Here is a 57,671-nt window from a genome sequence, read left to right as displayed (position 1 = left end):
AATAACACTTGGATCTACTGCAATTAATTTCATTCCTGGGTTTGCCGTTAGATTATAGCCTCCCCATGCAGAATATACTTGTTGACCTGATGCATAACCATTTTCAGATGGATCTGCTGTATAAGCTGTTGCATGTACATAAAGTTCTTTTCCACCAGCAGTCGGTTTAGAAGGTTGCGCAGGTTCTACCTTCGAATTATTATTAGCAACAGGTTCAGCTGGTTTATTAGCTTTTTCTTGCTTTTGTTTTTCAGCAATTTCTACTTGTGCTTTCGCTAAAGCTTCTTGCTCAGCCTTTGCAGCTGCTTCTGCTTTCGCACGCTCTTCCGCTGCAATTCTTGCTGCTTCTTGCTCACGAGCAATTGTTTCTTGTACCGCCTTCATATTTGACTCAATTTTAGCTTTCTCTTCCGCTGCTAAATTAAGTTGGCTTGCAACCTGATTATATTTAGCTTGAACTGCTTGTAAGTTATCTTGACGTTTTTTCAAGTTATCTTGCAGTTCAGCTTGCGCTTTTGCTAATTTTTGTTTGTCTACTACTAAAGATGCTTCTTTTTCATCAATTGTTTTCTTATCTTCTTCAATTTGACGAAGATCTTGTTCTTGTAGACGTAAAATTTCTTTATCTGCTTCTAGAATAGTAGTAACTGCGTTCATACGTTGTATGAAATCTGCAAAGTTTTTTGATTCTACAACAACTTCTACTACTAAACTTGTATTTGAACTGTTTTGAACAGAAACCATACGTTTTCTCATAATATCCTTACGAGCAAGGACTTTATCCTCTAAAACGACAATTTCATTCTTTTTTTGTTCAATCTGCTTATGTGTTTCATCGATTTTACGTTGAATAGCAGCTTGATCCTCTTTATTTTTTGCAATTGTATTATTTAAATTATGTAGTTCGTTTTCGATACCTTGAATTTCTTTAGTAACAGCTTGCTTCTCTTGCTCTTTCTTCTGCATATCTGCATCGTTTTGCTGCAATTGCTGTTGCATGTTGTTAAGTTTTTCGTCGTTTGACTCTGCTTTTACAGCGACTGTACTAGAAAGAACAATAATTCCTGCTAATAATAGACTACTGATTCGCTTAAAATAGTTCATAATCCGACTCCCTTCTTATACAGTTATACATGATTTATTTTACAGTTTGTTTACAAAACCATTAAATACAGTTTATTTTTCATGACAAAAAAAAGGGAATTGTGAATAAAATGTAATAGATTCTTAAATATTTAACAATTCCTATATTTAAAAATTATAAAAAATGCTAAAATCCAAATATAGAGAAATTAAAAATCCTAAAGGCGGTTGAATTAAATAAAATGTTTACTCAAAAGAAATCACTCCAGCATAAAATTGATCAACTAGAAACTCATATACATGAACTAGAAATAGAATTAAAACAAAAAGATGTGGAAAAACAAGAAATTATATCTTCTATCCATAATCGTGTAAAAAGCGTTATGCAAGAGCACGAACTTGTAAATAACCAACATCATACACTCCAAAACTTAATTCAACAATTGAACGCATGCTTTGAAAATGTTTCTATGCGTACTACACATTCCAATGAATTAAATAACGAAATGCTACAAAAAGAGCAAAACTTAATTCAATCTATTGAAGAAATTATCGATTGCTCTAATGAAGGAAAAGAATCCGTTCATCGCTTACTCATTGTAATTAATAAATTAGGTGAACAATCTCAACGTACTTCTAATAGTATGAATCATTTGAGCGAACGCTCTAAAGAAATTGAACAAATTGTAGAAGTGATTCAAAACATTGCAGCACAAACAAATTTACTAGCGTTGAATGCAAGTATTGAAGCTGCACGTGCTGGAGAACATGGTAAAGGATTCGCTGTTGTTGCTAATGAAGTAAGAAAACTAGCAGAAAGCACAGCTGAAAGTACAAAAAATATCGGTAACTTAACGAAAAAAATTCAAGAAGAAATTGAAAAAGCATATGAAAATACAAAAGATAATTTACATTTAGTTGATGAAGGTGTAGAAATGAGCGCTGATACTAACGCTAGAATTGAAAATATTTTAATGATGATTCAAACATTACAAAGTGGCGCTACAAATGTTATTAAAGCTATCGAAAACCAAAAATCTTGTAATGAGGATATATTAAGAGAATTTACAAACACACAACAAATGTTCCAAAAGTTAAATACTACTATTATGAATCACATTAATGATGCTGAAAAAGTCGATGTCCAATTATCAAAAAACATTCAAGAAATAGTTGTTTCTCAGTAATGTAAAAAATCCCCTATGACGTAATAGGGGATTTTTATTATATTTCGAATATTATTTTCTTCTCAATATTCGCTCTCTCTTTTGTTATAATAAAAAAGTTGTTTCTTTCGACTAATACACAAGGAGGATGTTATGGAACAATTTTATTACATTTTGAAATATTTAATTCTGGGTCTATTCCAAGGACTAACAGAACCAATTCCGATTTCTTCAAGCGGTCACCTCGTTTTAGCACAGCATTTGCTAGGACTAAAAATAGAAGGGTTTAGCTTTGAGCTACTTGTTAATTCAGCTTCATTATTAGCTGTATTACTTATTTATAGAAATGACTTAATTCGTCTAACAAAGAATGGTCTATCTTATATATTCACAAGAGCAGAAGACGCAAAATCAGATTTCTTCTTCATTATTTACCTTGTTATTGCAACTATTCCAGCAGGTGTAATTGGAGTTTTATTTAAAGATTATATCGACCACTATTTAAAAGGTGTTAAAATGGTTGGGATTTCCCTTCTAATTACTGCTATCGGTCTTTGGATTATTCGAAACTTGCGTGGACGTAAAAATGATGGCGACCTTTCTATGAAAGATGCAATCATTATTGGTCTAGCACAAGCTTGCGCACTAATTCCTGGTATAAGCAGATCAGGTGCTACAATCGTAGCAGCAATGTTACTTGGTATGAAGCAAGAAACAGCTCTTCGCTTCTCATTCTTACTATACATTCCTGTTAGCTTAGGTGGTTTATTGTTAAGTATTACAGACATTGCAAACGATCCCAATTTAGATACATTACTTGTACCTTATATTGTTGCTTTCATCGCAACATTTGTCATGACATATATTTCATTAAAATGGTTTATGAACATTATGGCAAAAGGAAATTTAAAATATTTCTCTTTCTACTGTATTATCGTAGGTGTGCTAACTATCATTTTCTTATAAAGTGAAACTTTAATTAGCCCTCACCCATCGGGCTTTTACGGGCAGCAGGGCTCCCACCTAACTTCTTTACTCCGGCCGAATTTTGAGGTGGGAGTTTTACTGCCCACAAATAGCGGGATAAAAAACCTCTTACTGCCCCCATACAGTAAGAGGTTTTTCCTTATGCATAAACTTTCTTTTCCTGACAATACAAGCGAATAACATGTATATTTTTTTGAAATAAATCATGTGTTAAGCGAATAATAATAAAATTTCGTTTTGTATTATCATCATGAACAAAAATCTGTTCCCCCTCCTGAAAACGCCATGCACTTTCAAAAGTTGTAATATGATCCCCGCTTACCGAAAAAAGCTCATATCGCATATATAGTACCCTCTCTCAACTTATATAATCACAATATCCTTATATTAAATTTAGTATAACTTAATTTCGATAAAATTTGTAATTCTTTCTATTTCGAAATATTTTAATTTTGTTCTATACTCTTTTTAGCGCTATAATGATAAACGAATTTTTATTGAAAGGAGCTTCATTTTGACTGCATATTTATTTCCAGTAAAAACAGCATTTATTTTATTTCCTATTTTAGCAATGTTTCTCTTAATCCCTTTTTTAATATTTAATTATCGAAAATACGGTTATTTAAATAAATGGCGTTCATTTATTTTATATTCATTATTACTCTATTTATTAAATGCCTATTTTCTTGTTATTTTACCTTTGCCACAAACATATGACACATGTAGCCTACAACCGGCTAATACACAGCATATGCAACTCTCGCCATTTTATTTCGTACAAGAGATTAGTAATCATACATCAGCAATTTTGACGAAGCCAGCTACCTATTTCTATTTATTAAAGGAATCTGCGTTTTTACAAGTCGCTTTTAACGTTCTACTAACCGTTCCATTCGGTATTTACTTACGTTATTATTTCCGACGTAGTTTCTTCCAAACAGTGTGCATTTCTTTTTGCCTTTCACTGTTCTTTGAATTAACACAAGTAACTGGATTATATGGTATTTATAATTGTGCATATCGCTTATTCGATATCGACGATCTGTTTTTAAACACACTAGGCGGCGTAATCGGTTTTATCATTGCACCAATATTTACGTACTTCCTGCCAAAAACAAGCGAATTAGATAGTCATATTGATTTAGAAACGAAACCAGTCGGATTCGTTCGTCGTCTCATCGCTATGCAAATTGATTGGATTTTCTTATCTATCGTTGTACCTTTTATTAAAAACAAAGGAAACTCACTATTTATTTCTAACATCCAATCTTATACAAATGTATACGAACTCCTTTTCATTGCATGTTCAATCTTAATTTACTTTATTATCATCCCATACTTTACAAATGGAAGAACAATAGGGAAAGCGTTGCTTCGTATTTACATTAAAGGACAAGCAGAGCGTATTACACTAAAAGAATTATTCATTCGTTACGGTATATTCTATTTCATTTTAGGTGGAATCAATTATATTCTTTCTAGTAGCTCTATCTTAAATCATACAGAGCCTTTAGTATTACTAGTTATACTGTTATTCCAATTTGGAATTAACGGTCTATTTATTATTCATGTTTTATTACACGTATTCAGCCGTGATAAGTTACTATTTTACGAGCGCATTAGTCAAACAAGAAATGCGATTATACTAAAAAAAGCTGACAAATAATATTTTGTCAGCTTTTTTTCATAATCGTAAATAATTTTTCAGTGTAAGGGTTTAAAAACATTCCTGCTTCATCTAATGACTTCCTCACCTCTAGAAACGAATGTAATTCTGGATATATATTTTGTAATTTCTCGTACGTTAACGTATGCATTTTCCCCCAATGTGGGCGACCTTCATACTTTAGAAAAATCTTCTCCACTTCACCAAAATAAGCAGCATACGTCATACCTTTATACATATGAACAGCAATATACGCTGAATCTCTTCCATACGCTGGGCTGAGCCATATATCATCACCTTTCACATAACGGCATTCAATCGGGAAGTGTACCTTATACTTTTTCTTTTCTATAAGATTTGAAATCTCTTCTACAACAGTCCTCATATACTTTGAAGGAACACTATACTCCATTTCATAAAATGGAACTGTACGTGATGTAGCGAACACTTCATAGCTTGCACCAATTATTTTCGTGTTCGGTACAGCCTTAGCTGATAATCGACTTACTCCTTTACTTATAGAAGGAAACCATTTACACCCTGTAGATAATAAAGAGAACATCCTATTTTCCAGTAACTCCACCTTTAGTTTATGCCATTTCAAATCACTTTCTTTACTCGTTGTTTCGTTTGTAAATTTCACTTGCACTTCATCTGAATAAGGAAAAACGAAAAATTCAAAATGACGATTCTTCTTATATTCTTCTAGTTTGTTCATTACAGTAGATAATGATTGTTTTTCACTTTCATAAACAAGCGAATACGCTGAGATAACCTTCAATTTTATCTTTACAATGATACCTAGCATTCCAAGCGATAACTGAAATGCTCTCCAATATTCGACGTTCTTGGTTTCTGAACAAACTATACTCTCTCCTGTAGATAAAACTGCCGTAATCTCTATAACTTGTGTTGATAAACTCCCAAAGGTAACACCCGTCCCATGAGTCCCAGTACTAATCGCTCCTGCAATAGATTGCGAATCAATATCCCCTAAATTTTCTTGCGCATAACCTTTTTCCTCAAGTAACTTCCCTAAGTCATGTAACTTTGTTCCTGCCCACACTTCAACAGTCATCTTCTCTGCATCAATATTCGCAATGCCCTTCAATTCATCTAAAGAAACTAAAATTCCCTCCGTTTGCACAAGAGGTGTAAAAGAATGCCCTGAACCAACAACACGAATTTTCTTCCCTCTTTTTCGTGCAAGCCCGACAACTTTTACTACATCTTGTATACTTTCTGGATACATCGTATAATGCGGCGTTCCTTCTACATTCCCTGTCCAATTCCTCCATTTTTGTCCCTTTATAGAAAGCATTGGCCATCCCCCCGATATGTTGAATACTCTCCAACGATTTCTCCTTTTTTAACACGATATAAAAAAGGAAAGCGCTCACATAACTCTCCAGCTTTACTATGGCGAAACAAGATAGAATCTCCTATATTCACTCGTTCTTCACCGTTATAAAAAATTGGCGTTTGTACTTCACCAGCACCTTCTAAAGCTAATAATTTTGCACCATTCGGTCTCCAAACCTCAGGCTCTTTATCTTTTCCAACTGCTCCTGAAGCAATATATCCACCACCTAGGCAAGTATAAATAAACGGGGCTGGTTTACGCACAACTGGTAAAGCAAATCCGACAGCTGGATGAAATTGTACCTCTTTATAATAATCAAACAGCTTCGGAGAATAAAAAGCAGAGCCTATTGTAATCTCTGAAACTGAATTATCTTTCTCGGTTGTTTTTATACTTCCTGTTCCTCCTCCATTTACAAACCTTAGTTCAATACCAAGGTTTTGTATTTCTTTTACGATACGTCCTCTCCTTTCTTTAACTTCTAACACTGATTTCTTTTTTAAATACGAAATCACTTTACTTTTCATCCATTGATTCGGTATATGATCCCCCACCCCGGCAATTTGAGCTTCATATCCCATTACACCATCTAGTATTAAATATGATGAACCCTTCACCTTTTCTACTATTTTCAAAGCGCCCTGTACATCTTTTACCGGAGATCTTTTTACACCAAAATGAAATTGAAAAAAACGACTACTCATATCGATATCTAAACAAACACGAAAACAGCCTTTAGACTTCTCAGCAATTTTTTCTAAATAAACAATATGGTCTTCACAATCCACCATACAAGTTATGATGTGTCCTTGCTTTGTTAGCAAACTAATTTCATATAAAGCTCTTTCATCATAAGCAGGATATCCGAGCAATAAATCATTAAACCCTTGTTCAATTAAAAACAAAACCTCTCTAGGTGAAAAACACATAATCCCTTGAAATCGATCACTTGCAGCTAAAATCTTTTGCATAATCGGAACAGAACGTAACGATTTACTTGCTATACGAATCTTCTTATTTCCACTTAACTCTATAATCGATTGAATATTTCTATCTAAAGCCACTTCATCCAAAAATGCACACGGTAATGGAACTTCTTTAAAAATTCCTCGATCCACATTTTTCGCTCCTCTTCTCTATATGTCTTATACATATTGGAAAGAAAGTTTAAATTTCCTCTTATAAAATAAAAAAGTTTCTTCATATTAAGAAGAAACTTTTTTAGGCCTACTTCATAGAAATAGTTGCCTCTACTGGATAATGATCAGAGTAATCATTATACGTATATTTTTTGAGCCATGATGTAACAGTCCATTGTGGAGATTTCGGCTGTAACACTTTATTTTCTATATACGATGGATTCGCATGATCCTTACTTGCAATAATATAATCTAAATACTCAGCCGGGCTATCGGGGAAATTGTATTTTGCAATACTGTTTGTCGTCGCATCCCAAGTCGCTGTATGTCCAGTATAAGATGGAATAGAAGCATGTAATGTTTTAAACATGGATGCATACTCTGAATCACTATTGTTCTCAGCATTTATTTTATTCACGTTCATATCCCCACCAATTAACACATACTCGTTATTTGGTATATTTTTATTTTGAATAAACTCTTGCATTTCTTGTAGCTGTTTCGTACGTACAGATGCAGGTGAAGTTTTTCCGCACATACTATCTTCAGCCTGTAAATGCGTCCCAATTACATGAACGAAACTATCATTTTTCTTAATTTTTGTGTATACAAATCCTTTATTTGATAAGTTATCTGGTCCGCATCCTTTTTCAAATACATATTGAATCTTTTCAACGATTGGCCATTTACTCACGATCGCAACACCCCCATCTTCAGGAGTCGAAGATGAATAGTTCCCTAATGTTTTATCCCATTCATTTCCACTACTACGACCTAATACCGCCGTTTGATTTGGATATTCTCTCTTCAAATTTCCTAACAAACGATCTGAGGCACTATTATCAAACACTTCATTTAATATAACAACGTCCTGATTCTTTATATAATCTGCCGCTCCAATTAAATCAGCACGCTCATTTTGTCCCCAGTTCGGATATAAGTTTGTTGATAGCATGTACACATTATGCGTCATCACTTTTAATGTATTATTTTGATTTACAGACGTTTCTGCTTGAGCCGAAGATCCGCTATATAAAGCTCCTAAACCAATCCCAAAACTGAGTGCGCCTTTTAGCAATTTACCTTTCACGTTTCATACCTCCATGTACTGTATAGTGATAAAAAGGCCAAATACTCTATTCTGAGATTTGACCTTTTTCAAATACTTAACGATTTCCGTACGTATCAAACCAAAGCTGGATGTATCCAGCAGTAACACGTTGTGCATCCATTAAACGCTTACCTGTCATTGGTGTAACTTCAGCGCGCCATTTATCTGCGTAGTCTTGTGATACAGCTGCTTTTACGAACCAATCTGTCGTATTATCATTTACAATACCAGAGTAATCTTGTTTCGCAGCTACTGCCGCTCCGTGAATCCAATCTTCTGGATTTGTACCTTTCCAGTTCCAATATCCATCTCCATCCGTTACTTTATAATTATCTTTTATCGTATCTACAAAGTTTTCATATTTAGAATGGAATCCTTGTGGATACGAAAGATTTGTAAAGTTTGCCGCATGCATCGGTTGATTTACATCTCCTAAATAATGAAGAGATAATCCTAAATAGAAGAATGCTTGTTTCATATCTTTATTTTTGTATGACTCACCAGCTAGTTTGAAATATTTAGCACCTGTTTCCTTTGCCTGCTTTGCAAATGGAATATAAGTCTTCCCATTGTCTGGGTCATAGAAGTGTGAAGCAAATGTGCTATTATCATAATAAGGATTTTCATAGTCAGCAGCATAAATACCGTTCTCTAACTCCGTACGCCATTCATTTAATAGTGCAACTTGATCTTGTTTTACAAGTGTCGTATTACGAGACATAATATCCATTGCACGGTTTACAATCCATAAATGAGAGTTTACACCTTCTTTATGTTTATCTTCAGCAGACCAGCGTGGAATAACTCCAACTCTCTGTCCTCCATCGTTTTCATGAGCAAACGCAACGCTTTGTAATGGCGCTACTAACGTAATAGCTGCTGCTAAAGCAAGAACTTTCTTTTTCATATAAAATCCTCCATTTTATAATTGAATTATTGTTCATATTTTGTTAGGATCCTATGATGTCTTCCGGTTAACCTATGACTAGAATATCCCACCTTTCACAAAATTTCTATCAATAAATTAAAATATGCAAATGTTCATATTACTATAACTTTATACATAGTGAACGTAATGAATGAATACACTTACATTTTAATAAAGTATTGTTAAGCTACTACAAATACTTGTCTAAATTAATGTAAAAAAAGAGTAAAGCGATTACATACTTTACTCTTTTAAAAGTATAAAAAGGTTACCCCATTCATAAAAACCTATATTCATTAAGATATATAAATTCACTTTATATCCACCACTAATGTAAACAAAAAAGCTCTCGATACCATTCGAAAGCTCTTTGTTAAAAATTCTCCTCTATAAATTGTTATCATATCCCCAATATTTTACTTACCACCTGAAGAAGTACTTCATTTGCTGTATTTCGAAAAAGCTCTGTTGAAAATTCTTTACATTTTTTTCTAATAGTTGATTCAAAAAGCTCTCTATCTTCCGCCTTACTAGCATGAAGAGCTTCAATACTGGCTTCTTTTACATCAGAATCAATTTTAATAGCTTCTATTACTTTTTCAAACTCTGAACCAAGTTCTTTCCAGTTATAATTATCTACTTTATTAGTTTTAAGGTTATTATTATTACCAAAAATTGCTCCATTTATTGAAGAATCTTTAATATCTCGAATTTTCACAGAATTATCTTCATTTCCCTTATTAAAGCTATCTTCATTATACGAGTTCACATTAACTCCCTCTTGAATGGTAGTATCAATAACATTATTGTCCCCATTCACCTTGTAATCATTTCCATAAACTATTTTCTGCTCTTCTATATTTACTATATATTCCACGTTTTTATTATTAAAAGAGTTTTCTACAATAAACTTAGCCTTTTCTAGAAAAGATTTATCTGAAAAGTAAATTCGATAGTACTGACCTGAATTCATTTGAAAATTCAAATACAAATTATTACTTAAATATGATTTATAAACCGACCAAATATATATCCCCGATCCGATTCCTCCAATGAATCCAACCACTGGAGTTTGAAACATAAAAAAACAAGATATTAAAAAAACAACTATCGCAACATAGGGGATTTTTAATTTCTTTTTACCTGCGTATACAACTGCTATATTACTTAAATGTAAAGTAATATCATTAAACTTCAAAATATTATTCTTAATTATAATTGCCTCAGTAACAATTTCTTTATCATCTGAAGCTATTAAAGTTGAAAAACTTTTCTCCATATTAATTCACTCACTCCTAAAATAATACTTCCATCTCTAACAATAAAAAAACCATTCTAATATTAAAACCTTTTATATTAATATTAAAATACAAATAGATTTATATCAATATTTTAATATATTTTTCTAAAATTATTTATATCTATGATAAAAATAAAGCAATACTTACCTTCTTTTTTCCTAATTAAAAAACTGCGTCACAGGAAAAGTTAACATTTTTCAACAGATAAAAAAGTAGCCCTTTTCTATTTCTAGAAAAGGGCTACTTTCTTCTATTATATATTATTTAGGTGAAACAAGAATTTTCACTTGTGTTTTATCTTTTACAAGTGCTTCAAATCCTTCTTCAACAACTTGGTCCACTGTGATTTTTTTCGTAATTAATTTCTCTGCTTGAATTTGACCAGAGCTAATTAATTTAATAACAGCTGGGAAGATGTGACGGTATCCAAGAATACCGATAACCTCTTTTTCTTTTAATACAAGGTTGTTCGGAGTAATTGTCGCATCTTTTTCCCACACACTAACAATTACAGTTTGGCCTTCAAAGCTTGTACTTTCAATTGCTTGACGAAGTACAACTTCAACACCTGTTACTTCAAAGCTAACATTTACACCTAAACCATTTGTTAAGTTACGAATTTCTGCTAGTACATCTTGAGTTGCTGGATTTAATACGTAATCCGCACCTGCTAATTTAGCTAGCTCTTGACGTTCTTTAGAAAGTTCCACTGCGATAACAGGAGTTGCTCCTGCTGCTTTAGCTGCTTGGATGACAAGAAGGCCAATTGGACCACAACCAAATACTGCTACAGCTTCACCCTCTTTTAATTTACTTTGACGTACTGCATGAACTGCTACTGCTGCTGGTTCTACAAGTGCACCTTGTTCATACGTCATTTCATCCGGAATATGATGAACCATACCTTCTGGTACTACTGTATATTCAGAGAAACCACCGCCATCTCCACCAAGACCGTGGAAAACAAGTTGTTCACAAACATTGTAATGTCCATGTTTACAAGCCTCACATTTACCACAAGAATAAATTGGTTCTACAACAACGCGGTCTCCCACTTTATGAGATGTAACGCCTTCACCGATTTCTACTACCTCACCGCTAAACTCATGACCTAAAATAACTGGTGCTTTCACATGTGTTAATGGATGCTCTTCTGTTGGAATAAAAATTGGTCCTGCTAAATATTCATGCAAGTCTGTCCCGCAGATACCACACCATTTAACTTTAATTTTCACTGCTCCTGGTCGTACAGTTGGTTCTGGTACTTCTTCTACTCGTACATCACGTTGATTATGCCAAAGTAATGCTTTCATTTTAAACATCCCTCTCTATGTATATACTTAACCTGGTGAAGTTTACAAATCTATTATAATACTTCTATCCATATATTTCAAAAAAACAATCTCATTCCCACTAAATTTTAACAAATAACGTTCAATATTTTGTCACTTTGTACTTTTTTCCACATCTGTTAATTCAATTTCATTGCAGTTGAAATTAGCATTATGCCATAATAGCATAGGAGAGGTGAATATCGCTTGAAATATTTTATTTACTTTATTGTTATCGTAGCGTTTTTAGATACATTTTCACAATTACCTATTATGAGTACTTTCGCTCAAAGCCTTGGAGGAACTCCTCTTGTTATCGGGCTAGTTGTCGGTATGTACTCATTCGCTAATATGATCGGTAATATTATTGCCGGAGCCGCTGTCGATAAATTTGGTGCAAAAAAAATCCTTTATATAAGCATGGGAATTACGAGTTTCATAGTCTTGTTATACACCGTTGTTCAAAGTGGTGAACAACTATTAGTTGTGCGCTTTATGCACGGTTTTAGTGACGGATTTTTAATTCCTGCTGCCTTTACATTTTTATCAAAGCAAACAAATTCAGCAAAGCAAGGTAAGGCAATGGCTCTATCTGGTGCTGCGGTTGGAACAGCGGCAATCGTAGGACCTGCTTTTAGTGGCATTATGAAAGCAACAGCTGGTATAGAGTGGGTGTTCATTACCATTTCTATTTTAATGGTCCTTGGTACAATCGTATCCCTATTCTTCTTACCAAATAACGTATCAAGAAAAGATACATCAAGAACTCAAATGATGAACAAAGAAGATATGATCAAACTATTGAGATCTGAACCATTATTACAAGCATATATTGGTGCTTTCACACTAATGTTTTCACAAGGAATTGTCACGTATATGTTACCAGTAAAAGTTGAGGCGTTAGCACTTAAAGCATCTACAACAGGCATGATGTTAAGTGTATTCGGAATTACCGCTATCCTCTTCTTCTTACTTCCAACAAATCGCATTTACGATCGATTTAATCGTTCAAAACTAATGCTAATCGGGATTGCAGTAATGGCACTAGCGTTATCTTTACTCGGATTATTTGCAACAAAAGGCATGCTCTTTATCGTTATGATGATTTATGGAATTGGATTCGCTATCCTCTTCCCAGCAATTAATGCTTTACTTGTTGAAAATACGACAGATGGTAACCGAGGGAAAGCATTCGGATTGTTTTATGCATTCTTCTCGTTAGGAGTTGTTGCTGGATCCTTTACAGTTGGAGCAATCGGGGCATCACCTAGCGCTAGCTTCGTTATCGGAACTGCATTCTTAGTAGCATTTGCTGGAATGATTTATGTCAGAAGCAAAGTAAAAGGCAAAGACAAAGTAGAAAAGACAATGATAGGATAATTCCATCATTGTCTTTTTTTAAAATGCATATTGATATAACCCGTAATATAATGGCAGCGTTGGAATAATACCGATTAATTTGAATATAAAAGGTAGCTGGTCATCCTTCTCTTCATATAAACGTAAAACAAAAACTGCAGTTAAAGTCCAAATGATGCTAAACACAAAGATGCATTGCCAAACGATCGGCGTCAATATTTGTACATCAAAAACAAATCCAAATAGTCCTATCCATGTAATAATAGACACTACAAAATCAAACTTTTGAATCGGTGTTTGAAACATCCCTCTTACTAACGAAGTAATAGCTAATATCGCTACAATTACTAAATAAATTTTCCACAACATAATGATAATCTCCTATTCAATTCAACTTTTAACTTTCAACAAACCATATTTAATGAATAATATGGCATTATATTTTTCATAGAAATAATACAACGGATAACAAAATAAGAAGAAAATAAGTACGGTTGGTACATTGTCTATAATAGAAAAATGTTTTCCTAGCAATTCTTTAATGCTCTCACCAATAATAATAAACAGTGGGATTATACAAATTGCCGCTAATATTAAACATGGCGTTATCCTTATTTCTTTCAGCTTCACCTTACAATGTGGACACCTTAATGAGAAAAGATGTGGGATGTCGATAATATGTTGTGCAGTAATATTTCCTTCACACTGTGGGCATGCAATTGTTTCTTTCATTTATAACTCCTCCTTTCTACTCACAAAAAAAAGCTCTATCGAATAGAGCTTCTTTTTCGCCTAATATATATTACTTTTGCATATAACCAAGTAATACTGTAAATACACTTATGTATAAAAGCAATACTACTTTCTCCCTTTAAAAAAGAAACTAAATAAATACTGACGATACTTCGACAATTTCCTCGGAAATATTTCCTTTCCCCACATAATTTGATACACTATAAATGAATCAACAGTTGTATTACATGAGATAAAATAATAACTTACTGTACAAATAAAAAAGCACATTCTTCATATGAAGAATGTGCTTTTATTTTATCTCGATTGGTGTGGGCTAATAATCAGTGAGGGATGGAAAAATCCCCCGCTGATTAAAGTTTCACTTTATTAACGTCTAATCCAAACAGCACCTGCAGACTTATCATCTGCTTGTCCAACAACTTGGAATTTAAGTCCAAGGTTTGGAACTTTTCGTCCCGCATCAGCAATTTGTTTATTACTGTATACTTTTGAATCATCAAACGTTGTAACACCTTGTAATCCAGTATAGTTAAACTGTCCGCGTGTTAATGAATTTACACTCCATGCTGGCGTTTGATCAAATGAAAATGCAGCGTCTGCAATTTGCATGCCTGTATTACCGTACGCTGGTTTCCCATTCAAATTACCAACAAGTGCTTCTGGATGAGAGTCTACAACACCAAGGAATCCTTCACCTGGATGCACCCCCACCCAGTTATCTTTGAAACTATCATCTGCATACCAAACGACAAGACCAGTATTATACACCGGACCTCTTCCCGCTTTTAATCCATTATCTGATCCAGCATAATTTCTCCACTCTAAATAATAATAATGAGGTTTCTTTTCTGTCCCATCAGAAACAACGAATCCATTTAACTTCATTTCCGATTGTCCTTCTACATCATCTGAAAATACTACTTGTCCATCAACCGTTACATTTACATTATCCATTGCGAAACCTTTATATGTTAAGGCTGGATCTGTAATATAGTCGAATTGTAGTTTAACTTTCTTCCCTTTGAACTGACTTAAATCGTATGATTTATCAATCCATTTCCCATCTGTTGTATCTTTATCATCTTGGACTACTTTTTCTCCAAGTCTATCAATTAATGTTTTCGTTCCATCTTCAGTTACAGCATGTACTTCGATGAAATCGCACTCTGCTTCTAACTCATAATTTGCTTTATAATCGAACTTTGCATTTGTTCCCTTCGTTAAATCAAAGAACGGTGTTTCTAATGTCGTATGCATATCATCGCCTCTTGTACTATAATATGCATGCTTTCCAAACTCAGGTTTAATCGTTTCAACACTCTTATCTGGTAAGTTAACACGTACAACACCCGGACGATTTGATTTCGTAACACTTTGATCAATATATGTAGGAACTCCTACACCACGCTTAACTTTATCGTAATCTACTTCTAATATTTTTGCCCAGTTGCCACCCATATTCTTTTGTAAGAAGTCTTTATTTTGCGGTGAAAAACTAGTCGGCTCTGTTCCTGCAATTTTTCCTGTCCAACTGCCTCCACTCATTAATGACCAAGCTTCAACAGGCGATCCGGCTCCAGTATATTTCGTATCATATTCATCCGGTAAACCAAGGTCATGTCCAAATTCATGTGCAAACACACCTACAGCGCCATCTTCTGGTTCAATTGTGTAATCATGCGCTGCTACTTTTCCACCAAAGTAATCTACCTTTGATTTTGTCCCTTCAATCGCTACTGGATCTGTAGCTAATTTTGAGCGATGTGACCAAATTGCATCATCACCTAATTTACCGCCACCAGCTTCTTGACCAACACCAGAATGAATTACCATTAAATGATCAATTACACCGTCAGGTTCATTTTGATTCCCATCGCCATTTGTATCATATCTATCGAATTGATCAAACTGAGATAAGTCTAATCCTTTCTCAGCAGCTGCATGTAAAGCTTCCTTCACTAAATCACGTGCACCTTTTGGACCTTTATTATCGTGACCACTACTACCATCAGCTCCATAATCAGATGCTTTTCCTGGAACAGTTAGCCACTCCGTTACATATCCGTCTGTCGTATAACTACCGCCAGACTGCTCTTCATAATATTGTTTAAATGTTTTTACTTTCGAACCATCAAATAATGTATAAGGCTCATTACCAAACAACATCTTTTGATAATGTTCTCTACTAAAGTCTTTCGAATACATATAACCTGGTGTTTGATCAATATTATTATGTTTATAATCACTAAATTCAACGAGTAGCACTAATACTTTATCAGATCGAACAGATCCCTTATATGGAGCTTGCTTTGCCTTGGAAGTTGGAACTTGCCCATTCAATTGCTTTTTATTTGGTTCCGGCTTTTGCTCAGGGCTAACATTTTTTTCAGCTTTCTTTACGTTCTCCTTTTCTTCCATCTTTTTCTCTTTTACCTTTTTCACGAAATCAGATGCTTCTTTTGCCGTATCCTCTGGAAGAATTTCTTTATTTGCTTGATCTCCTTGCTTCTTTTCAATATACTGCTCGACAGCTTTTTTCGTCTCTTCTTTAGAAGATGCTGGATTAATTGTTCCTCTTTCTTTCAATGCTTCCGCTAAACGATCTTCTTGAATTAAATTGTAATCAATTGGTGTTGTAGACACATTATCTTTTTCTTTCGCTGGCGTTTCTGCGTATACTAACGGAGCACTCATTACAGATGTACATCCGATAATTGCCGCAATTGCTAACGTTGATAGTACTTTAAATGGAGCTTTTCTTTTCATCCTCTGTCTCTCCTTTTATAAAACTTAAAATTCAGATAAATAAGTGCGTTTAAATCGAAATCCCCGCTTTCTGCCCTCCCTATATAAAAAGGCATAATTCTATAAACGTTAAGCTTTCTGTTATAGAATCATGCCCTCCAGTTTTCTGGTCAGACCCTCTATCTTTTTATCCAAATATTCGCCGGGCAGTAAGACTCCCACCTCAAAATTCGGCGAACGCGAGGAAGTTAGTTGGGAGATAACTGCCCATAAAAGCCCGATTGGTGAGGGCTAATAATCCAGTGAGGGATGGACAAAACCCCCACTGATTAAAGTTTCACTTTATATCGAAATATAAAAAATAAAGAGTGATTTGTATATATTAAATAGCTTATATTAAAAATTTAAAAGACAATATGCAAAATTGCATGAAAATTCCTTCAAATAAAAAAAGAACCCTAGTCAATTAAACTAGGATTCTCGATTTCATATTATTTCTCTTGTGTTTTTTCCCAATCAGCTAAGAATTTCTCAATTCCTTGATCTGTTAATGGGTGCTTCACTAATGAAGCAATTACGTTTGCTGGGATTGTTGCAATATGTGAACCATTTAATGCTGCTTCTGTTACGTGAACACTGTGGCGTACAGATGCTGCAATGATTTCTGTTTCAATGCCGTGAATTGCAAAGATTTCTGCGATTTGGCGGATTAAGTCCATACCGTTATGACCGATATCATCTAGGCGACCTAAGAACGGTGAAACGTATGTCGCACCAGCGCGAGCTGCAAGCAATGCTTGAACTGCTGAGAATACTAATGTAACATTTGTACGAATTCCTAAATCTGAGAATGCTTTTACTGCTTTTAAACCTTCTGTTGTCATTGGAACTTTTACGACTACATTTGGAGCGATTTTTGCTAATTCTTTTCCTTCTTCAATCATTTTATCAGCTTCTAAACTAATTACTTCTGCGCTTACAGGTCCTTCAATAAAGCTGCAAATTTCACGAATACGCTCATGGAAATCTACGCCTTCTTTTGCTACAAGTGATGGATTTGTCGTTACTCCAGCTACTACACCTAATGCATTTGCCTCTTTAATTTCGTTAATGTTTGCTGTATCAATAAAAAATTTCATTTGTTATTCTTCCTTCCTAATTTTCAATTTATATTTATTTATTTTTTCTTAATAAGCTCTAATTCAATCGGAATAAATTTGTCCACTTTTTTACCTTGTGTTATTTCTTTTGCTGTTTCCATCGCCTTCTCTCCGATTAATTCCGGTTTTTGAGCGACTGTTGCTGCCATGCGCCCATCTTTAACCGCTTTTACAGCATCGTCCGTTGCATCAAACCCAACAACGACTACATCCGTTTTACCAGCAGATTTCAATGCCTCAAGTGCACCTAATGCCATTTCATCGTTATGAGCAAACACTGCTTTTATATCGCTATTCGCTTGCAAAATATTTTCCATAACGGATAATCCTTTTGCACGATCGAAATCAGCTGCTTGTTTTGCTACTACTTTTAAAGACTTATCAGCTACGTTATGGAATCCTTTCCCACGCTCACGAGCAGCAGACGATCCAGGGATTCCTTCTAACTCAGCGACATTTGTTCCTTCGCCAACTAATTCACGAATGTAATCACTAGCCATTTGACCACCTTCAACATTGTTGGAAGCTATGTGAGAAACAACTTTACCTGAATTTGCAACTCGGTCTACTGTAATAACAGGAACATTGGCTGCATTGGCTGCACTTACCGCTGAAGCAACAGCATCTGAGTCGGTTGGATTAATAACAACTACATCGACACCTTTTTGAATTAAATCTTCAACATCGTTTGTTTGCTTCGCTGCATCATTTTGTGCATCAACAGCAATTAATTCAATGCCGCTATCTTTCGCTTTCTTTTCTGCACCTTTTTTCAACGTGACGAAAAATGGATTATTTAAAGTTGAAACAGAAAATCCAACTTTAATAGTTTTATTTCGACCTTTATCGCTAGAATCCTTTGCCCAATCTGGTGGTTCCATTGAACAGCCAGCAGTAACTACCATGATGCATGCAACGAGTATCATTAAGTATTTTTTCATGAATTGCCCCTCCATTACGCTTCTTTTCGACGATCAATTAGTACAGCTAGTAAGATTACAAGCCCTTTTACAACTTGTTGGAAGAAAGAAGATACACCTAATAAATTTAAACCGTTATTTAGTACACCAATAATAAGTACACCGATGAATGTACCAACAATCCATCCTCTTCCGCCAGAAAGACTCGTTCCTCCTAACACAACTGCTGCAATTGCATCTAATTCGTAAGAAGTACCGGCAGTCGGCTGTGCAGAATCTAATCTTGATGTTAAGACAATACCTGCAAGCGCTGCCAAAATTCCGGAAAGACCGTAAATCATTACTTTAATTCTCGTAACATTAATACCTGATAAAGCTGCCGCTTCTTCATTTCCACCAATCGCAAACGTACGGCGACCAAACGTTGTTTTCTTTAAAATAAAGTACAGTACTGCAAAAGCGAGCATCATTGTAACGGCTGGCACAGGAATACCAAGGAAATAACCACGGCCAAACATTTGGAACATTAAATGATCACCAAGACCAGTGATCGGACGTCCGTCCATATAAACAAGCGTCAACCCGCGAAAAATAGTCATTGTTGCTAAAGTCGCAATAAACGGAGCTACTTTTCCCTTCGCAATAATGATACCGTTTATAATCCCCATTACAAGACCTGCTAATAATCCAACTGCCATTGCAAGGAACGGATCCATGCCACTTGCCATCATTCCAGCAACAAGTGCACTTGATAATGCTAAAATAGAACCTACCGATAAGTCAATACCCCCTGTTAAAATAACGAAGGTCATTCCAAATGCAATGAGTGCATTAATCGATACTTGGCGCAGTATATTAAATAAATTTGGAATTTCAATAAATGCTGGATTTAAAGCTGTAATTACTACGATAATTAATACTAATCCAATTAAAGAACCAAGTTGTTGTAATACATTCCCCTTCTTAGCCATATCTTACTCTCCCCCTGTAGCTAGTGCCATAATAGACTCTTGCGATGCCTGATCTTTCTCTAAAATACCACCGATTTTCCCTTCATGAATGACGAGAACACGATCACTCATTCCTAAAACTTCTGGAAGCTCAGACGATACCATAATAACGGCATCTCCTTGCTCGGTAAGCTTATTCATAATAGAGTAAATTTCTTTTTTAGCCCCAACATCTACACCTCTTGTTGGTTCATCTAAAATGAGTAACTGCGGATGAATACCTAGCCATTTTGCAATTACAATCTTTTGCTGATTTCCACCAGAAAGAGATTTCACCGCTTGCTCTCCGTTTGCTGCTTTCACATTAAGAAGCTTCATCATATCCTCTGTAAATTGACGTTCTAAACCTTTATTAACAACGCTTCCCCTCGAAAGACTGCCTAAATTTGGTAAAGATAAATTTTCACGAATCGAAAAATCTAACACAAGCCCTTCAGATTTTCTATCCTCTGTAATAAAAGCAATTCGTTGTCTAATCGCATCAATTGGACTATCAATTTTCACTTCTTGTCCATTCATAAAAATTTGCCCTGAATCGAGCGGTTCATATCCAAATATCGCTTTCATAATATCCGTACGACCGGCTCCCATCAAGCCCGCAACACCCAGGATTTCACCTTTCCTAACTTGAAACGAAACATTTTCAAATTTTCCTTTTTTCGTTCCGTTACGCATTTCAAAAATCACTTCGCCAATTGGACTATTTCGTTCTGGATAACGTTCACCAATACTGCGGCCCACCATCATGCTAACTACTTCATCAAATGAAGTTTCTGGAATTAATTTTTCCCCTACGTATTCTCCATCACGCAAAATCGTAATGGCATCACATATTGAAAAAATTTCTTCCATCCGGTGTGAAATATAAACGAACGAAACGCCCTCTTTACGCAATTTATTAATAACAATAAACAGCGTTTCAATTTCGCGATCTGTTAATGCTGCTGTAGGTTCATCCATAATAATAACGCTCGCATTTGTCATTAATGCTTTAGCAATTTCAATAATTTGCTGTTGTCCAACTGATAATTCACCTGCTAGCATAGCACCTCTCACATGTAGACCAAGATCTGCTAATTGCTGCTGGGCAATCGCATTCATTTGACGCGTACGTAAAATGCCCGTTTTCCCATACATTAACTCTTTTCCAAGAAACATATTTTCAGCTACCGTTAAATTCGGTAATATGTTCAACTCTTGATGGATAAATGCAATACCGTACTCTTCCGCTTCTTTCGCATTTTTAAAAGTTCGTTCTTGTCCATCAATTGTGACTGTTCCACTGTCTTTTTTATATACACCTGTTAAAATCTTCATGAGCGTCGATTTCCCCGCCCCATTTTCCCCCATCAATGCATGGACTTCTCCTGTTTCAATCATAAACTGTGCGTTTTTTAGAACAGGATTACCACTGAACGCTTTTGAAATGTTCTTCATTTCAATATGCATTCTCATCACATCCCTTTATTAAAAAATAACGCCTGCATGTAAAATAACATTCGCATAAGGCGTTGCTTCTCCTGTACGAATAATCGCCTTCGCTCTCTTTGTATACTCTTTAAATTCCTTATGAGACACATATTCAAATGCTGGCTCTATTAAACGCATCTCAACTTCTTTATTTACCACCGGATTATTCATAATGACTTCTTCTGCTAACGTCACTTTCTCAATTGCCATATCATCAGCAACTACTTGTAATACGTCTAAAAAGCTAGGCTTTCCAATTTCAACTGCTAAATCAATTCGTTTTACTCCATCAGGAATAGGTAACCCGCAATCAGCAATTACAATCGTATCTGTATGTCCAAGTGAAGCAAGGACTGCCGCAATTTCACTATTTAATACACCGTGCTTTTTCATCCAACAATCACCTGCACTTCACGTACTCTATCTCTCGTTGGCATACCGCCCTGTGCCCCAAGTTTCGTTACAGAAAGACCACCAGCAATATTTGCGAAACGAATAGCTTTTTGAAGTGTTTCTCCTTCAGAAAGCGCAACTGCTAGCGCCCCGTTAAATGTATCACCAGCTCCAGTCGTATCTACTACATCTACGGCAATACTTGAAACTTGAACAACTTCCGTTCCGTTATGGAAACGAACACCATTAGATCCTTCAGTCATCAATAGTTTATTTGGGTATTTTGCCAATAAATCCTCGATTGGTGACGTAAAATCATCTAATACAATGCGACATTCATGTTCATTTGGCGTAATGTACGTTGCCTTTTCTAAAATGTCTTCTGATAAAACTTGTGCTGGAGCTGGATTCAACATAACTGGAATTGTATGTTCCTCACAAATAGCCAGAACGTATTTTACTGTTTCAAGCGGAATCTCTAGTTGAAGAACAACCATATCTGCTTTTACAAGAAGGTCTTTTGAACGATCTACAATCGACTCATTTACAAGAGCATTCGCTCCTTGTACGACCACAATGCTGTTATCTTCTTCTGCTAAAACGATATGAGCGATTCCTGTCGTTCTATCTGTAACCGGTACCACATAGTCGATAAAAACGCGTTCGTTCTCTAAATTTTTTCTAACTACTGTTCCGTAATCATCATTTCCTACTGCACCAACCATCGCTACATTTGCTCCTAATCTAGCTGCAGCTACTGCTTGGTTGGCCCCTTTCCCTCCTGGAATCGTATGAAATGCTTCACCAATTACCGTTTCTCCTGCTTTCGGCCGTATTTTTGAAACAGCCACTAAGTCCATTGAAATACTACCTACTACTGCAATATTTGGCATCTGTCTCATCTCCTTACTTCGTCGTATTTCGTTCTATAATTTCAATCGGTAAACGATAGTGTTTCTCTTCTAATGGATTTCCTTCCATCTGCTCTAACAACAACTCTGTTGCAATTTTCCCCATTTCATAAATTGGCTGTGCAACAGTTGTAATAGATGGATACATCATTTCTGTTAAAGAAATTCCATCGAATCCGATAATTTGTAAATCGTCTGGAATAGAAATTCCCTTTTGAAGTGCAGCCTTTACAACGCCGATTGCAATTAAATCATTCCCAGCAACAATTCCATCAATATGCGGATATTCTTCTAATAATTCCACCGCGACCTGTTCACTATTAGCTGGATCGAATGTACTCTCTGCAATCATATAAGAAAGATTATTTTGCGTAATAACGTCTACAAAACCTTCAAAACGTTCATTAGCTGTGCTCACATCACGCGGTCCACGAATATGTGCAATATGTTTACACCCTTTGTCTATTAATAACTTTGTCGCCGCCTGACTCCCTGCATAGTTATCTGCATATACAGTAGGAATGCGCTCATTAAACATACGGTCAATCGCAACAACTGGAATAGACAAATTCATGTAATTAACACTATTTTGTGGATTCGTTGCCACAATAAACCCGTCCACATTATTTTGTCTAAGCACATCAATGTATTGTTTCTCTTTTTCTAAATTTTCATCAGAGTTACAAAGGACAACTGTGTAACCTTGCTTATGTGCTACATCTTCTACGGCACGTGCAACTTCTGGAAAGAATGGATTCACGATATTTGGAACAACTAAGCCAATTAAACGAGATTTTTTATTGTATAAAGATCGTGCTACTGTACTAGGCTTATAATCTAGCATTTCAATTGCTCGCTCTACTTTTTTTAATGTATCCTCATGAACATATCCATTTTTATTTAACACTCTGGAAACGGTCGCAACAGATACCCCTGCTAATTTTGCAACGTCTTTAATCGTACTCATTCTCTTTTCTCCTCATTTCATGTAACCGTTTACACAAAATAATATAACGCATTTATAAAAATACGTCAATCATTTCTCACTAAAAAGCTTTTAAGGTTATACTCAAAAAAAGCACCGCCATAAGGCGATGCTTTTTCATTATGAATATGATACAGTTTTTTCTTTCTCTTCTACAGCAGGTTCTTCTGCAACTTTTTTACGATCAGACAGTTTAATTTTCTGTAAGAAAATCGTAAAGATTGCACCTACTACGATAAATACTAATCCTGTTAAAAATACAGTATGCAGCGAATCTACTAAAGAACTTTTCAAAACCGGTACGATACTGTTAGAAAATGCTTCTGGCATTTGTTTTAAAGCCTCTGGACTAAATAGCATAGAATATAAACTTTGTGGATCTGTATGAATCATATCTTTAAATTTTGTTACCATTTGTCCCGCTTCTTTTGGGAATGTGTCTAATACAGGTACTAATTTATTTGTTAACGTTGTACCTGAAGTGTTATTCATAATTGACCCTAAAATTGTAATCCCAAACGTTCCACCGATTTGACGGAAGAATTGACTTGATGATGTTACAACACCAAGATCTTTTTTCGGGAAGCTTTCTTGTAATGCTAATGTTAAAATCGGCATAACAAGACCCATTCCTAAACCGATAACCATCATATAAGAAGTAGCGGTAAGCTTAGTTGTGTGCATATCCATCGTTGTTAATAACCAGAAACCACTAGCCATAATAAGCATCCCTGTAATAATTTGTGGTTTCACACCAACTTTTAATACAAGTTGACCACCGATAATACTCATAACGATCATTGTGATCATCATCGGTGTCATAATCGTTCCTGATTCAGCAGCACTTACGCCTACAATTCCTTGCATAAAGAACGGTACGAACATAATTGCTCCAAACATTCCGATACTCATAAAGAAACCGATCGCATTCAGTAGTGTAAATGTGCGGTTTTTAAAGAAGTGCATCGGTAAAATTGGTTCTTCAGCCTTCGTTTCAACAATAACAAAGCTAACAATACCAATGGCAGCTAGTGCAAATAACCCGATAATTTGCCAAGAACCCCATGCATAATCTTTCCCGCCAAACGTTAACGCAAGTAATAAACTTACAACACCGAGAATCATCGTGAAGATTCCAGCGATATCAATTTTAATTGGTCCTGTTTGTTTATGTGCTTTTAATCCCATTGCAATAAAGATTGTCGCTAAAATACCAACTGGTAAGTTAATATAGAATACCCATCTCCAGTCCACTGCGTCTACAATCCAACCACCAACTTGTGGTCCAATTACAGAGGCAAGACCATATAGAGCTCCAAAAATACCTTGCCATTTAGCACGTTCTTTTCCCGTGAACATATCTCCGATAATAATCATAGCCATTGGCATCATAATACCGCCACCAAGACCTTGAATACCACGGAAAATAATTAATTCTGTCATACCGTTTGCCATACCACATAACGCTGAACCAGCCATAAAGATAATTAATCCTGCTATATATACGTTACGACGCCCAAGTAAATCCGCTAATTTACCTGCAATCGGTACAACCGTTGTTGATGTTAACATGTAAGCTGTTGTTAACCATGTCATTAAACTTAATCCGCCTAGCTCACCGACGATACGCGGCATTGCTGTACCAACGATTGTTCCGTCCAATGCAGCAAATAGCATTGCGATTACTAAACCGATTAACAACAACTTTCTATTCTGACTTTCTTGTTGCTCCATGTAATCTCCTCAATTCCTCTTAGTTTTTCTCTTTTTTCTCTTGTGTCCCGCAAATAATTGTTTCTAGCTTTTCAAAGAGGCGTAACAAATCTTCCCTCTCTTGTAATTCTAAGTGTGAGAAGTATTTTGCAATATGCTCATTACGAGCCGCCATCGCTTCTTCTACTGTAGCTTTCCCCTTTTTCGTTAGCTCAATGATAACAACGCGGCGATCATTATCGTCGTGATAGCGCTCTACTAACCCATGATCAATTAAACGATCAATCATTACTGTAATCGCGCTCGGTTTCACGTACATTTTCTCCGCCAATTGTGTCGCTCTTGAAGCTCCGTAATGATCTAAAATCTTTAAAATATAAAACTGCGGTGGTGTAAGTCCTGATGCTTGCATTTGTTCTAATAGCTCTGTTTGCATTTTCTTTCCTATAGCGAATGTAAGAGCTTGAATCTTATCAATATGAGTCATATCATTTGGCATGTTATCCACCTCTTATTTAAGCAATAAAATATTTAACGTATTTAAATATTAATCCCACAAACAAAATACGTCAACAACTTTCTTTATAAAAACGTTTACATTTTTGTCACAAAGTTGTATAATTTTCGTCGAAGTTAATATTGACAGTCACGGAGAATCGGAGTATACGGCTATGAATCATAAAAAAGGGAACTTTTTTATATTTCATAGCCTTTTTGTATTCTCTCTGTCTTAAAACGCTTCCAATTAATTAGGGGAGGATTTTCATTTTATGTTTTTCACACAATTATTTAAACCTGCGCCCCACGCAGAACGCTTACCAGCTGATCGCACTGATAGCGAATACCGCAAATTGCGTTTGCAAGTATTCTTAGGCATCTTCATCGGTTATGCGGGTTACTACTTTGTTCGAAAAAACTTTTCACTCGCAATGCCATACTTAATCGAACAAGGCTTTAGTAAAGGGGAACTTGGGGTTATCCTTTCAGCAGTATCTATCGCTTACGGATTAAGTAAATTTCTTATGGGTATCGTATCCGATCGTTGTAATCCTCGCTACTTTTTAGCAGCTGGGCTATTTTTATCCGGTATCATTAATATTATTTTCGGCTCATTTTCTTTCATTACAACGAGCATTATACTTATGTTTGTACTTCAGTTTTTAAATGGATGGGTACAAGGTATGGGATGGCCTCCTTGTGGCCGTACGATGGTTCACTGGTTCTCCGTTAGTGAACGTGGTACAAAAATGTCTATTTGGAACGTCGCTCATAATGTCGGCGGCGCGCTTATGCCCTCTCTCGTTACATTAGGCTTATATTTCTTTGCAAATGACTGGAAAAGTATATTTTACTTCCCAGGTATTCTTTCAATTTTAGTGGGGATTTATGTATTAATTACAATGAGAGATACACCTCAATCTTGCGGATTACCTTCTATTGAAGAACATACTGGGGAATATCCATCAGATGAAAAAGTAGCGGACCGTGAACGCGAACTTTCGGTAAAGGAAATTTTATTTACATACGTATTAAACAATAAGTTTTTATGGTACATCGCTATCGCTAACGTTTTTGTTTATTTCGTTCGTTACGGCGTCGTAGACTGGGCTCCTACTTATTTAGTTGAGGAAAAAAGCTTTACTCACAGTAGCTCACGTACAGCTTACGCTCTATATGAATGGGCTGGTATTCCAGGTACGCTTCTTTGCGGATGGATGAGTGATAAACTATTTAAAGGGCGCCGTGCACCTGCTGGTATTTTATTTATGGTCGGTGTATTTATCGCAGTTCTTGTTTACTGGCTAAACCCTGCTGGCCATCCAATCATTGATAGTATCGCACTTGTTTCCATTGGATTTTTAATTTACGGACCTGTTATGTTAATTGGCCTACACGCTCTTGACTTAGCACCAAAGAAAGCTGCTGGAACTGCCGCTGGGTTAACTGGGTTCTTCGGTTACTTAGGCGGAGCTACTTTTGCTAGCGCAGCTATGGGCTTTATCGTAGATGGATTCGGATGGGACGGCGGATTCATTTTGCTACTTGCTTCTTGTGTGCTTGCAATGCTCTTCCTTGCTCTTACTTTAAATACAGGATCTACAAAACAAAAACAAGCTTAAGCACTAATATTATACTTACAAAAAAAGAGAGACAGTTCTTTCCAGAACGCCTCTCTTTTTTCTACATATAATACTTTTTTATTACAAATAATTTATCAATCAAACCGATCATTATTAGCGTTTTCAAAAGTTTTTTATCCTTATATTACTGCATCTCATCTCTATATAAAAAGATTTTTGAATATTTACCCTTGTCAAACATTGTCATTTTATATTAAAATAGCAACAACATACAAAATATTTAGTTTTTTCAGAAAAGATGGAGGGATAGCCATGAAGAAACCACTTCTTCGTATTGAAAACTTACAGACTTCCTTTCGCATACAAGATCAATATCACGCAGCAGTTGACGATGTTTCATTAACTGTCCATGAAAATGAAATTGTCGCGATTGTCGGTGAGTCAGGATGCGGGAAAAGTGCACTTGCCCTTTCCATTATGCGACTGCATAATGAAGCAAATACAAAATTACAAGGGCAGCTTTATTATAGAGATAAGGACTTACTGAGCATGTCAACCGCCGAAATAAATAAAGTGCGCGGTTCAAATATCGGCATGATTTTCCAAGAACCACTTACAGCACTCGATCCTCTTATGACAGTTGGAAAACAAATTGAAGAAAACTTAGACTACCACACAAGCCTTTCCAAAACAGAAAAGAAAGAACGCACATTAGAACTACTCCATCAAGTTGGTATTCCAAAACCAGAACTTACATATAAACAATATCCTCACGAATTATCTGGCGGAATGAGACAAAGGATTGTTATCGCGATTGCGATTGCTTGTAACCCAGCACTCATTATTGCGGATGAGCCAACAACGGCTCTTGACGTAACCATCCAAGCACAAATTTTAGACTTACTAAAATCTATTCAAGAACAAACGAAAATGGGCATCATTTTAATTACACATGATTTAAGCGTTGTTGCCGAAACAGCTGATCGTATTGTCGTTATGTATGCAGGACAAGTTGTAGAAACAGGAACAGTAGAAGAGATTTTTAATAACCCTCTTCACCCATATACTCGTTCTCTATTAAACTCAATTCCATCTGCATATGCTGAAAAAGAAAAATTGCATGTAATTCAAGGGGTTGTTCCATCATTAGCGAAGCTTCCTCGCATGGGTTGTCGATTCCAAGCTCGAATTCCATGGATTAGGCCAGATCAGCATGAGGAAAATCCAGTTTTACATGAAGTAAAACCAAACCATTGGGTACGTTGTACTTGCTATAAGCACTTCAACTTCCAACATAAGACAGGAGATGACGTAACTCATGGCACTGCTTAAAGTAGAAGATTTAAAAGTACACTTTCCAATTAAAGGTGGTATTTTCGGTCGCACATTAGACTACGTACGTGCTGTTGATGGCGTAAGTTTTGAATTACAACCTGGTGAAACGTACGGAATCGTTGGTGAATCAGGTAGTGGTAAATCAACAACCGGTAAAGCAATTATGCACTTAACGAAAGCGACAGGCGGTAGCATTCATTTTAATAATAGAGATTTAACGAAATTAAGTCGCTCTGAGTTAAGAGAACAACGAAAAGATATTCAAATGATTTTCCAAGATCCATATTCATCTTTAAATCCAAAGAAACGCGTTATGGATATTATCGCTGAACCACTTCGGAATTTTGAGAAGCTCTCACCAGATGAAGAGCGTAGAGCTGTTCAAGATTATCTTGATAAAGTTGGGTTAAATCCTGAGTCTATTTATAAATACCCACATGAATTTTCCGGTGGACAAAGACAGCGGATTGGTATTGCACGCGCACTTACATTAAAACCAAAACTTATTATCGCGGATGAACCAGTATCTGCACTTGACGTGTCGGTACAAGCGCAAGTTTTAAACTTCTTACAAGATTTACAATCTGAACTAGGATTAACGTACCTATTCATAAGTCACGATTTAGGAGTAATTCGCCATATGTGTGACCGCATCGGTGTTATGTATCGCGGGCGCATTGTTGAAGAAGCAACTAGTGCAGAAATTTATAATAATCCACAGCACATCTATACGAAACGCCTAATATCAGCTATTCCTGATATTCGTCCAGAAAACCGCGAACAACAACGTAAATTACGTCGTGAAGTAAGTACGGAATACGAGAGATCCTACGAAAATTATTTCAATGAAAACGGTCGTGCTTACGATTTAAAAGCAATCTCGCCAACTCACCGGGTGGCATTACCATAAGGGAGTGATAAAACATGTGGAAATTTATATTACGCCGGGTTTTAGTAATGATACCGCAATTATTCATATTAAGTGTACTCGTCTTTACACTTGCTAAGGCAATGCCAGGTGATGCATTAAGTGGCGCTGAACTAGCAAACCCAAAAGCGGATCCAAAAGTGATTGAAGAACAACGTGAGAAACTAGGTTTAAATGATCCTCTTCCTACTCAATATGTACACTGGATTTCAAATGCTGTACAAGGGGATTTCGGTATTTCTTATGCTCATAAATTGAAAGTAACAGATATTATTGGGGAACGTCTTGGCAATACAGTACTGTTAGCTCTTCTTATTCTTATTCTTACTTACTTAATTGCTATTCCACTTGGGGTTATAAGTGGACGTTGGAATGATACATGGGCTGATCGACTCATTACACTCTATAACTTTTTAGGATTCGGTACGCCACTCTTTATTTTTGGATTAGTAATGTTATTCTTATTCGGCTTTTTATATCCAATTTTCCCTACGAGTGGTAGCGTTGATCCACAAGTTGCAGCCGGATCATTTGATTACTATTTAAGTAAATTCAATCATATGATTTTACCAGCTTTATCTGGGGCATTAATTGGAACAGTAGGAACTGTACAATATTTACGAAGTGAAATTATTGATACGAAACATAAAGATTTTGTACGCACGGTAAAAGCAAAAGGTGTACCAGAATCTAAAGTATATTCCAGACATATTTTACGAAATTCATTTTTACCAATTGCAGCATTTTTAGGATATGAAATTACAGGTTTAGTTGGGGGCTCTATTATTCTAGAAAATATTTTCGGCTACCCAGGAATTGGACAACTATTTTTCCAATCTATCACTCAACGTGATTTCAGTGTCGTAACTGCTCTTGTATTATTTACTGGATTCGCAACGCTACTCGGGACTCTTCTTTCCGATATTATTCTAAGCATCGTTGATCCACGTATTCGTATTGATTAATGGAGGTGAAGAAACGTTATGTTAGCAAATCCTGAAAAACAAACTGAAGTCATTCATTACGAAAAGAGCCCTTCTGGTTTCTCCATTATGTGGCGAGAATTTCGTAAAGATAAACTAGCAATGTTTTCCCTATTCTTTTTAGCTTTAATATTAATAGCCGTTTATGCAACTTCATTTATTATGAAGCAAGAAGATATCGTCCGAGTTGATCTGTTTGCTATTTATGATCCTCCTTCTGCTGAACATTGGTTAGGAACTGATTATGGAGGCCGCGATATTTTCGGACAATTAATTATTGGTACACGTAACTCCTTTACAGTGGGTTTAGCCATCACTCTTTTAGCAACCCTTATTGGTCTTACGATGGGACTAATTGCTGGCTATTTTGGAGGTATTGTAGATAACATCATTATGCGTTTCATCGATTTCATGATGATTTTACCATTCTTAATGATTGTTATCGTGTTTATCTCACTCGTTCCAACTTTCAATATTACAACATTTATTCTCATAATGACCACCTTCTTATGGGTCGGAAAAGCAAGACTTATAAGATCTAAAGTATTGACTGAGAAGGAACTTGATTATGTATCTGCATCAAAAACGTTAGGAACACCAAATTGGAAGATAATCTTCCAGCAAATATTACCTAATTTAAGTTCTATTATCATCGTAAATATTACATTAAATCTTGCTGGTAACATCGGGATTGAATCTAGTTTAACTTACTTAGGTTTCGGTCTACCAGAGAGCACACCAAGTCTTGGTACACTTGTAAGTTACGCAACAAACCCAGATGTATTGCAAGAAAAGTGGTGGATTTGGTTACCCGCATCAATCATGATTTTAGTGTTGATGCTGTGTATAAATTTTATTGGTCAAGCGTTAAAGCGTGCGGCTGATGCGAGACAAAGAAAAGGATAAGGGGTGGAGAAGTTATGAACAAACCAAAACTGTACAAAGTATTAAGTACACTTGCTGCTTCAACATTATTACTATCTGCATGTGGGGGTGCTGATAGCGGTAGTAAAAAAGCAAACACAAAAAAAGTAGAAACAAATAAATTTAGTGCTGCTGTAAAAAATGACGGTAAAGAAATTAAAGACGGATCATTAACTTATGGACTCGTTTCAAATTCACCTTTCGCTGGTGTTTTAAGTAGAGTATTGTATGAAGTTGCTCCAGATTCAGAAATTATGGATTTCTTTGATGAACAATTATTAGCTACAGATAAAAACTGGGAAATTACAAATGAAGGTGCTGCAACTTATACAATTTCTGAAGATAAAAAAACAATTACAATTAAAATTAAAGATAATGTAAAATGGCATGATGGTAACCCTTTAACGGCTGAGGATTTAGAATATTCTTACTTAATTATCGGTAATAGTAAATATACAGGTATTCGTTACGATACACAAATGCAAATGATTGAAGGTATGGAAGAATATCACACTGGAAAAGCTGACAAAATTTCTGGTATTAAAGTAGTCGATCCAAAAACAATTTCCATTACTTATAAAGAAGTAAACCCTTCACTGAAAACTGGTATTTGGACATATCCTACACCTAAAAAATATTTAGGTGATGTACCAATTGAAAAACTAGCTGAATCAGATAAAATCCGTCAAAATCCAATTGGATTCGGTCCATTTAAAGTGAAAAAAATCGTTCCTGGTGAATCAGTTGAGTATGAGCGCTTTGATGATTACTGGGGTGGCAAACCTAAGCTAAAAAATGTAACATTAAAAGTTGTAAATCCATCTATTGTTAGTGCATCTCTGAAAAAAGGTGATATTGATATTGCATCAATTACTGCCGATCAATATCCGAACGTAAGTAAATTAAAAAACACACAACTAATTGGTAAAACTGACCTTGCTTACACTTATATCGGATTTAAGTTCGGACATATGGACAAAGCAAAGAATGAAGCTGTAATGGATAACGATAAGTTCAAAGACGTTCGTTTACGTCAAGCGATGGCATATGCAATTGATAGAGAAAAATTAGGAGAAAAAGTATATCACGGACTTCGTGTTCCAGCTAACTCTCCAATTCCACCATCTATGCCAAAGTACCATAATAACAGTGTTGGCGCATATAACTTAGATGTAGATAAAGCAAAAAAACTATTAGATGAAGCTGGCTATAAAGACAAGAATGGTGATGGATTCCGTGAGGATCCAAAAGGTAATGAATTTAAAATTAACTTCCTAGCTAGTAACGGTAGTGAGACAAGTGAACCACTTGCAAAATTCTATATTCAATCTTGGAAAGATATCGGCTTAAAAGTAGAACTTCTTGATGGACGCTTACACGAATTTAATGCTATGCGTGATATGATTAAAAAAGATGATCCGAAGGTTGATATTTTCTCTGGTGCTTGGAATACTGGCTCTGACCCTGACCTTTCTGGCCTATGGGGCAAAAATGCCGGATTCAACTACCAGCGCTGGGTAAATGATGAAAATACGAAGTTATTAGACGCAGGATTATCAGAAAAAGCTACTGATGAAAAATATCGTAAAGAAATATACGATAAATGGCAAAAATTAATTCATGACGAAGCACCGATGATTCCAATTCATTACACATTTGATTTAACAGGTGTTAATAAGCGCGTAAAAAATTATGATGTCAACACTGAAGTAAATCAAATAACTTCACATTGGAAAGACGTTACTGTAACAAGTGAGAAGCCAGAAGTAGAAAAATAATCATAAAAATAGCTCTTAGCATTTACTTACATGCAAAGAGCTATTTTTTATTTATCGTTCTTCTCTTGCTGTTTATATTAATCAATTCCCTTCTATTCATACGATTAAAACATTTGCTGAAACATCTTTATTAAAACAGCTAACATAACAGATCCAGCAAATCCACCTAAACAAATAAGCCCCACACCTTGGCTATATGATAAATTTTGTAATGCTTTCATCTTCTTCATCCTCCCTATCTCCCCTTTGATATTCTTATTTTAACAATGGAAAAAATTTCATAACATCGATTTTGCTGACAACTAACTTACAAATTTGTAAGTTAACATTTTTTAAAACTTATATATCTAGTATGTCCACACTCTACCCCTTAATACATCAAAAAAAGACCTCGAATCATATCAAGGTCTTGCTTACATTACAGAATATCTAACTCAATTTATTTTATCCCGCATTAACGGGCAGTAAGACCCCACCTCGAAATTCAGTGAAAGCAAAGAAATTAGGTGGGGGATCAACTGCCCGTAAAAGCCCGATTGGTTCAACTAATAATCAGTGGGGGATGAACCCCCCCACTGATTAAAGTTTCACTTTATAATCATAACCGGGCATTTCACACGCTTTGCTATTTTATGACTTACACTACCAAGCACCATCTCTTGCAGTGTATTTAGACCTCTACTCCCAGCAATAACAAGATCTATATCTCCTGTATTTACATATTGAACAATCGTATCTCCTGGATCGCCATGTAGAATCGTAATTTTGTAGGAAATGTTCTCTTTCTTTAATAAACCCTCAATCTCTTTTAATTTATCTTTTCGACTAGTTGATATTGTTTCTAAATCCGTTTGTCCCTGTACAATATCTGATTTTGCCGTTCTATTATCTACCACGTACACAACTTCAACATTTGTTTCTTCGTTACATTTCGCAATATATGTTGCATGCTCTGCTGCCCGAAGTGCATGTTCAGAACCGTCACATGCCAATATAATTTGTTTATACATATGCTGAATCCCCTTTTCGTCATCCTACTCGTATTATATAATAAAGTGAAACTTTAATCAGTGGGGATTTTGTTCATTCCCCGCTGATTATTAGCCTTCACCAATCGGGCGTTTACGGGCAGTTGATCTCCCGCCTAACTTCTTTGCCCCAGTCGAATTTTGTGGTGGGAGTTTTACTGCCCGTTAATGCGGGATAAAGCCCCCTAAAAGGGAGGCTTCTAACTAGCAATTCTCTTATTATAGGTAGCTAAATTTGAAACAATCTTCGAGCTTCGTTCATTTAACCCTGTGATCCTTACTTTCACACCGTTCTGTTCATACTTCATGATAACTTTATCAATTGCCGCTACTGCTGAATCATCCCATACATGTGCATGAGTAAAGTTCATCTCAATTTCTTTCGCATCTTCATTATATGAAAAAGCATTTATATACTCTGCCGTAGATGCGAAGAATAGTTGGCCGTGAATTTCATATATTTTCTTATTTTCAATATACAAATGTTTCACGTGAATCTTTGCCATATTGAATGCAAATAAAACCGCACTAATTATCGTTCCGATAATTACACCTAATCCTAAATTATGTGTGATTAGGACTATCACAACTGTTACGATCATAACAAATGCGTTTTCTTTTGGTACTTTATGAATTGTTGCTATAGAGTTCCAATCAAACGTCCCAATCGAAACCATAATCATAACAGCAACTAAAGCAGCCATCGGAATATGAACAACATAGTCACCTAAAACAAATAGTAATATGATTAAAAAACCACCGGCTACAAACGTCGATAATCTCCCGCGACCACCTGATTTAATGTTAATAACAGATTGTCCAATCATTGCACATCCTGCCATTCCTCCGAAAAACCCAGCAACAACGTTCGCAATCCCTTGTCCACGTGCCTCTTTATGTTTATTACTTTCCGTATGTGTCATATCGTCTAAAACCGAAGCTGTTAATAATGACTCTAGTAAACCGATAATTGCAAGCATAACTGAGTACGGTAAAATAATACCTAATGTCTCAAGTGTAAACGGCACATCAGGAATACTAAAGAACGGTAATTCTTTCGGTAAGCTTCCCATATCCCCTACTGTTTTCAACTGTAACCCACTCATAAGCGCAATGCTTGTCACAATAATAATTGAAATAAGTGTAGACGGCACAGCCGTCGTAATACGTGGAAATAAATATATAATTGCAAGTCCTAATGCGACAAGTGCATACATTTGCCAAGTTGCATTTTTAAAATGCGGCAATTGCGCTGTGAAAACTAAAATTCCAAGTGAATTTAAAAAACCACTCATAACGGATTTAGGAACAAACTTCATAAATGAGCTCAGCTTGAACACTCCAAAAATAATTTGAACAATACCTGTTACTATTGTCACAGCAAATAAATATTGCAAACCGTGATCTTTAACGAGCGTCACCATTAATAATGCCATTGCACCTGTTGCAGCTGAAATCATCCCAGGTCTTCCACCAACAAACGAAATTGTAACTGCAATACAAAAGGCCGCGTACAATCCAACGGTCGGATCTACACCTGCAATAACAGAAAAAGCTATCGCTTCAGGAATTAATGCTAAAGCAACAACAATCCCGGATAGCACGTCCCCTCTCACATTTGAGAACCATTCTTTTTTTATAGTTTGAAACAAAGTAACACTCCCCTACTCTTTTATAATTTGATTTTCTCCGTAAGAAAATCAGGCCGACTGCACGAGGGCTATTATATAACGAGTAGAGGATTTTTTGCTATGTAAAAGTTTACCCGGTTCTAAATAACAACTTAATAAATGATTGATTTTTCAGATTTTTATTGATTTTACCGTGAAACTACATTAAAATTTATTTTAACGGTTAAATATATTTTAATGAAAGGATGTCATTTCATATGCAAACTCCTCTGAACAGGAAAGAAGTACCGATTTACAAAAATAAATCATTTTTATTACTTTGGCTTGGTAATGCGGTTTCTAGTATTGGAAGTGCGTTTTATTCCATGACTATTATGTGGATTGTATTTACAGCAAATAAATCATCACTTGAATCCGCATTTGTTATTATTGCTATGATTACTGCCCAAATGATTGTTTCACCAATTGCTGGTGTATTTGCAGATCGATACAATCGAAAAGCTATACTATTTTTCACTCATATCGCCTCTTGTGCTGTCGTTCTTCTTATACTAGCAATATACTTATCAACCCATCACATTTCACTCTACATCGCGATACTCTCTACTTTTTTATTAAACGTTTTAACAACCTTTTTAGGACCGACTGAAGCATCTGTTCTACCTGAAATTGTTGGAAAAGAAAACTATGCTAAATATTACGGACAATTTATGGCCGTTAACCAACTCTCTCGTCTTATAGGTAATGGTCTCGCCGGTTTTATGGTCGTTTGGCTCGGTGCTACGTTTTCAATTATTCTTAATGCTTGTACATTTTTATTCGTTGCAATTTGTATCCTATTAGCAAAGATTCCCACACATTCAAACCCAACACAAACAATTCCTCAAGAAAAAGCAGCTTGGATGCAAGATATGAAAGATGGGTGGCATTATATTCAATTATATCCGTACATTAAAGGACTCATTTTCATTGCATTTATCGTTAATATTGGGGCTGGTCTACTAAATCCCATCTTCCCTGCTCTTGCTTATAGAATTACTGGTGGTCCTGAAAGCTTAGGTATAATAAATATGAGCTATATGATTGGTGGCATTATTAGTGGCTTTGTCGCAGGATATATCGGAAAGAAATTTCAAAAAGGATTACTTTTAAGTGGAAGCATTTTCTTATCGGCATTTGCAATGGTCGGGCTAGCTTTCTCTCTTTCCATCTGGACAGTGGTACTTTGTATGTTCATCATTTCATTCTCTCTTACTCTATTTTCAATTATCGATGAAACTATCACCGTACTCCTTGTAGAACAAAAGTATCGCGGTAGAATAGATGGTCTCGCAAGTACCATAATCACTTCTACAATGCCGCTTACAATGCTATTTAGTGGATGGATAGCAGATATGTATGGAGTTACACTACTTATCCTATTAGGGAGCTTATTTTTCTTTGTAGGATCTGGAATTGCCTTGAAAAATCCTCACATTCGTAACGTATCTATAGAAACAAAAATAAATGAAAAGGCCCTTTCATAATTATATTCTTTTCTCCTTCATCGTTATGTAACAGCAAGAAACATGTTATTATTTAAATAATCAAACAAATATTCACTTTGAAGGAGTCTTCTTTATGGATATAACTGAACTTGCCCTATATAAATTAATTTGTGATCCTAAACGTCAAAAGATTTTACACCATGCAAATGAACAACCTATTACAGTAAAAGAACTAGCTGAAAAACTAAATGAAAAGCAATCTCGCCTTTACTATCACGTCAAAAAACTAGAAGAAGCTGGAATACTAGCAGTTGTAGACACAAAAGCAATTGGCAATTTAACTGAAAAATACTATAAAACGAAACAGACCGAGTACACTTTATCTGATCAGCTCCAAAAGGAACATAGTGATGAAATTATAAATCATACACGGCATATTATTGAAACTGGTCTAAAAAAAATTCATTTAAATATGAAGAAAGACGATCAAGATGAACTTGGTCTTATAAGTACTGTATATGATAACCAAACCGAAAAAGAGTGGAAAGAAACATGCGATAATCTGATGAAAGGCTTGAAAACATCACAAGAAACTGTAGATCCTTCCCCTCCTTCTAATGAAAGTCCAGATAATAGTAAACAACATACGTACGCTTATGTCGTTATAAGCTACCGAGTAGATGAAGACGAATAAAATAGACGCTACAATCAGTAGCGTCTTCTCTCATTTAATGTCCACCATGCCCCTTACCACTTTCCTGAACAATCTCTAACCTCTCATCCAATATACCTTGCGTTTCAAATGAAATATCACTAGTACTTCCTAATAAGAAAGCATGGTTATACGGTCCAAGTGTTGGATCATCTTTAAACTTCGGCTGAATACTAGCAAGGAAGTCATAAACTGGTTGTGAAGCTTTTCCTTCCTCAAGCAAGACAACAGGGGCATGTTTACCCATATGTGAAAACGGTGCTCCCGCAATTGCTAAGTCTGGCGTTTTGCTTGAAACAAATGACAAACCGTGACCTGGTTTTGTGAACCCCCAGCCAAATTTCGTTTTTTCATCTTCAAATTTCGCAAACGCAACCGAATTTTCTGTTGGCGTCTCCCCACTAATACGTGTTACTTTTCCGTATTTGCTTAGCTCTTTTTCTACTTCTTTTGAAATGATTTTTTCTGGTCCTAATACATATATATTGGCTTTATCTTTTCTCATTTTTAATGCCTCTATTGTCGCTTCTGGCACCTTATCTTTTTCTGTATATAAAAGTGGCTCTGGCATATGAGAAATCCAGTTTACAGCTGGTGTTGTATATAAACGCCCTTCCTCTTCAGACGAACCGACGATAACGCTATTTGGATAACTTCCTGTTATATCGGCGTATTCTTTATCAACATCTTTTGCAAATGTAGCTGGATCTGTTTCTTTTATTTACTTTACTTTATATTCTTTTAATTGCTCAAGGGTAGATGCACCTACATCACCCATCACCATAATTTGCGTTCCATCTTTCGTTCCGGGCGGATTTAATCTTTTTATTTCTTTTAATGACATTTCGGGTACCGCTTCTTTTTCTATAAATAAAATTGGTCCGTTATTCGGATGATGAATAAGATCTGCACTTGCAATACCTAATTGCCACTCGTTTACTGGCACTAAAATAACAGCACCTGGCTGATTCTCTTTATGCGTTGCTGGCCATATTGTTTGCGAAGTTAATACTGCCATTTGCAGAGGATCATTTGTATTTAATCTCGTTACATTTTTTAAACTTGTCGTTAATAAATCCTCTGATGCCCGGGCATTCATTTCTTTCGGCGCAGTTACCTCCTGATTCATTTCCTTTTTCTCCGTTTTCTTCTCTTTTGTAGATTCATGATTTTTATGATCTGTGTTCGTTTGCCCACATGCTGCAAGACCGACTGCCGCAATTATTGTTATCCCAAAAATCCGGGTCATCTTTTTCACTATATCGCCTCCGTATTAATCGTTTTCGAGCCAATATTATTACCTAAAATGGAATTTCAACTTTACAATAACAAGCAATTCTGAAGAAATTATGCAGATGCATTATAATCTGCACCATTTCTTCATGATTTTGACTTACAATTTAAGTAATAACTACAAATGCGGAGGTACTCTATGATCGATATACTACTCGTAGATGATGAACCGAGAATGCTTGAATTATTAACGCTTTATCTTACTCCAATCGGATATAACTGCGTATGTGCAGTGTCCGGAGAAGAAGCTATTTCACATATAGAAAATCGAAACTTCAAATTTATTTTACTCGATATTATGATGCCAAAGATGGATGGATGGGAAACGTGCAAAAGAATTCGATCATTTAGTAACGTTCCTATCATTATGGTAACTGCTCGTGATCAAACTGTAGATATCATCCAAGGGTTAAAACTTGGAGCAGATGATTACGTGACGAAGCCTTTCCATGAAGAGGAGCTTTTCGCAAGAATTGAAGCTGTTTTAAGGCGAACAAATCAACGTACGCAAATCCAATATCACGGCATTTTATGGGATGAGGCAAAGCATTTCGTTTCTGTCTATAATGAAGAAATTTTTCTCACACCAATCGAATTCTCTTTACTCGGATTATTTTTACGTCATGTGAACTACGTATTAAGCCGTGATCAGCTCATTGAACGAATTTGGGGATTAAATACAAATACAGAAGATAGAACAGTCGATTCACATATTCGTAATTTGCGTGATAAATTACGAAAAGTAAATTTCCCTATTGATCATCATTTAAAGACTGTATACGGAGTAGGTTATCGATGGATTGATACCTTATATTAAGGAGCAAAGCGATGAAGCGAATTTCTATTCAACTCGGATTTTATTTTCTAATTGTTACACTTTTAATCGAAAGTGTTCTATTTGTCTTGCTCTATTATAGCCTTGTAAACAATAGAGTAAATGAAGAGATGACTGCTTTATTAAAGCGCGGAAATAGTCACCGAGATGTCCTTGAAAAATATTTTGACAGGCAAACAATCTCCCATGTTGCTTTAATGGAATCCGAAGCTGAAACAACTGTTGTTATTACAAATGCAAATAAGGAAGTACTAGCAAAATCTAACGAGCTAGATACGACTATAAAAAAGCATATTGCAGAGATGAATACGAGTACAGATCATAACGGAGCTATTATAGAAAATCATTGGAAAACATCTAATTATATATGTACAGTGAGCCCCATTGTAATAGATGGCAAAATAGAAGGTTATGTTTATATGTTTCTCGGAACAACATCTATTGAAGAAATGATTAACGGGCTAACGAGACAGTTCATTATTGCCGGAGTCATCACTTTTCTATTAACAGCCATCACAATCTTTCTATTATCACGTTTATTAACAAAGCCATTGTTACACATGAAACATGCTACCGAAAAAATGAGTAAGGGCGATTTATCCGTTTCATTAACGACTACTCGAAATGACGAAATTGGTGAACTAGCATCATCTATTCAAACGCTCGCAAATGATTTACATTATATGAAAACAGAGCGAAGTGAATTTCTAGCAAGTGTTGCTCACGAATTACGAACACCTTTAACGTACGTAAGGGGTTATGCAGACATTGCATTAAAAGAAAATACAGCCCCTGAGCAACGTTTACGATACTTATCCATTATAAAAGACGAATCTGATTACATTACGAACCTAGTCCAAGATTTATTTTTACTTGCTCAAATGGAAAAGCATAGCTTTTCTATTCAAATAAAAGAAGTACATTTACATACCTTCCTTACTCGCATCACCGAAAAAATAAATGTTATGTACGGAGAAAAACAAATTAAAGTTGTTTTCGCATGTCCTCCCTCACTCTTAGTAAAACTAGATGAGCAGCGTTTTGAGCAAGTTATAGTTAACATTTTAAATAACGCGTATAGACATTCGAAGGACCATTCTTATATAAATATTTCCGCTATAGAAGAACATAAACGTATTTCAATTACAATTGAAGACGAAGGAGAAGGAATACCACAAGAAGACCTTCCTCACATTTTCGACCGCTTTTATCGTGTTGATAAAGCGCGCTCCAGAGCTACAGGAGGCACTGGTTTAGGGCTCTCCATCGTAAAAGAAATTGTAGAACTACACGGTGGAAATATTACTGTCACAAGTGAAATTAATTACGGATCTTGCTTTACAATTTCATTGCCGTCTATAAAGAAACACGACTATCATCAATAGTCGTGTTTCTTATCCTTTAGGACTTTACTTTATAATATAGATTTACGAATTGGCCAAAACGTTTCGTTTTCGTTAAAGTTAAATGAATTTCTGAATTCTTTTCTTTAAATAACGGAACTCCAGAACCTAATATATGGGGTGTAATCGTAACAACATATTCATCAATTAGATTATTCTTAAAAAACTCTCTCAGTAGACTCCCTCCACCGACCACCCATATTTTAGATCCTTCCTGCTCTTTCAACCTTTTTGTAAACTCCAATACATCTTCATTTACAAACTCTACATGTTCGTTTGAACCTTTTTCTGAATTAGAAAAGACATAACATTTTTTATCTAAGTACGGGAATGTTTCCGTATGCTCTACCACATAATCGTACGTTCTCTTTCCCATAATTATCGTATCAATTGTTTCATACATTTCTGTATAACCGTTGTCCCCCTCACCTTCTGTTTCCATTAACCACCCTAAATCATCATCTTCTTTCGCTATATATCCATCTAAACTAGCCGCAATAAATAAAACAATTTCACGTGACATATCTTTTCCTCCTTGCATCTCATCTTGATAAAATTATGATGTAAGCAATATACTAGCAGTAAAACATGACAATGAATGTCATGTTAAAAAGAAATAGGTGATATATTTGTCAAAAGCAAAACGTTTATTAGACATTCTTATATTTGCTTCTGCGAAAAAAACATTTACAGCTCAAGAAATAGCTGATGAATTTAATATTTCCGTTCGTACAGTTCATAGATACATTTTAGATTTAAGTGATATGGGGTTACCCATTTATGCTGAACAAGGTCGCAACGGAGGATATAAAGTATTAACGAATAAAGTAATTCCACCTATTTTATTTACTGAAGAAGAAGCAGTCTCCATCTTTTTTGCATTTCAATCTTTAAGCTACTACCGAGACTTGCCTTTTAATACAGAAATTAATTCCGTTACTCATAAACTGTATAGCTCTCTACAAAATGATGCGAAAGCTAAAGTAGATAAAATACGTTCTTATATCGCTTTTTGGAATCCGAAGAGAGCTATTGAGACACCTTTTTTAAACGAAGTGTTAACAGCGGCTATTGAAAATAAAATTTTACACTTTCAATACGAATCTAAATCGGGAATAAAAACAAAACATGTTCATCCTATCGGTGTATATGCGCATGATGGTTTATGGTATTTACCTGCTTATGATTTTAATGCAGAAAAAATATTACTATATCGTGTTGATCGTATTCTTTCCATAGTATCAATGGAAGAAAATGAAGATACATTCATAAATTTAGAAGAATGGTTTACCTCTAACTCTAACGTAGTAAACATTCCTACTCAGTTACATGTTTTACTAACGACAGAAGGTTTGCGCCAATGTAAAAGCGTTCCTTACCTTGAGGAATTCGTTGTAGTAAACGAAGATGGGACAGGATATATAAATTCAACAATTGATAAAGGAGAAATTAATTTTATTACCCCTTTATTTTATAGACTTGGAAAAGAGGCACAAGTTTTAGAACCAAAAGAATTGATAGATGGTTTACGTATACGTGCGAAAGAAATTTTAAGTATGTATGAAAATTAAAAAGCTGCTAAATATAAGCAGCTTTTTAGTCTAGTTGTTCCTATTATGTTTACTATTGACGAATATCGAACCACCAACGATATTCCGCATTCATATTTTCAGTGCCCCCATTCCCCCTGTAATGGAAAGCATCAAGAAAGATTGAATCTAGTTTATCCTCATCTACAAAATAACCTAAATTAACCTTTACCGTTTGTCCTGGTGTAATACTACCAATATTATAAAAGCTTTTCCCGTCTCCGTGAGGTTCCAAGTAATCAACTTCGCCCGTCATAATACGCGTTGCGTCCATTCCCTCTTCTTTAGCGTAGTTCCATGCATTCCCTTCAAATTTAAGCTGTTTTATAGATGGATGCATATAGATTTCTTCTGTCGCCTGTTTACCAATATTTTTCACTGTTGTTGTCAAGTAGACAAATTTAACATTAACTAATTTCGAATCTACTAATGTATCAATTGAATCTTTACCATTCCCTAGTTTATATTCATCCCGCCTGTACGGTATCAATTTTCCCATCTGATCTAAAGCCTTATTCTCGCTTAGTATTTCTAAGCCAAGTTCATTAAAGTTCTCTTGTTTAAAATCTTTGATTGAATCGAAAACTTCAACATTTTCTATAACATATTCAATTTGGCTGTCATCCATCGTTATCGTTACTGGAACCTTTTGCCCTATATGAAATAGTCGTTTGCTATCTTTTTTCAAAGGAATAACCTTAGTTTTTTTAGGTTCATCTGCTTTGCTAGAACGATTTTCATCATACTCTACTATATGTGATGCCTTTTCTTTTAAGGTAGGCTCAAGTGAAATGTTCCCTAAGACCTCTATCATTTGTTCTTCATTTACATCGGATCCAATATAACTTTCTAACATAATCCCTTCTTTCTCAAAAAAGAGAAAGACCTTCCTGTCAAACATTACATTGTTGTTTCCCGTTTCTTTATGGACAATCACTGCCTTCCTACCATTTATCTCTTTTTCTTCGTAACTTTTCGAGTACAGAGTTTGAAAATCTGTATTTTCCCCTACTCTCCGAAGAGCGAATGAAAACCCACCTTTTGCGTCGTTATCTTTAAAGGAATATTTCATAGCAGAGTCATCAATTGCTTCCATATTTTCTGGTAATTTACCAACCTTCAACTTATACCACTTATCAGTCTTTTTCGAATCCTTGTTTGTTACTGAAACATTTACTTCGTAATTTTGTTTTTGGACAATCATATTATAGACTTTCACTGCCCCAAAAACTGTTGTCGGCATGCCAATCAATAAGCAAGCAGCAGCGATTAACATACGATGTTTTTTACGCTTTTTCTGCGGTTGTCCATCTTTCAGCTTCATTTCCTCCATAAACAATTTCTTTTTGCGCGTATATGTATGTGAAAATTCATGTTGTTCTTCCAGTTTATCAAAATCATCTAAAGCAATTTTTTCAGCAAGTTCATATATTTCTTTGGAGTTCTTTGAATTCGTCATGTTGTATACCTCCTATCATATTTTGGACTCGCTTTCGAGCGCGTTCAAACTGTTTACGGACATTTGCCTCCGTTATCCCCATTACACTTGAAATTTCTTGATACGTTAAGTTATAGAAGACTTTGTACTTAAAAACTTGTCGGTTAGACTCATTTAACTCTTTTAGCAATGTATCAATTTGAACCTCAGATATTAAACGTTTTTCCCACTCTTCAATATTTTCATCTGCTACTTCCGTTGATTCTTTTTGATATTCTTCTAAGAATGTTTCATGTCGTTTATTTTTTCGGTAGCTATCAATCGCTTTGTTCTTCGCAATCCTCAAAATGTACCGTTTAAGCTCTTCAGTGCTCAAGCTATGGAGCTTTTCCAAGTTCTTATAAAGAGTAATAAACGTCTCTTGAACCGCATCTTCAGCCTGCTGAATATTATTTAAAATAGAATAAGCTACATAATATATTTTTTGTTCATACAACTCGTATAACTCTTCCATCTTTTCATAATCGTTGTTTGTAACTTTCATATAATTCCTCCTCTCACTCTATATAACGAATGAGCGCTATGCTTTGTGACACTGCAAAATCTTTTTATAGATAAAATTTAATAATAGAATGAACAAAAGCCCAATTTCTCTATTGTAACTGAGAAATTGAGCTTTTTAATATTGTAATTTTCCTGACTGCCCCATTAAAAACAACTCTCTTACGCCTCTTCAGTAAGCAACATTTGCTCTATCGCTTCTTTTAACAAATTCTGTGTCTCTTCAAAGTTATAATTCTTCCTCTCTCCCGGTTGTACCGTATAAAACTCGGCAAATGAGCGCTCTTTATACCTTGGTACGACATGCATATGGTAGTGTGTTAGCTCGTTAAAGATTCCACCATTTTGACAAATTGTAACTCCGTCTGGTTTATACAGTAATTTAATAGCCTTTGAAATAAGCTTAGAAGCATCCATAATCGCTTTTGCTACACAATCATCTAATCCATCCACTTCTACAACGTGCTGCTTTGGAACAATTAAAGTATGTCCCGCATAGAAAGGTGCATGATCTAAAAAACAAGTTACATAATCGTCTTCATATATTTTATATATAGGCTCTTCTTCATTTGCTAATTTACAACCTAAACATTTCATAATACTTCCCCCCCTGTAAAAAACATAAAAACGTGAGCGCCCTATTCTCACGTTTTTACATTTCACTTCATTAATTCAATTGTTTCTGTAACTTTTATACTATCCTTTACAGATTGAACAATTGTGCAATTTTTCACCGCAAGTTGCAGTGCCTTGTCTAATTGCTCTTCTGTAATGTTTTCTGCTTTAATTTTATAGTGTAAATGAACACTTTCAACTGGTTTTGATAGAGCTTCACTTCTACCAATTTCAGTTTCAATTGTAAACGTATCGTATGTAATACGTTTCTTTTCTAAAATCGTTCGAAAGACAATTGCACTACATCCTGCGATAGAAGAGATTAGTAATTGTAACGGTGAATATCCGTTTTCTTTTCCAATCGCTAATTGACCATACGATAAATCTGCTTCTATATCATCGTGTTTGATTGTTAGTTTCATTTGTTTTTTCCATCTCCACTTTCATCGGTTTCTTCCGTTTCTTACTCATATAATAATATATGTAGCAGAAAATGATAAATGGAATACCACAATATAACGCCATTCTTTGTTCTGGAATAAACGCTAAACTAATAACAACGATACTATTTGTAATTAAAGCTAAAATTGGAACAAGCGGGTATAGTGGTGTTCTATACTTTAAGTCCTCTAATTTTCCTCCGCCTTTTAAATACTGACTTCTAAAGCGAAGTTGTGATAAAGCAATAATGATCCAACTTGAAACAGCAGATAAACCAGCTATAGATAATAAGTACATATATACTGTATCTTCTGCAAGGAAGCTTGTTAATAAGGATAACGCCGCAACAGCAATCGTTACGACTAGCGCTGTAATTGGAATACCACGTTTATTTACCTTCTTGAAAGAAGTTGGTGCCATTCCTTCATTTGCCAGTGACCATAGTATACGCGTTGCTGCATATAATCCTGAGTTCGCTACAGATAATAAAGCGGTAATAATAACAAAGTTCATAATATCAGCTGCATATGGAATACCGATTTTATCAAATACAACTACGAATGGGCTTTCAATTATCCCTGCTTCTTTCCAAGAAATTAACCCTACTAAAATTGTCATTGTTAAAATGAAGAATAACATAATGCGCCATACTGTATTACGAATTGCGCGTGGAATTGTTTTTTCAGGATTCTGACTCTCTCCTGCTGCAATCCCGATTAACTCTGTTCCTTGGAAGGAAAAGTTAACTGTAATCATCGTAAGAAGCACTGCAGCTAGTCCATTTGGGAATAGCCCACCATCACTTACAAAGTTAGAGAAAAGAGGCGCTGCTTCTTTTCCATCGTATGGTAAAAATCCTAGTAATGCGCTACCACCAAGTAGAATGAATGCAATAATTGTAATTACTTTAATACTAGAGAACCAAAACTCTAATTCAGCATAACTCTTCGCTGATATTGCATTTGAAGCATATAAAATAACCCCGAATACGAGACACCATACCCAAACATCCACATTCGGAAACCATCTTTTCATCATTAAACCGATCGATGTTAATTCTAATCCTACTGTTACTGCCCATCCAATCCAGTATAGCCAGCCGATCATAAACCCAGTTCCTGGTCCAATAAACTTCGTCGCATACTTTTGGAAAGATCCTGAAACTGGCATTGCTACCGTTAGCTCTCCAAGACAAAGCATTGTTAAATACATAATAAATCCGCCCACTAAATATGAAAGGATGGCTCCCCCTGGTCCAGCCTGATTAATGGTGTAACCTGAACCTAGAAAAAAACCAGTTCCGATTACACCACCTAGTGCGATCATAAATAAATGTCTACTCTTCATCGTACGATGTAATTGCTCATTCGTTGTTTGCTGCATCTTAATCCTCCCCCTACAAGTACCCCTATCTCTTTTTAAAATTTTCTGATAATAAAAATATACACGAAAGCGATTACAATTTCTATATAAAATTAAAACTTTTCTGATAAAACAATATAAAAATTCAAATATTAAGAGCTCACAATACTAATTTGAGGAAAAAAAGGATTTATAAGGAAAAAACTCTTACATTTTTTTGTAAGAGTTAACGTATTTCTAATCTTCTAGATAAAATTGATAAACCGTAGTTTACAACAAAATACATACAGGCTGCTAGTATAAATGTCGGAATCATATAATTTACATTCTGCCCGCTAATAATTTGAGTATTATGCATAAGCTCTGGCAATGATATAACAACCGCTAATGACGTATCTTTTAACAATGAAATAAATTGACTAACAAGCGGGGGGACCATTCTTCTTAATGCTTGCGGCAAAATAATATGCCAAAGCGCTTGCACATACGTTAATCCAGAAGACCTTGCAGCCTCAATCTGCCCTTTTTCGATAGATAATAGACCGCTTCGAACAATTTCAGATATCATTGCCGCTTCAAATATTGTTAAAGCAACAATTGCAGCTGTTATAATTTCTAACTTCAATCCCGCTTCCGGAAGTGCAAAATACGTAAAAAATATAATTAAAAGTAGCGGTAAATTTCGAATGACTTCCACGATAAAGCCTAATATTTGTGAGACGACAGGTATTTTCGTATAGCGCAATATTCCTATTACACTACCAATAATAAAGCTAAGTACAATTGCTACGAGCGCTACCTCTAACGTTATGAGTAATCCTTTTAATAAAAACAGGATATGATCACCTGTTATCGCTCCTTTAAAATCCATTTACACCGCCTCCTTTGCTAAGCGTTTTTCTAAATAACGCACTAGCATACTGAGCGGAATTGTTAATATTAAATAAAACATCCCGACAAATATATATACGTCGAACGTAACAAACGTCTTCGTTGAAATTAAGTCTCCTTGATACATTAAATCAGTACCAGCAATAATTCCGAGTATTGATGAGTTTTTAACTAAATTGAGAAATTGGTTTCCTAAAGGGGGGATTACAATTTTCATAGCTTGGGGTAAGACGATATAATACATTCCCTGCACATACGTTAATCCTGAAGAACGCGCAGCCTCCATTTGCCCTTTTGCAACTGATAAAATGCCAGCGCGAATTACTTCCGCAATAAAAGCCGCTGTATAAACTGTTAGTGCAACTGTCCCTGCTACAAAACCATTGAAAGTAATTCCTATTACAGGTAAAGCGAAATAAAATATAAATGCAATTAATACGAGTGGAATATTTCTTACAAACTCTACAAAAGTGGATCCCACCCAATTTAAAATACGAATCGGTGCAATACGCATTACCGCCAAAATTACCCCTAAAATAAAACTACCTATTAACGCAATTACACTAGACATAACCGTATATTTAAACCCTTCTAAATACATATCAATGTTATTCGTTAATATAGACAAATCAGGCACATATTCTCCCCTCTTTCTTTACAAGAAGAGGATGAGTACTCTCATCCTCTCACTCTTACTATTTATCACGAGAAATAAAGTTTCACCTTACTTCTCTTGTTTTTGACCGATCCATTTTTCATATAATTTGTCGTACTCTCCACTCGTCTTCATATCTTTTAGTAAGTTATTAATCTCTTTCGTTAAATCGTCTGCACCTTTTTGTACTGCAATTCCATACGGTTCATCCGTGAAAATTTTCCCTACAACTTCATAATTAGAATCTTGTTTTGCCATTCCATAAAGAATCGCATTATCTGTCGTTAAAACATCGCCTTTACCTGCTTTCAACGCTGTAAATGCCTCACTATAATTCTCAAACTCTAATACTGTTGCTTCTGGTGATTTTTGGCGAATGTTATTTGTAGATGTTGATCCTTTTACAGCTAATACTTTAACGCCTTGTTTTATATCATCAATGCTCTTAATATTGCTTCCTTTTTTCACAAGTAACGATTGTCCTGCTTTAAAATATACATCTGAAAAATCCACTTCTTTTTTACGCTCTTCCGTAATTGTCATTGTCGCAATAATGGCATCAATATCACCATTTTTCAGCATTGGAATACGTGTTTTAGACGTTACTTCTTTCAGCTCTAGTTTCTTTTCATCACCAAGAATTTTTTTCGCAAGCGCCTTCGCGATATCAATATCGAATCCTTCTACCTGCCCTGTTGAAGGATTTTTTAATCCAAATAAATTCGTATCATTCTTCACCCCGACTACTAATTTCCCGCGCTTCTTAATTTGTTCAACAACTCCGCCTTGTTTCGTATTTGTTTCTTTCGCCTCGTCTTTTTTACCCCCGCATCCAGCAACAATAAGTACGAATAAACATGAGAATACGATTAGTGTAAACAGCTTTTTCATTTTAATCATGAAATTCCTCCTTTAATGATTTAACACTCGGCTTAAAAATAGACGAGCTCTTTCTTGTTCAGGATTTGCAAAAAATTGTACTGGTGTTGTATCTTCGATAATTTGACCATCATCCATAAACAAAATCCTATCTGCTACCTCACGTGCAAATCCCATCTCGTGTGTGACGACAACCATCGTCATGCCTTCTTTAGCCAGCGCTTTCATAACATCAAGCACTTCCCCAATCATCTCTGGATCAAGAGCAGACGTAGGCTCATCAAACAGCATAATTTCCGGTTGCATCGCGAGACCTCTAGCAATCGCCACCCTTTGCTGTTGTCCACCAGATAATTGATGTGGATATACGCCTGCTTTCTCCGGGATTCCCACTTTCTCTAAATAAAACATCGCTATTTGCTCCGCCTTTTCTTTGGAAACTTTATTTACTTTAAACGGTGCTAGTGTAATATTTTGAAGAACTGTTTTATGCGGGTATAAATAAAAGTGTTGAAAGACCATCCCAATATTTCGGCGCAATTCATTTATATTTGTTTTCGCATTGTGTACTTCTGTATTTTGTACAATTAATTCACCATCGGTAATTGCCTCCAATTGATTTATACACCGCAGCAACGTGCTTTTTCCTGATCCCGAAGGACCAACAACTACTACCACTTCACCTTTTTTCACTTGCACATTAATATTTTCCAAAACTTGGAAGTTACCATAATATTTATTTACATTACGAAACTCTATCACCATACTCCCCCCTCCCCTAAACAAAGCATGTACATTCTTTTTATATTCAAAAATAGGCAAAAAAATAACTTTCATCTTCATTTTGTCCATAAAAAAGAGCAAAGGGATTTCCCTTTGCTCCTTCATTTCTATTCTCTTAAGATACTTCTTCTTTCTTGTCTTTCCCGTATTCATGCTCCCAGAAATCAGCATTTTTAATTCCTAATTTCTGTGGATCGAATACTGGATCTTTTCCTTCTTTTTTCTGCTTTTCATAATCCTTTAATGCGATCAATGCCGGTTTTTGTAATAATAGAATCGCAATAATGTTAACCCATGCCATAATTCCTACACCAATATCTCCTAAAGCCCATGCTGTTGCTGCTGTTTTTACGCAACCGTAGAATACAACTCCTAAGAATACAAACTTTAGTACGATAGACATCCAAGGGCGGTCTTTATCACGGTTTAAGTAAGCTATATTTGTTTCTGCAATGTAGTAATAAGCCATAATTGTTGTAAATGCGAAGAATAGTAGAGAGATTGCGACGAAACCGTTTCCAAATCCAGGGAAAACAGATTCTACCGCTGCCTGTGTATAACCAGGACCTGGCTGTGCACCATTTAATTTATTGACGATAAAGTTTTTTCCGCTTGCATCAAATACGTTATACATGCCTGTAATAATCATCATAAATGCTGTTGCTGAACAAACAAATAATGTATCAATGTAAACGGAAAATGCTTGTACTAACCCTTGTTTAGCTGGATGCGATACTTCAGCAGCTGCCGCTGCATGAGCCCCAGTTCCTTGCCCTGCTTCATTTGAATAAATACCACGTTTTACACCCCAAGAAATTGCTAAACCAATAATCCCGCCAAAAGCTGCTTCTAATGCAAATGCACTTTTTAAAATTAACATGAAAGCGTCTGGTAATTTTTCAATATTCATAGCTACAATTACACAAGCTACTAAAATATAACCAAGCGCCATAAACGGCACTACAACTTGCGCTACGTTAACAATTCGCTTAACTCCACCAAATATAATAAGTGCTAATGCCGCTACTAATACCGCTCCTGATACGGAAGTATTAATACCAAAAGCTGTTTCTAAACTTACAGCAATACTATTCGCTTGAACACCTGGAAGCAGCATCCCCGTCGCAAGAATTGTCGCTGCAACGAACACTAATGCGTACCATTTAACACCTAGTCCTTTTTCAATGTAATAAGCAGGTCCACCGCGGAATTGCCCTTGATGCTTCGTCTTATATATTTGTGCAAGCGTCGATTCTACATATGCAGAACCAGCTCCTAGAAAGGCTACCGCCCACATCCAAAATACAGCCCCTGGACCACCAAAGGCAACAGCCGTTGCAACACCGGCAATATTTCCCGTTCCAACGCGCCCTGATAACGAAAGTGCTAACGCTTGGAATGAAGAAACACCCGCATCAGATTTTTCCCCTTGAAATGTAAGCTTCACCATTTCTCCTACATGTCTTACTTGTAAAAACCTCGTTCGAATGGAAAAATATAAGCCTACTCCTAAACATAAATAGACAAGTGCGGGACTCCAAACAATATTATTTATCCAACTTACGATAGCTTCCAACTTTCCCCCTCCTTCTTTATAAAGAATATTCAGAATATATATAAAATTATAAGTGTATACCGAATCTATAACAATATTATTTTAATAAAGTAAACATATTTTTGTATAAAAAAACAAAGTATATATTTATTTTATATACTTTGTTCCCTTATCTCTGTATTATATATTCACTATTGCCTCTTGCTTTATAATTCTTTCATACAACTCATCTGATAACTTTTGAAAGTCCTCTGGCATATCTTTCCCTTTAAATTTCTTTTGAAGCGTACCGTATAAACCAATATCACGTAGACGTAAAAATAACGGTAACGATTCATACCAACTATCCGCCAGTCTGTGCTCATATTCATAACCTTTTCGTAACACTCGCAATTGTTTACGAGCAAATTCTGTCTTCTCTTCTGTAGTCCACTGTGTAAATAGAACAGAGTAATAGAGAACCATTGCTAAATCATGTATAAAGTAATTATAAGCTGCATCATCAAAATCAAAGATTGTTAGCTCTTTTCCATCATAATGAAAATTGCCTGGATGAATATCGCCATGCATAAGGCCGAACGTTTCTCTTTCGATTGGAAGAGCCTTTATTTCATCCATTAATATAGCAGCAATCTCTTTCACCTTCGCATCTTCTAATCCATTAACAATGCTACTTTCATCCTCTTCCCACGTATCACGGTAGTCAGTTTTAGGATAATCCATTGTAAGGCGATGCAGTTGTCCAATCGCTTTTCCCCACGCTTCAAAGTAAGTATCTCCCCAATAAGGTGATTCTTCTCCTTTTACTTGCTCACCTTTTGCGTATGTAAATAAGGAAGCGAAAAAGAAAGTCCCATCCTCTGCTACAATTTCTTCTACAAGATTTTGAGATGTTGAGTAAAGTGGTCCTGCTACCTTTGCCCCGTTCTCCGCAACATATCGTAAAAAATCTAGTTCAGCTTCTACCTCTTTTTTAGAACGATGAGAAGAATGCGTTAAACGTAATACGTAATCCTCATCATTTTTATCCTTCGCCTTAAAAATATAATTTTCAAAATCACCAAGTGGGTTTTCTCCCACTGTTACATGAAATTCCTTTGCTGCTCTTGTTAAAATCTCTTTTGTAAAAACTCGTTCTACAGCTATTTCCATATGTATCCCTCCTATATATCTTCTTAATTCGACATAAATGTAAGAAGTACTGCTATGAAATTGAATAACGCGTGGGCAACCATAGCTGATAAAATAGAATTTGTTTTCTCATATAACCATGCAAATACTACGCCGCTTAAAAAATTCACCGGTAATGTGTTATATGTTGGGATATGAACAACAGTAAATATTATTGAACTTATAAGCATACCGCCCCATATACCATATCTATCACGAAAAAACGTATAAAAAACACCTCTATATAAAATCTCTTCATAGATTGGTGATATAACCGCCGCTCCAATTACCGCGATACAGAACGAATATATTGATTTATCCTTTTGGACCGTCTCCGTTTTACTATTTTCAAAAGAAATCCCCAGTTTCTCCATTATCATTAATACTCCAATACTAACTACAATCAAAGAAATAACCGCTACAAATGTCCACAATAAATCTTTCCATGAAAGCTTCCGAATTCCAATATCTTTCCACGACAGTTTATATCTTTTTATGCAAAAAAGATAAACTACAAAGGTAAATATCACTGCCATTATAAGTCCCATTAATACTCCAGCATATAATGAGTTCCCTATTATTTTTAAAGCATAATCATAAAAAAGAGATTCAACCATTATTGGTACAATCAGAAATACAAAAATAAATAAATATAAAATTTCTTTCCATCCCCACATATACTTTAAAGTCATCTACACCATCCCCTACATCCTATTTTCTTTAGTATAAAAGATGACGTAACGTAACTTTCAAGCTACTTTTTCAAATAATCCAAGCATAAATTTCTTATAAAAAACAAAAATTAACAGAAGGAATTTTATTCTAAAAGAGGTGGAATTTATGACACAATACGAAGAACAGCAAGAAAGCAAGAACCAAAAGCATATGTTTCCATCACTTCCGGAAAACGTTAATTATATTGAAAATAAACTTTGCCACTCGGATGATATAAAAAAATTAGATATCCCTTTTCAAAATGGAAAAGGAAACATTATATATATCGAATCTTTAGCAGATCCAAATTTAATTCATCAATTAGCTCTTGAGCCTTTATTAACGCGGTCGGATTTGGCTTTAGATAAAGCTTTTTCTACATTAAATATGAAAAAAGAAACGAATTTAAATTATGGGGTGCAGCTTTTATTACAAGGAAAATCATTATATTTTCATGAACACGTCGATAGCTTTTGTATTTTCGAAACAGCTCTATCTTTAAAAAGAGATATAACAGAGCCGGATAATGAAGGCATTGTACGTGGACCACATACCGGTTTTGTAGAAGATTTAGCAACCAATTTAGCTTCTATTCGTAAACTCATAAAAAGTCCAAATGTCGTCGTTAAATATTTCACACTTGGTGAAGAAATGCATACGAAAGTGGCAATTGCTTATATTCAAAATATAGCTAATGACGATCTCGTTGCAGAAGTAAAAAGAAGATTAGAAATGATTAAGACAGACGCACTCATGCCGCCAGGATACATACAGGAATTTATAGAAGATACATCTTTCTCACCATTCCCGCAGCAATTAAATACAGAGCGCCCAGATAGAGTTGCTGCCAATTTAATGGAGGGGCGCGTTGCTATTTTATCTGACGGAGATCCAACAGCTCTTATCGTTCCTGTTACGTTATTCGCTTTTTATCAATCACCTGATGACTATAATAATCGCTGGATTGTCGGTTCTTTCGTGCGAATGATTCGCTTAGTAAGTTTTTTAATTGCCTTTCTCTTACCAGCTATATATATCGCAACTGTCGCTTTTCATCCTGATGTGTTGCCACTCGAACTCGTTTATACAATTAAAGCTTCATTAGAAAAAGTGCCACTTCCTCCTATTTTTGAAGCTCTCTTAATGGAATTGATCTTCGAATTATTGCGCGAAGCTGGTATTCGTCTGCCTAGCCGCGTTGGACAAACAATCGGTATTGTAGGCGGTTTAGTAATTGGGGATGCAATTGTAAAAGCTGGACTCGTTTCTTACACAATGATTATCGTTGTGGCTTTAACTGCAATTGCATCTTTTCTTGTTCCATCAAACGATATGAGCTCAGCAGTTCGGATTCTTCGTTTTCCGTTAATGATCCTTGCTGCTATATTCGGGTACGTAGGAATATCATTCGGTCTAATTATAACTTTCGTTCATTTATGCCAGCTACATTCATTTCATACACCATATCTTTCTCCTCTTGCACCAATGCGGATAAAAGATATGAAAGATTCTTTTGTAAGACTACCAATTTGGTCGTTTTGGGAACGACCACATGATCCAAAACCTAAAACAATGCAACGACAACATGTAACGAGAGAGGATGAGAACGGTGACAAACACGCAAAGTAAAATTTCACTAGTTCAATTTACCTTTTTCGTTATTCAATGCCAAATCGGTGTTGGTATACTTTCTCTACCAAACCGTCTTCACCCAATAGCGAAAGGTGGTGGATGGATTTCTGTTCTCATCGCTGGTTTTGCAATTCAACTTATTATTTTACTTATGTGGCTTCTCTTAAAACGATTTCCTGATGCAGATATGTATGAAAGTGTTTGTATGCTATTTGGTAATAAACTTGGAAAACTATTAGGTTTTGCTTATGTTTTTTATTTTACCCTTATCGGTATGACGGTTATGTTAAATGCTTGTAATGTCATTAAAGTATGGATATTACAAGCAACTCCTTGGTATGCCATTCTCATACTATTTACAATTGCTTGTTGTTATGTAGCTTATAATACGTTTAAAGTTATCGTACGGTTTTACGTCATGGCTTCTATCCTCATTTTACCAATGGCTTTTTTAATTGCCCTTGGGCTCTCGCGAGCTGATTTTTCTTATATTTTCCCCATTACAGAGGCTGGATGGTGGAATATTATTCAAGCATCCAAAGAAACAATTACAGCTATGTATGGTTTTGAAATTATTCTTATCGCTTTCCCAAAAGTAAACGGGAGTTCTGTGGCAAAACTGAAGGCAATTTCTATAGCTAATGGATTTGTAACTCTTTTTTATGCCTTTACAGTTTGGATTTGCTTTATCGTATTTAGTCCAAAACAAGTTGAGCTTATTCCAGAGCCAGTTGCTTACTTACTACGCTCCTTGCATATCGGGATTATAGACCGGACTGATTTACTATTCATACCAATATGGATGATAACAGTTGTGGCTTCTATTGCTAGTTATTATTGTGCTGCTTCAATCGGAATTGGACATATATTCAATCTTGCTAATCATAAAAAAGCTGTTCCAATCGTTGGTATTATTGCTTTTAGTGTAGCCTTATTTATAGATACACCTGAAGAATTAAAAGTAATTGCAACTTTCACTGATAAGTTCACCTATATTTTCATAGTTGTCCTCCCTCTTTTATTTCTACTTTATTCAGTAATAAGAAATAAGAAAGGAGAACAGTGTGTTCAAAAAAAGAATTAAATTACTTGTTGTATTATGTGCTAGTTCATTCCTTTCTGGCTGTTGGGATCAAGAACCATTAAGAGAGGCAAGATTGGCTTATAGTATTGGATATGATATTACAGAAGAAAATAAACTTCAGCAAACGATTGAGCTCGTAAAAAGTTCAAGTGGAGAACAATCTTCATTCGAGAATGAAGTACATTCAGCAACCGGACATAACATAAGAGATACAAGCGATGCACTGAAAAAAAATGTAACTGGGAATATCCGTTACTTTAAATACGGTGTTCAATTATTAGGAACAAAAATCCAACAAAAAGGTATACTACCCTATTTAGATGTCAGCTTTCGAGACCCAACAAACCCAACTGCTTTAGTGAAGCTTATTTCAGTAGATGGTGACAC

General features: G+C 35.5%; 53 protein-coding genes and 2 pseudogenes (2 of these 55 only partly in view). 18 read left to right on the top strand and 37 right to left on the bottom strand.

Going from position 1 to position 57,671, the window contains the following annotated elements:
- Nucleotides 1-1,104 carry the 5' portion of a 3D domain-containing protein gene (locus tag KPL75_RS17555; protein ID WP_219917156.1) on the bottom strand. It extends 159 nt beyond the left edge of the window, so 1,104 of the gene's 1,263 nt are visible here — the first part of the coding sequence; it begins with the start codon at nucleotides 1,102-1,104; its stop codon lies beyond the left edge, outside the window.
- Between the two features lie 647 nt (nucleotides 1,105-1,751).
- On the opposite strand from KPL75_RS17555, the pseudogene KPL75_RS27850 reads away from it, so the two are divergent.
- A pseudogene (locus KPL75_RS27850) lies at nucleotides 1,752-2,270 on the top strand (methyl-accepting chemotaxis protein); the annotation flags it as partial.
- Between the two features lie 132 nt (nucleotides 2,271-2,402).
- Nucleotides 2,403-3,215: an undecaprenyl-diphosphate phosphatase gene (locus tag KPL75_RS17545; protein WP_002114163.1), complete on the top strand. Its 813-nt coding sequence runs from the start codon at nucleotides 2,403-2,405 to the stop codon at nucleotides 3,213-3,215.
- A 160-nt stretch (nucleotides 3,216-3,375) separates the two neighbouring features.
- Here KPL75_RS17545 and KPL75_RS17540 read toward each other — a convergent pair whose 3' ends face one another.
- Nucleotides 3,376-3,579 carry a hypothetical protein gene (locus KPL75_RS17540; RefSeq protein WP_219917154.1) on the bottom strand — a complete coding sequence of 68 codons (204 nt, stop codon included), beginning with the start codon at nucleotides 3,577-3,579 and terminating at the stop codon, nucleotides 3,376-3,378.
- A 171-nt stretch (nucleotides 3,580-3,750) separates the two neighbouring features.
- Here KPL75_RS17540 and KPL75_RS17535 point away from each other — a divergent pair, with 171 nt between their 5' ends.
- The gene (locus tag KPL75_RS17535) at nucleotides 3,751-4,902 is read left to right on the top strand and encodes a VanZ family protein (protein WP_219917153.1); all 1,152 of its coding nucleotides are present in this window, start codon (nucleotides 3,751-3,753) and stop codon (nucleotides 4,900-4,902) included.
- A gap of 7 nt (nucleotides 4,903-4,909) precedes the next feature.
- On the opposite strand, the gene KPL75_RS17530 is transcribed toward KPL75_RS17535, so the two are convergent.
- The 6 genes from KPL75_RS17530 to bdhA all read right to left on the bottom strand — a co-directional run bounded on the left by KPL75_RS17530 (nucleotide 4,910) and on the right by bdhA (nucleotide 12,057).
- Nucleotides 4,910-6,223 (bottom strand): D-arabinono-1,4-lactone oxidase, encoded by a 1,314-nt coding sequence (locus KPL75_RS17530; protein ID WP_219917152.1) that lies wholly within the window; start codon nucleotides 6,221-6,223, stop codon nucleotides 4,910-4,912.
- Complete coding sequence (locus tag KPL75_RS17525) at nucleotides 6,211-7,383, bottom strand: amino acid deaminase/aldolase (protein WP_219917151.1); 1,173 nt, start codon at nucleotides 7,381-7,383, stop codon at nucleotides 6,211-6,213. Before KPL75_RS17525 ends, KPL75_RS17530 begins: the two co-directional genes overlap by 13 nt.
- A 109-nt stretch (nucleotides 7,384-7,492) precedes the next feature.
- The gene (gene sph, locus KPL75_RS17520; RefSeq protein ID WP_219917150.1) at nucleotides 7,493-8,494 is read right to left on the bottom strand and encodes a sphingomyelinase C; all 1,002 of its coding nucleotides are present in this window, start codon (nucleotides 8,492-8,494) and stop codon (nucleotides 7,493-7,495) included.
- Between the two features lie 76 nt (nucleotides 8,495-8,570).
- Complete coding sequence (cerA, locus tag KPL75_RS17515; RefSeq protein ID WP_215574408.1) at nucleotides 8,571-9,422, bottom strand: phospholipase C; 852 nt, start codon at nucleotides 9,420-9,422, stop codon at nucleotides 8,571-8,573.
- Between the two features lie 421 nt (nucleotides 9,423-9,843).
- Nucleotides 9,844-10,722, bottom strand: a complete 879-nt coding sequence (locus tag KPL75_RS17510; RefSeq protein ID WP_219917149.1) for a hypothetical protein — start codon at nucleotides 10,720-10,722, stop codon at nucleotides 9,844-9,846.
- Nucleotides 10,723-11,004: 282 nt separating this feature from the next.
- Nucleotides 11,005-12,057 carry a (R,R)-butanediol dehydrogenase gene (gene bdhA, locus KPL75_RS17505; RefSeq protein ID WP_061689177.1) on the bottom strand — a complete coding sequence of 351 codons (1,053 nt, stop codon included), beginning with the start codon at nucleotides 12,055-12,057 and terminating at the stop codon, nucleotides 11,005-11,007.
- 225 nt (nucleotides 12,058-12,282) lie between these two features.
- On the opposite strand from bdhA, the gene KPL75_RS17500 reads away from it, so the two are divergent.
- Nucleotides 12,283-13,455 (top strand): MFS transporter, encoded by a 1,173-nt coding sequence (locus KPL75_RS17500; protein ID WP_219917148.1) that lies wholly within the window; start codon nucleotides 12,283-12,285, stop codon nucleotides 13,453-13,455.
- A gap of 18 nt (nucleotides 13,456-13,473) precedes the next feature.
- Here KPL75_RS17500 and KPL75_RS17495 read toward each other — a convergent pair whose 3' ends face one another.
- The 12 genes from KPL75_RS17495 to KPL75_RS17440 form a co-directional block, all read right to left on the bottom strand.
- Nucleotides 13,474-13,803 carry a hypothetical protein gene (locus KPL75_RS17495; RefSeq protein ID WP_219917147.1) on the bottom strand — a complete coding sequence of 110 codons (330 nt, stop codon included), beginning with the start codon at nucleotides 13,801-13,803 and terminating at the stop codon, nucleotides 13,474-13,476.
- 21 nt (nucleotides 13,804-13,824) lie between these two features.
- On the bottom strand, nucleotides 13,825-14,166 hold the full coding sequence (locus tag KPL75_RS17490) for a hypothetical protein (RefSeq protein WP_219917146.1): 342 nt from the start codon (nucleotides 14,164-14,166) through the stop codon (nucleotides 13,825-13,827).
- Nucleotides 14,167-14,556: 390 nt separating this feature from the next.
- Nucleotides 14,557-16,956 carry a M6 family metalloprotease immune inhibitor InhA2 gene (gene inhA2 / locus KPL75_RS17485; RefSeq protein ID WP_219917145.1) on the bottom strand — a complete coding sequence of 800 codons (2,400 nt, stop codon included), beginning with the start codon at nucleotides 16,954-16,956 and terminating at the stop codon, nucleotides 14,557-14,559.
- A 470-nt stretch (nucleotides 16,957-17,426) separates the two neighbouring features.
- Entirely contained in the window at nucleotides 17,427-18,074 is a 648-nt protein-coding gene (fsa, locus tag KPL75_RS17480; protein ID WP_000667669.1) for a fructose-6-phosphate aldolase, read from the bottom strand.
- A 38-nt stretch (nucleotides 18,075-18,112) separates the two neighbouring features.
- Complete coding sequence (gene rbsB, locus KPL75_RS17475; RefSeq protein WP_219917144.1) at nucleotides 18,113-19,036, bottom strand: ribose ABC transporter substrate-binding protein RbsB; 924 nt, start codon at nucleotides 19,034-19,036, stop codon at nucleotides 18,113-18,115.
- Nucleotides 19,037-19,050: 14 nt separating this feature from the next.
- Nucleotides 19,051-19,986, bottom strand: coding sequence for an ABC transporter permease subunit (rbsC, locus tag KPL75_RS17470; RefSeq protein ID WP_219917143.1), 936 nt, complete (start codon nucleotides 19,984-19,986; stop codon nucleotides 19,051-19,053).
- 3 nt (nucleotides 19,987-19,989) lie between these two features.
- Nucleotides 19,990-21,474 carry a ribose ABC transporter ATP-binding protein RbsA gene (rbsA, locus tag KPL75_RS17465; RefSeq protein ID WP_219917142.1) on the bottom strand — a complete coding sequence of 495 codons (1,485 nt, stop codon included), beginning with the start codon at nucleotides 21,472-21,474 and terminating at the stop codon, nucleotides 19,990-19,992.
- Nucleotides 21,475-21,492: 18 nt separating this feature from the next.
- The gene (rbsD, locus tag KPL75_RS17460) at nucleotides 21,493-21,888 is read right to left on the bottom strand and encodes a D-ribose pyranase (RefSeq protein WP_219917141.1); all 396 of its coding nucleotides are present in this window, start codon (nucleotides 21,886-21,888) and stop codon (nucleotides 21,493-21,495) included.
- Nucleotides 21,885-22,781 (bottom strand): ribokinase, encoded by an 897-nt coding sequence (gene rbsK, locus KPL75_RS17455; RefSeq protein WP_219917140.1) that lies wholly within the window; start codon nucleotides 22,779-22,781, stop codon nucleotides 21,885-21,887. The genes rbsD and rbsK overlap by 4 nt, the downstream gene beginning before the upstream one ends.
- 13 nt (nucleotides 22,782-22,794) lie before the next feature.
- Nucleotides 22,795-23,766 (bottom strand): ribose operon transcriptional repressor RbsR, encoded by a 972-nt coding sequence (gene rbsR / locus KPL75_RS17450; protein WP_113937912.1) that lies wholly within the window; start codon nucleotides 23,764-23,766, stop codon nucleotides 22,795-22,797.
- 138 nt (nucleotides 23,767-23,904) lie between these two features.
- Nucleotides 23,905-25,518, bottom strand: coding sequence for an MDR family MFS transporter (locus KPL75_RS17445; protein ID WP_219917139.1), 1,614 nt, complete (start codon nucleotides 25,516-25,518; stop codon nucleotides 23,905-23,907).
- Nucleotides 25,519-25,537: 19 nt separating this feature from the next.
- Complete coding sequence (locus tag KPL75_RS17440) at nucleotides 25,538-25,996, bottom strand: MarR family winged helix-turn-helix transcriptional regulator (RefSeq protein ID WP_002114114.1); 459 nt, start codon at nucleotides 25,994-25,996, stop codon at nucleotides 25,538-25,540.
- 271 nt (nucleotides 25,997-26,267) lie between these two features.
- On the opposite strand from KPL75_RS17440, the gene glpT reads away from it, so the two are divergent.
- The 6 genes from glpT to opp4A all read left to right on the top strand — a co-directional run bounded on the left by glpT (nucleotide 26,268) and on the right by opp4A (nucleotide 33,526).
- Nucleotides 26,268-27,617 (top strand): glycerol-3-phosphate transporter, encoded by a 1,350-nt coding sequence (glpT, locus tag KPL75_RS17435; protein ID WP_219917138.1) that lies wholly within the window; start codon nucleotides 26,268-26,270, stop codon nucleotides 27,615-27,617.
- Nucleotides 27,618-27,890: 273 nt separating this feature from the next.
- A complete protein-coding gene (locus KPL75_RS17430; protein ID WP_219917137.1) occupies nucleotides 27,891-28,910 on the top strand; it encodes an ABC transporter ATP-binding protein in 1,020 nt (339 codons plus the stop codon).
- Nucleotides 28,897-29,823, top strand: a complete 927-nt coding sequence (locus KPL75_RS17425) for an ABC transporter ATP-binding protein (RefSeq protein WP_002204445.1) — start codon at nucleotides 28,897-28,899, stop codon at nucleotides 29,821-29,823. The genes KPL75_RS17430 and KPL75_RS17425 overlap by 14 nt, the downstream gene beginning before the upstream one ends.
- Nucleotides 29,824-29,837: 14 nt before the next feature.
- Entirely contained in the window at nucleotides 29,838-30,806 is a 969-nt protein-coding gene (opp4B, locus tag KPL75_RS17420; RefSeq protein WP_002116173.1) for an oligopeptide ABC transporter permease, read from the top strand.
- 18 nt (nucleotides 30,807-30,824) lie between these two features.
- Nucleotides 30,825-31,730: an ABC transporter permease gene (locus KPL75_RS17415; RefSeq protein WP_016093335.1), complete on the top strand. Its 906-nt coding sequence runs from the start codon at nucleotides 30,825-30,827 to the stop codon at nucleotides 31,728-31,730.
- 14 nt (nucleotides 31,731-31,744) lie between these two features.
- The gene (gene opp4A / locus KPL75_RS17410; protein WP_193673782.1) at nucleotides 31,745-33,526 is read left to right on the top strand and encodes an oligopeptide ABC transporter substrate-binding protein; all 1,782 of its coding nucleotides are present in this window, start codon (nucleotides 31,745-31,747) and stop codon (nucleotides 33,524-33,526) included.
- Between the two features lie 104 nt (nucleotides 33,527-33,630).
- Here opp4A and KPL75_RS17405 read toward each other — a convergent pair whose 3' ends face one another.
- The 3 genes from KPL75_RS17405 to KPL75_RS17395 form a co-directional block, all read right to left on the bottom strand.
- The gene (locus KPL75_RS17405; protein WP_219921124.1) at nucleotides 33,631-33,747 is read right to left on the bottom strand and encodes a DUF4027 family protein; all 117 of its coding nucleotides are present in this window, start codon (nucleotides 33,745-33,747) and stop codon (nucleotides 33,631-33,633) included.
- A 366-nt stretch (nucleotides 33,748-34,113) separates the two neighbouring features.
- Nucleotides 34,114-34,536: a universal stress protein gene (locus KPL75_RS17400; protein ID WP_219917136.1), complete on the bottom strand. Its 423-nt coding sequence runs from the start codon at nucleotides 34,534-34,536 to the stop codon at nucleotides 34,114-34,116.
- Between the two features lie 218 nt (nucleotides 34,537-34,754).
- Nucleotides 34,755-36,206 (bottom strand): SulP family inorganic anion transporter, encoded by a 1,452-nt coding sequence (locus KPL75_RS17395; RefSeq protein ID WP_219917135.1) that lies wholly within the window; start codon nucleotides 36,204-36,206, stop codon nucleotides 34,755-34,757.
- A 236-nt stretch (nucleotides 36,207-36,442) separates the two neighbouring features.
- On the opposite strand from KPL75_RS17395, the gene KPL75_RS17390 reads away from it, so the two are divergent.
- Together KPL75_RS17390 and KPL75_RS17385 are read left to right on the top strand one after the other, a co-directional pair.
- Nucleotides 36,443-37,711, top strand: a complete 1,269-nt coding sequence (locus tag KPL75_RS17390) for an MFS transporter (protein WP_219917134.1) — start codon at nucleotides 36,443-36,445, stop codon at nucleotides 37,709-37,711.
- Nucleotides 37,712-37,805: 94 nt separating this feature from the next.
- The gene (locus tag KPL75_RS17385) at nucleotides 37,806-38,366 is read left to right on the top strand and encodes a winged helix-turn-helix domain-containing protein (RefSeq protein WP_219917133.1); all 561 of its coding nucleotides are present in this window, start codon (nucleotides 37,806-37,808) and stop codon (nucleotides 38,364-38,366) included.
- Nucleotides 38,367-38,400: 34 nt separating this feature from the next.
- Here KPL75_RS17385 and KPL75_RS17380 read toward each other — a convergent pair.
- Nucleotides 38,401-39,642 (bottom strand): annotated as a pseudogene (locus KPL75_RS17380) (cell wall-binding repeat-containing protein).
- A 174-nt stretch (nucleotides 39,643-39,816) separates the two neighbouring features.
- On the opposite strand from KPL75_RS17380, the gene KPL75_RS17375 reads away from it, so the two are divergent.
- Nucleotides 39,817-40,494, top strand: a complete 678-nt coding sequence (locus KPL75_RS17375; RefSeq protein ID WP_219917132.1) for a response regulator transcription factor — start codon at nucleotides 39,817-39,819, stop codon at nucleotides 40,492-40,494.
- An 11-nt stretch (nucleotides 40,495-40,505) separates the two neighbouring features.
- Entirely contained in the window at nucleotides 40,506-41,897 is a 1,392-nt protein-coding gene (locus KPL75_RS17370; protein WP_219917131.1) for a sensor histidine kinase, read from the top strand.
- A gap of 16 nt (nucleotides 41,898-41,913) precedes the next feature.
- Here KPL75_RS17370 and KPL75_RS17365 read toward each other — a convergent pair whose 3' ends face one another.
- Nucleotides 41,914-42,438: a dihydrofolate reductase family protein gene (locus tag KPL75_RS17365; protein WP_219917130.1), complete on the bottom strand. Its 525-nt coding sequence runs from the start codon at nucleotides 42,436-42,438 to the stop codon at nucleotides 41,914-41,916.
- A gap of 106 nt (nucleotides 42,439-42,544) precedes the next feature.
- Here KPL75_RS17365 and KPL75_RS17360 point away from each other — a divergent pair, with 106 nt between their 5' ends.
- Nucleotides 42,545-43,486, top strand: coding sequence for a helix-turn-helix transcriptional regulator (locus tag KPL75_RS17360; protein WP_219917129.1), 942 nt, complete (start codon nucleotides 42,545-42,547; stop codon nucleotides 43,484-43,486).
- A 52-nt stretch (nucleotides 43,487-43,538) separates the two neighbouring features.
- On the opposite strand, the gene KPL75_RS17355 is transcribed toward KPL75_RS17360, so the two are convergent.
- The 12 genes from KPL75_RS17355 to KPL75_RS17300 form a co-directional block, all read right to left on the bottom strand.
- Nucleotides 43,539-44,963: a DUF4367 domain-containing protein gene (locus KPL75_RS17355; protein WP_219917128.1), complete on the bottom strand. Its 1,425-nt coding sequence runs from the start codon at nucleotides 44,961-44,963 to the stop codon at nucleotides 43,539-43,541.
- Nucleotides 44,929-45,486 (bottom strand): RNA polymerase sigma factor, encoded by a 558-nt coding sequence (locus KPL75_RS17350; RefSeq protein WP_219917127.1) that lies wholly within the window; start codon nucleotides 45,484-45,486, stop codon nucleotides 44,929-44,931. Before KPL75_RS17350 ends, KPL75_RS17355 begins: the two co-directional genes overlap by 35 nt.
- A 179-nt stretch (nucleotides 45,487-45,665) precedes the next feature.
- The gene (locus KPL75_RS17345) at nucleotides 45,666-46,100 is read right to left on the bottom strand and encodes an HIT family protein (RefSeq protein ID WP_258236955.1); all 435 of its coding nucleotides are present in this window, start codon (nucleotides 46,098-46,100) and stop codon (nucleotides 45,666-45,668) included.
- Between the two features lie 62 nt (nucleotides 46,101-46,162).
- Nucleotides 46,163-46,540, bottom strand: a complete 378-nt coding sequence (locus tag KPL75_RS17340; protein WP_002204458.1) for an OsmC family protein — start codon at nucleotides 46,538-46,540, stop codon at nucleotides 46,163-46,165.
- A complete protein-coding gene (locus tag KPL75_RS17335; protein ID WP_002204459.1) occupies nucleotides 46,515-47,942 on the bottom strand; it encodes an amino acid permease in 1,428 nt (475 codons plus the stop codon). The genes KPL75_RS17340 and KPL75_RS17335 overlap by 26 nt, the downstream gene beginning before the upstream one ends.
- A 205-nt stretch (nucleotides 47,943-48,147) precedes the next feature.
- Nucleotides 48,148-48,792, bottom strand: a complete 645-nt coding sequence (locus KPL75_RS17330; RefSeq protein WP_219917125.1) for an amino acid ABC transporter permease — start codon at nucleotides 48,790-48,792, stop codon at nucleotides 48,148-48,150.
- Entirely contained in the window at nucleotides 48,793-49,449 is a 657-nt protein-coding gene (locus tag KPL75_RS17325) for an amino acid ABC transporter permease (RefSeq protein ID WP_219917124.1), read from the bottom strand. It lies immediately after the preceding gene.
- Nucleotides 49,450-49,536: 87 nt separating this feature from the next.
- The gene (glnH, locus tag KPL75_RS17320) at nucleotides 49,537-50,367 is read right to left on the bottom strand and encodes a glutamine ABC transporter substrate-binding protein GlnH (protein ID WP_219917123.1); all 831 of its coding nucleotides are present in this window, start codon (nucleotides 50,365-50,367) and stop codon (nucleotides 49,537-49,539) included.
- A 12-nt stretch (nucleotides 50,368-50,379) separates the two neighbouring features.
- On the bottom strand, nucleotides 50,380-51,234 hold the full coding sequence (locus KPL75_RS17315; protein WP_309137433.1) for an amino acid ABC transporter ATP-binding protein: 855 nt from the start codon (nucleotides 51,232-51,234) through the stop codon (nucleotides 50,380-50,382).
- Between the two features lie 10 nt (nucleotides 51,235-51,244).
- Nucleotides 51,245-52,705, bottom strand: a complete 1,461-nt coding sequence (locus KPL75_RS17310) for an alanine/glycine:cation symporter family protein (protein WP_002125208.1) — start codon at nucleotides 52,703-52,705, stop codon at nucleotides 51,245-51,247.
- A 159-nt stretch (nucleotides 52,706-52,864) separates the two neighbouring features.
- Entirely contained in the window at nucleotides 52,865-53,836 is a 972-nt protein-coding gene (locus KPL75_RS17305) for a phosphotransferase enzyme family protein (protein WP_219917122.1), read from the bottom strand.
- A 23-nt stretch (nucleotides 53,837-53,859) separates the two neighbouring features.
- A complete protein-coding gene (locus KPL75_RS17300; RefSeq protein ID WP_219917121.1) occupies nucleotides 53,860-54,546 on the bottom strand; it encodes a CPBP family intramembrane glutamic endopeptidase in 687 nt (228 codons plus the stop codon).
- 148 nt (nucleotides 54,547-54,694) lie between these two features.
- Here KPL75_RS17300 and gerKA point away from each other — a divergent pair, with 148 nt between their 5' ends.
- The 3 genes in view from gerKA to KPL75_RS17285 are tightly spaced (each overlapping or abutting the next) and all read left to right on the top strand, a layout consistent with a single transcriptional unit that may run on beyond the window.
- Nucleotides 54,695-56,197 (top strand): spore germination protein GerKA, encoded by a 1,503-nt coding sequence (gene gerKA, locus KPL75_RS17295; protein ID WP_219917120.1) that lies wholly within the window; start codon nucleotides 54,695-54,697, stop codon nucleotides 56,195-56,197.
- A complete protein-coding gene (locus tag KPL75_RS17290) occupies nucleotides 56,178-57,284 on the top strand; it encodes a GerAB/ArcD/ProY family transporter (RefSeq protein WP_219917119.1) in 1,107 nt (368 codons plus the stop codon). The genes gerKA and KPL75_RS17290 overlap by 20 nt, the downstream gene beginning before the upstream one ends.
- On the top strand, nucleotides 57,265-57,671 hold the 5' end (the start) of the coding sequence (locus KPL75_RS17285) for a Ger(x)C family spore germination protein (protein WP_002204469.1). 718 nt of this gene lie beyond the right edge of the window; 407 of the gene's 1,125 nt are visible here — the first part of the coding sequence; it begins with the start codon at nucleotides 57,265-57,267; the stop codon falls past the right edge of the window. Before KPL75_RS17290 ends, KPL75_RS17285 begins: the two co-directional genes overlap by 20 nt.

Source organism: Bacillus sp. NP247 (assembly GCF_018966865.1).
Classification (GTDB): Bacteria; Bacillota; Bacilli; order Bacillales; family Bacillaceae_G; genus Bacillus_A.
The sequence above is the reverse complement of the archived record's forward strand: the minus strand, read 5'-3'. Positions and strand labels throughout refer to the sequence as shown.

What these genes read in the sequence shown, in the direction of transcription:
- KPL75_RS17545 (WP_002114163.1), top strand. Translation starts at nt 2,403, where the DNA reads ATGGAACAATTTTATTACATTTTGAAATATTTAATTCTGGGTCTATTC.
- KPL75_RS17540 (WP_219917154.1), bottom strand. Translation starts at nt 3,579, where the DNA reads ATGCGATATGAGCTTTTTTCGGTAAGCGGGGATCATATTACAACTTTT.
- KPL75_RS17530 (WP_219917152.1), bottom strand. Translation starts at nt 6,223, where the DNA reads ATGCTTTCTATAAAGGGACAAAAATGGAGGAATTGGACAGGGAATGTA.
- cerA (WP_215574408.1), bottom strand. Translation starts at nt 9,422, where the DNA reads ATGAAAAAGAAAGTTCTTGCTTTAGCAGCAGCTATTACGTTAGTAGCG.
- KPL75_RS17510 (WP_219917149.1), bottom strand. Translation starts at nt 10,722, where the DNA reads ATGGAGAAAAGTTTTTCAACTTTAATAGCTTCAGATGATAAAGAAATT.
- bdhA (WP_061689177.1), bottom strand. Translation starts at nt 12,057, where the DNA reads ATGAAAGCATTACTTTGGCATAATCAACGTGATGTACGAGTAGAAGAA.
- KPL75_RS17495 (WP_219917147.1), bottom strand. Translation starts at nt 13,803, where the DNA reads ATGTTGTGGAAAATTTATTTAGTAATTGTAGCGATATTAGCTATTACT.
- KPL75_RS17490 (WP_219917146.1), bottom strand. Translation starts at nt 14,166, where the DNA reads ATGAAAGAAACAATTGCATGCCCACAGTGTGAAGGAAATATTACTGCA.
- inhA2 (WP_219917145.1), bottom strand. Translation starts at nt 16,956, where the DNA reads ATGAAAAGAAAAGCTCCATTTAAAGTACTATCAACGTTAGCAATTGCG.
- fsa (WP_000667669.1), bottom strand. Translation starts at nt 18,074, where the DNA reads ATGAAATTTTTTATTGATACAGCAAACATTAACGAAATTAAAGAGGCA.
- rbsB (WP_219917144.1), bottom strand. Translation starts at nt 19,036, where the DNA reads ATGAAAAAATACTTAATGATACTCGTTGCATGCATCATGGTAGTTACT.
- rbsC (WP_219917143.1), bottom strand. Translation starts at nt 19,986, where the DNA reads ATGGCTAAGAAGGGGAATGTATTACAACAACTTGGTTCTTTAATTGGA.
- rbsA (WP_219917142.1), bottom strand. Translation starts at nt 21,474, where the DNA reads ATGCATATTGAAATGAAGAACATTTCAAAAGCGTTCAGTGGTAATCCT.
- rbsD (WP_219917141.1), bottom strand. Translation starts at nt 21,888, where the DNA reads ATGAAAAAGCACGGTGTATTAAATAGTGAAATTGCGGCAGTCCTTGCT.
- rbsK (WP_219917140.1), bottom strand. Translation starts at nt 22,781, where the DNA reads ATGCCAAATATTGCAGTAGTAGGTAGTATTTCAATGGACTTAGTGGCT.
- rbsR (WP_113937912.1), bottom strand. Translation starts at nt 23,766, where the DNA reads ATGAGTACGATTAAAGACGTTGCAAAATTAGCAGGGGTATCTGTTGCG.
- KPL75_RS17445 (WP_219917139.1), bottom strand. Translation starts at nt 25,518, where the DNA reads ATGGAGCAACAAGAAAGTCAGAATAGAAAGTTGTTGTTAATCGGTTTA.
- KPL75_RS17440 (WP_002114114.1), bottom strand. Translation starts at nt 25,996, where the DNA reads ATGCCAAATGATATGACTCATATTGATAAGATTCAAGCTCTTACATTC.
- glpT (WP_219917138.1), top strand. Translation starts at nt 26,268, where the DNA reads ATGTTTTTCACACAATTATTTAAACCTGCGCCCCACGCAGAACGCTTA.
- KPL75_RS17430 (WP_219917137.1), top strand. Translation starts at nt 27,891, where the DNA reads ATGAAGAAACCACTTCTTCGTATTGAAAACTTACAGACTTCCTTTCGC.
- KPL75_RS17425 (WP_002204445.1), top strand. Translation starts at nt 28,897, where the DNA reads ATGGCACTGCTTAAAGTAGAAGATTTAAAAGTACACTTTCCAATTAAA.
- opp4B (WP_002116173.1), top strand. Translation starts at nt 29,838, where the DNA reads ATGTGGAAATTTATATTACGCCGGGTTTTAGTAATGATACCGCAATTA.
- KPL75_RS17415 (WP_016093335.1), top strand. Translation starts at nt 30,825, where the DNA reads ATGTTAGCAAATCCTGAAAAACAAACTGAAGTCATTCATTACGAAAAG.
- opp4A (WP_193673782.1), top strand. Translation starts at nt 31,745, where the DNA reads ATGAACAAACCAAAACTGTACAAAGTATTAAGTACACTTGCTGCTTCA.
- KPL75_RS17405 (WP_219921124.1), bottom strand. Translation starts at nt 33,747, where the DNA reads ATGAAAGCATTACAAAATTTATCATATAGCCAAGGTGTGGGGCTTATT.
- KPL75_RS17400 (WP_219917136.1), bottom strand. Translation starts at nt 34,536, where the DNA reads ATGTATAAACAAATTATATTGGCATGTGACGGTTCTGAACATGCACTT.
- KPL75_RS17390 (WP_219917134.1), top strand. Translation starts at nt 36,443, where the DNA reads ATGCAAACTCCTCTGAACAGGAAAGAAGTACCGATTTACAAAAATAAA.
- KPL75_RS17385 (WP_219917133.1), top strand. Translation starts at nt 37,806, where the DNA reads ATGGATATAACTGAACTTGCCCTATATAAATTAATTTGTGATCCTAAA.
- KPL75_RS17375 (WP_219917132.1), top strand. Translation starts at nt 39,817, where the DNA reads ATGATCGATATACTACTCGTAGATGATGAACCGAGAATGCTTGAATTA.
- KPL75_RS17370 (WP_219917131.1), top strand. Translation starts at nt 40,506, where the DNA reads ATGAAGCGAATTTCTATTCAACTCGGATTTTATTTTCTAATTGTTACA.
- KPL75_RS17365 (WP_219917130.1), bottom strand. Translation starts at nt 42,438, where the DNA reads ATGTCACGTGAAATTGTTTTATTTATTGCGGCTAGTTTAGATGGATAT.
- KPL75_RS17355 (WP_219917128.1), bottom strand. Translation starts at nt 44,963, where the DNA reads ATGACGAATTCAAAGAACTCCAAAGAAATATATGAACTTGCTGAAAAA.
- KPL75_RS17350 (WP_219917127.1), bottom strand. Translation starts at nt 45,486, where the DNA reads ATGAAAGTTACAAACAACGATTATGAAAAGATGGAAGAGTTATACGAG.
- KPL75_RS17345 (WP_258236955.1), bottom strand. Translation starts at nt 46,100, where the DNA reads ATGAAATGTTTAGGTTGTAAATTAGCAAATGAAGAAGAGCCTATATAT.
- KPL75_RS17340 (WP_002204458.1), bottom strand. Translation starts at nt 46,540, where the DNA reads ATGAAACTAACAATCAAACACGATGATATAGAAGCAGATTTATCGTAT.
- KPL75_RS17335 (WP_002204459.1), bottom strand. Translation starts at nt 47,942, where the DNA reads ATGCAGCAAACAACGAATGAGCAATTACATCGTACGATGAAGAGTAGA.
- KPL75_RS17330 (WP_219917125.1), bottom strand. Translation starts at nt 48,792, where the DNA reads ATGGATTTTAAAGGAGCGATAACAGGTGATCATATCCTGTTTTTATTA.
- glnH (WP_219917123.1), bottom strand. Translation starts at nt 50,367, where the DNA reads ATGATTAAAATGAAAAAGCTGTTTACACTAATCGTATTCTCATGTTTA.
- KPL75_RS17315 (WP_309137433.1), bottom strand. Translation starts at nt 51,234, where the DNA reads ATGAAGGAGCAAAGGGAAATCCCTTTGCTCTTTTTTATGGACAAAATG.
- KPL75_RS17305 (WP_219917122.1), bottom strand. Translation starts at nt 53,836, where the DNA reads ATGGAAATAGCTGTAGAACGAGTTTTTACAAAAGAGATTTTAACAAGA.
- KPL75_RS17300 (WP_219917121.1), bottom strand. Translation starts at nt 54,546, where the DNA reads ATGACTTTAAAGTATATGTGGGGATGGAAAGAAATTTTATATTTATTT.
- gerKA (WP_219917120.1), top strand. Translation starts at nt 54,695, where the DNA reads ATGACACAATACGAAGAACAGCAAGAAAGCAAGAACCAAAAGCATATG.